The following is a 56,111-nucleotide window of genomic DNA, read 5'->3' as shown; positions in this document are numbered from 1 at the left end:
CTGCGGGAAGCGGTGGGCGACATTCCCCCCGAGCGCCGCGCGCGGTCCTGGATGGGTTTCGATCCTGGTTTCAGCCGGAAGCTGGCCGAGCGCGGCTGGCTGGGGCTGACCTTTCCGAAGGAATACGGCGGCGCGGGGCGAGGGGCTTTCGCACGCTACGTGCTGGTGGAGGAACTGCTCTCCGCCGGCGCGCCGGTATCCGCGCATTGGATCGCGGACCGCCAGAGCGGCCCGCTGATCCAGCGCTTCGGGACGGAGGCACAGCGCCGCTTCTACCTGCCGCGCATCTGCCGCGCCGAGGCGTTCTTCTGCATCGGCATGAGCGAGCCGAATACCGGATCGGACCTGGCCAGCGTGACCACCCGCGCGGTGCGGGAGGGTGAGGGCTGGCGGCTGAACGGCGCCAAGATCTGGACCACCAACGCGCAGCACTCGCATTACATGATCGCCCTGGTGCGCACGAGCGGCACGGCGGCGGACCGGCACAAGGGCCTCTCGCAGCTCATCGTGGACCTGCATGCACCGGGCGTGCGCATCAGCCCGATCCGCGACCTGGCCGGGGACGCGCATTTCTCCGAAGTGGTCTTCGAGGATGTGCGGCTGCCCGCCGATGCGCTGATCGGCGAGGAAGGTTCCGGCTGGATGCAGGTGAATGCCGAACTGGCCTTCGAGCGCAGCGGGCCGGAGCGCGTGCTCTCCTCCGCCGTGTTGCTGGACGAGTGGGCATGCTGGCTGCGCGAGGCCGGGGCGACGGAAGCGGCCGAGGCGCTGCTCGGCCGTCTGCTGGCGCATCTGGCGGTCCTGCGTGCCATGTCCATCGCCGTCACCGGGCGGCTGGTCGAGGGCGAGAGCCCGATCGTGGAGGCGGCTCTGGTGAAGGACCTCGGCACTGAGTTCGAGCAGACGATCCCCGCCGTGGTGGCCGATATCCTGGCGCAGCCGGGCCTCGCGGCACCGGGGCCGCTGATGCGCACCCTGGCTTATACGGCGGCCATGGCGCCTTCCTTCTCGCTGCGCGGCGGCACGCGGGAGATCCTGCGCGGCATGATCGCGCGCGGCATGGGGCTGCGCTGATGGACAGCCTGCTGCTCCGCTCCGCCGAGGAATTGTTCTCCCGCCATGCCGCTCCGGCCTCCGTGCGCGCCATCCGCGCGGGCGGTCCGGCCACGGTGCTTTGGGAGGAGCTGGAGAATGCCGGCTTCCTCGATGCCCTGGTGCCGGAGGCGGCCGGGGGCATCGGCCTGGGCCCCGCCGGGGCACTGCCGGTGCTGATGGCGGCGGGGCGCTTTGCCGTGCCGTTGCCAGTGGGGGAAACGATGCTGGCCCGCGCCGCCCTGGCTGGGGTGGGGGAGGCGGTGCCTCCTGGCGCGGTGATGCTGGCGGAAGCTGCCGGCGAGGGGGCGCGGGTGCCGGCTGCCGGCACAGCCGACTGGGTGCTCCTGCCCCGCGGCGATGCCGCGCTTCTGTTGCCCATGGCGGCGGCAGCGCGGGATGAGGATGCCAGCTCGCCCCTGGGCCATGTTTTGCGCTGGCCGGGCGGAGCCGGGCTGAGCCTGGCCATCCCGGGCCTGTTCACCGCTGGCGCCTGGGCGGAAGTGGCGGCGATGGCGGGTGCCATGGAACGCATCCTGGACGAGACGGTGCGCCACGCGCAGGACCGCCAGCAATTCGGCCGGCCGGTTGCCGCCTTCCAGGCGGTGCAGCAGCAGATCAGCGTGATGACCGAGGATGTCTTCGCGACGCGCATGGCGGCGCAACTCGCGTCGGTGGCGGATGGCGACGGCATCGCCGGGCTGAACCCGGCCCGCATCGCCGCCGCCAAGCTGCGCGCGGGGGAGGCGGCGGTGCGCGTTTCCGCCATCGCCCATGCGGTGCATGGCGCCATGGGCATCACGGAGGAATTGGACCTGCATCTCCTGACAGAGCGGCTGCGAAGCGGCCGGATGCGCTTCGGGGGAGAGGCACATTGGGGCGCCTGGCTCGGCCGGCGCTTCCTGGCAAGCGATGCCATGGACACGCTGGCCTTCGTGCAAGCGCATCTGGGCCCTTCAGCGCCGGGGGTAACGGCATGAGCGACTTTCTTCTCTTCGAGCGTGACGGACCGGTCGTCACCCTCACCATGAACGCGCCGGAGCGGCGCAACGCCCTCAGCATCGAGGGAGAAACCAACGAGGCCTTCACCGAGGCCTGCCGGCGCATCGCGGCCGAGGTGGATGTGCGGGCGGTGATCCTGACCGGGGCAGGCACCGCCTTTTCGGCCGGCGGCGACCTGAAGGCGATGCGCGAGCGCTTCGGCATGAAGCCGGCGGATATCCGCGAGAGTTATCGCCGGGGCATCCAGCGCATTCCGCTCGCGCTCTATGACCTGGATGTGCCGACCATCGCGGCGGTGAACGGCCCGGCCATCGGCGCCGGGCTCGATCTGGCCTGCATGTGCGACATCCGCATCGGCGCCGAGAGTTCCTCCTATGCCGAGAGCTTCGTTAGCGTTGGCATCGTGCCCGGCGATGGCGGCGCCTGGCTGCTGCCGCGCGCGGTGGGTCAGTCCAAGGCAGCGGAGATGGCCTTCACGGGAGACCGGCTGGACGCGCGGGCGGCGCTGGAATGCGGGCTGATCTCCCAGGTCGTGCCGGATGCGGCGCTGATGGATGCCGCGCGGGCGCTGGCGGGCCGCATCGCCCGCAACCCGCCGCAGGTGCTGCGGATGACCAAGCGCCTGCTGCGGGAAGGGCAGCATATGCGGCTTTCCTCCTTGTTGGAGATGTCCGCAGCCTTCCAGGCCCTGGCCCATACCACACGGGACCATGAGGAGGCGGTGAACGCCTGGTTCGACAAGCGCAAGCCGGTCTTCGAAGGCCGCTGACACAGCAGGGGAATGGCGTGAAGAGGATCGGCTGCATCTAGCTGCGAAGGCCCAAGGTCTCCAGCCTGCACTGCCGGCAGTTCCGCGCTTCCGCTTTCGACATGAACCCCGCCAACACGATGACCAGGCGAGGGATTTTGTTTCCACCTATGCCTTGGCCAGAAGATAGAAAAACAAGAAGTTCAGGGAGGAAAAGATCATGACAGACAGGCAGCAAGGGATTGGTCGGCGTGCCGCACTTGGTGCGGGCGCTGCCCTGTTGGCCGCCGGCGCCACAGGCGCCAGGGCGCAGCAGCAACCCACCTTGCGTATCGGGTTCCTCACGGACCTGTCCGGCCCCTACAAGGACATTACGGGGGAGACTGGCGCGATCTGCGCGCGGCAGGCTATCGCCGACTTCAATGCCGCCGAGCGCGGCCTGAACGTTGAGGTGCTGCTGGCGGACCACCAGCAGCGGCCGGATGTCGGCGTCGGCATCGTGCGGGAATGGTTTGACCGCGGCAATGTTGATGTGGTGATGGACGTTGGCAGTTCCGCCATCGCTCTGGCGGTGAGCGGCTTGGTGGCAGAGCGGAACAAGGTTCATCTGAATACCGGCGCCGCTTCCTCTGACCTCACCGGCCGCGCCTGCAACGCCAATACCATCCACTGGCCCTACGACACCTGGTCCAATGCGAATTCCACGGCGCGATCGTTGTTGCGCTCGGGCGGCAACCGCTGGTTCTTCCTCACGGCCGATTATGCCTTTGGCAAGGCCATGCAGGCGGATACCACCCGCATCATCGAGGCGGAGGGCGGGCAGGTGGTTGGCACTGCCCTGCATCCATTTCCCGGCAGCACAGATTTCTCGTCCTATCTTGTCAACGCGCGCGCGCGGCGGGCCAATGTGGTGGCCTTCGCGAATGCCGGCACGGATATGCTGAACTGCGTGAAGCAGGCTGCCGAGTTCGGCCTGATGAGAAATGGGATACGCCCGGCGGCGCTGGTGGCCTTCATCCAGGACGTCAAGTCCCTGGGGTTGGAAACCGCGCAGGGGCTGACCATCAGCGAGAGCTTCTACTGGGACCTGAACGACCGTACCCGTACTTTCACGCAGCGGCTGAAGCCGCGGCTGACCAATGGCAATATGCCCAACATGGATCATGCATCCGCGTATTCCGCGACGCTGCACTACCTGAAGGTGGCTTCGGAAATGGGGGCAGCGCGGGCCAAGGCCGATGGGCGCGAGGTGGTGGCGGCCATGAAGCGCCTGCCGACGGAGGATGACTGCTTCGGTGCCGGCACCATCCGCCCTGATGGGCGCAAGATCCATCCCATGTATCTCTTTGAAGCGAAGAAGCCAGCCGAGAGCAGCGGCCCATGGGACCTGCTGAAGCTGGTGGGCACGACACCAGCTGAGAACGCGTTCCGGCCGCTGACGGAAGGCGGATGCGCGCTGATCAACATTTAGCTTCCTGACGGTAAGGTTCTTGCAAGCTTATCGAAGGCGCGACAGAGGGAGAGTGCCTCGCCTGAAGCGTCTTCGGGCTTGCCATGGGTGAGTTCCGCGGCGGCTTGGCCAAGCGTTTTGCCGTGGAGCGACAATGCCGGCCCATATGGGCACAGCGCAGTCTGCCGCCGGGTGTAGAGGCGGCACATGATGGGCACGTGCTCACTGTGGCCCCATATTTTACATAAGAATTCTTACGCGATTTGCGGATCAAGACGGGACGGATCGCAAATAGGCCAGCGATGCTGTGTCTCCACCCGCCATTCCAGAATGGCTGACCAGCTCAGGCTTCACCTTTAGAGCTGACCTGGAAAATCCTCGCGTTTGCGCCCATTTGATCTTATGAAGTGCTTAAAGGAGCTGATCAAATGACCTCGGCGGAGACACTCGGCAGCCGTGCGCTCAAGGCAACAGGGCGTAAGCCCAACTTGGTGGCACATCGGGGTGCGGTTCAGATCAAAGGCACCGCCCGGAGCCGTGCCGGCCTCCCTGCTTATGTCAGGCTCTATCAAGCTGAGCCATTCGAGCGGATCGGCATGATCAAGCATGGCCTGCCGGCGGCAGAGGCGAAGGCTATTCTGGCGGATCTCGATATCCCCCAGCTCGCAGCCATGCGGGCCCTGAACATTGCCCCGGCCACCATCAACCGGAAGGTCAAGGGAGAGGACCGGCTCTCACCTGCGGAGAGCGAGCGCATTCTGGGCGTTGCCCGGCTTGTTGGCCAAGTCCAGGTCATTGTAGAGGAGTCTGGCAATTCGCAGGGCTTCGACGCGGCCGCATGGACCTCGCGTTGGCTGACCGAGCCGCTCCCCGCCCTTGGCGGGGTTCGGCCGCTTGATCTGATGGACACGATGGAAGGTCAGACGCTGGTGTCCAGCACCCTCGCCCAACTGCAGAGTGGCGCCTACGCGTGACGCGGAAGGTGTGGCGGATTGCCACGGATGCGCCAACCTACGAGGCCGACGACCTCTCCGGCACAGGGGCCAAGCTCACCGGCGGGCGCTGGAACGAGAAGGATGTGCCAGCGGTCTATACGTCAGAAAGTCGAGCGCTGGCGTGCCTGGAGACGATGGCTCATCTCAATTCCGGTGGCCTGCCCCTCAACCGCTACCTTGTCGAGGTCACCATCCCGGACAACATCTGGGATGCGCGGGAGGAGCATGATGCGGCCGCCCTTCCCATCGGCTGGGACGCACGCCCGACCGGCCGAACCAGCATCAGATTTGGTACGGACTGGCTGCGTAGCCGGCGCTCGGTGCTTCTTCTCGTCCCTTCGGTGATCGTGCCGGAGGAGAGAAACGTATTGATCAACCCTCTGCACCCGGCGGGCGGCGGTATCACGGCACGTAAGCTGCGGCTGTGGAGCTACGATCCTCGAATAGCCAAAGCGCCGTAAACCCTGGCCTCACGGAGCCAGATTGCCTGTGTTGTTGACTTGGCCTGCCGCCGTTCACGACCACTTCATTGCTGCGGCTTTGTTGGTGCTGGCCTCCTTCGCCCTGGTGCCTCGCGGTCCATTGGCGCCTGAAGACTGAGGCCTGACCCCGTGCACATGGGTCGACGATGGCCAAGCAGCCAGTAGGATAGAACGCGGTCAGGTCATCCTTCCCCGCACTAGTGCTGCCTGCTTCCTTGGGCCAGACTGCTGCGATGTGCCTGTGGCCAGGCGCTGCTTTGCAAGGGAAGGACACGGGCATGGGGGCGTTCAAGGCTGGAGTCATGCGCGGCAGCGTATACAGCTTTCCTCCTGATCCCACGCCTCGCGTCATCATGCAGGCAATCCTGAAGAACATCGCGGCCCCGGCCTGTCAGCCACGGGCCATGCAAGGCGCGAAGGCAGCATGACCGGCGAGCAACTACTGGATTCACGGGCGGCCTGGATCCGTCTTTGTGCCATTGTCGCGCTCACGACACTCGGCGGGGCCGGGATGTGGTCCGTCGTTGTGGCACTGCCGGATGTGCAGGCGGAGTTCGGCGCCACACGCGGCGCGGCATCCCTGCCCTACACGCTCACCATGCTGGGCTTCGGCGCGGGCGGAATCCTGATGGGCCGGCTCACGGACCGGTTCGGTGCCATGAGGCCGCTTCTCTGCGCGACAGTGGCGCTGTCCAGCGGATATATCCTCGCGGGGCTCGCGCCAAGCCTGGCGCTCTACACGCTGGCACAGGGCGTGCTGATCGGGATGTTCGGCGCCTCCGCGGCCTTCGCGCCGCTGGTGGCCGATGCTTCTCTCTGGTTCCGGCGGCGGCGCGGCATCGCGGTGGCGCTCGCGGCCTCCGGCAACTACCTCGCGGGCGTGGTCTGGCCTCCGATCCTGACCTGGCTGATCGGGGCGCACGGTTGGCGCACGGCCCATATGGTCGTTGGCGTCATCTGCCTCGTCACGATGTTGCCGCTCGCGCTGATGCTGCGTGCCCGGGCGCCGGGCTCACAAAGCGGTGGCTCTCTGGGTGATGCGGGGCAGGCCAGGCCACTCGGCCTCTCGCGCGCCGGCCTGACGGCAATCCTTTCCTTCGCAGGCATCTCCTGCTGCGTTGCCATGGCCATGCCGCAGGTCCATATCGTCGCCTATTGCGGCGACCTGGGCTACGGCGTGGCGCGGGGTGCGGAGATGCTCTCCCTGATGCTCGCCTGCGGCATCGTCTCCCGGCTCGGGTCTGGCCTCCTGGCCGACCGGATCGGCGGGCTGCGCACGCTGATGCTGGGGTCGATCCTGCAGGGCGTGGCGCTCTCGCTGTTCCTGTTCTTCGATGGGCTGGGCTCGCTCTTTATCCTGTCGGCGATGTTCGGCCTGTTCCAGGGCGGCATCGTGCCATCCTATGCGGTGATCGTGCGGGAGAGCTTCCCCGCTTCCGAGGTGGGAATGCGGGTCGGCATCGTGCTGATGGCCACCCTGATCGGCATGGCGCTGGGCGGCTGGCTTTCCGGCGTGATCTTCGATGCGACCGGCAGCTACGCCGCCGCGTTCCTGAACGGCATCGTCTGGAATGCGGTGAATGTGCTGATCGTGGCAATGCTGTTGTTGCGCAGCCGCGCGCGCCTCGCACTCGCCTAGGCGCGCTTTCAGACTGCTTCCGTGGTGCTGAGTGGCGGGCTTCGAGGAAGCGAAGCGGCCACAATTCCAACCACCGCCAGGTGCCAAGCCAGTGCGCGGCGGCGGGCGGCCTGTCACAGATCCCGCTGTCCATCCGTCACGCGCTGACGCGCGCGGTGCAGGTGGTAGCGCATGGACAGGCTGGCCCCCTCAGGGTCGCGGCGCCGGATCGCCTCCGCGATCGCTTCATGCTCCTCGATCACCCGCCGCGCCCGCTCCTCCGACCCCTCCCGGGTGATGCCATGTGCCACCGCCATGGCCTGCAGCATGGTGTCGTTGATCATCTCCAGCATCGCGGCGAAAAGCTCGTTGCCGCTGGCGCTGGCGACGGCGCGGTGGAAATCGTAATCCGCCTGGGCGGGAACCCCGCCGGACGCGGCCGCAGCATTGTCGCGCAGGGCATCCAGGGCGCGCAGAATGCGCTCCAGCTCGTTCGGGGTCCGGCGTTCGGCCGCCAGGCCCGCCGCCCGGTCCTCCAGCGCGATCCGAACCTCCATGCAGCGCAGCAGGCCGGCCACGTCCGAGACCTTGGCCAGACGGGTCAGGTGGCCAGGCGGGCGCTTCTGCACGAAGGTGCCGGAGCCCTGGCGCGTGGCCACCAGCCCATCCGCGTGCAGGCGCATCAGGGCCTCGCGCACTGTGGGCCGGGAAACCTGGAAGGCCTTGCAGATCTGGCTCTCGGACGGAAGCTTGCTGCCTTCCTCGAAGGTGCCGGATACGATCTGTTCCAGGATCTGCCCGTAAAGTTGATCCCCGAGCCGCTGCTTCCGCTCTCTGACCAGCTTGATCCCATCCATCTCCGTGCTCCATGCGGCCGTGGCAACATGGCGGATTTCCATTCCAGCCGCCAGATCAACCTGTCAGGCATGTTGACAAGTTATCCGCCAACTTGTCAGGATAGCCGCAGAGCCCGGTGCCGGCCGCCAAGGTCCCGCCAACAATCCGGGTACGGAGGATCAACGACCTGCTCTCGCCCCGCCGTGCCCCTCGCATCGGGCAGGCCCGCGCTGCCGGGTAGCAACGAGCGACCGCCGCAGCGGCACCCTCCGCACAGCAGGTCCCGCCGGCCCTCCAACCTGAGACCCGCCGTCCAACCCCAAGGAATCCAACGTGGCTGAAACCCTTCTCCCCCATGGTACCTCGGCGCCCGAGGCCGGCACCACAGCGGGGTCTTCCGCCACAGCCGCGCCGCCCCGCACGGGCGGCCAGATCCTGGTGGACCAGTTGGTGGCGCAGGGCGTGGAGCGGGTCTCCTGCGTGCCGGGCGAGAGCTACCTGGCGGTGCTGGATGCGCTGTTCGATGCCAGGATCGACGTCATCACCTGCCGCGCCGAGGGCGGTGCCGCCATCATGGCCGAGGCCTATGGCAAGCTGACCGGCCGCCCCGGCATCTGCATGGTCACACGCGGCCCCGGCGCCACCAATGCCTCCTGCGGCGTCCATGTCGCCATGCAGGATTCGACGCCGATGATCCTGTTCGTCGGCCAAGTGGCGCGCGAGATGCGTGAGCGCGAGGCCTTCCAGGAGCTCGACTATCGCGCCGTCTTCGGCACCATGGCCAAGTGGGCCACCGAGATCGACAGCGCCGAGCGCATCCCGGAAATCGTCTCCCGTGCCTTTCATGTCGCCATGCAGGGCCGCCCCGGCCCGGTGGTGATCGCGCTGCCCGAGGACATGCTGACGGAGCTCGCCAGCGTCGCTGATGCGCCACGGGTCACGCCCGCCCTGCCCGCCCCCGCCGCCGAGGACATGCAGGCCATGGCGGCGCTGCTGGAAGGCGCGCGGCGGCCGCTGGCCATCCTGGGCGGCACGGGCTGGGATGAAGCGGCGGTGGAAGGCATGGCCGCCTTTGCCGAGCGCTGGTCGCTGCCTGTCTGCACCTCCTTCCGCCGTGCCGACCGCTTCCGCTGGGACCATCGCTGCTATGTGGGCGACCTCGGCATCGGCCCCTCCCCCAGGCTCGCCGCCATGGTGCAGGAGGCCGACCTGCTGCTGCTGATCGGCGGCCGCATGTCGGAGATGCCGTCGGGTTCCTACAGCCTGCTCGACATCCCCGTGCCCCGGCAGAAGCTGGTGCATGTGCATCCGGGCGCCGAGGAACTGGGCCGCGTCTATGCGCCGACGCTGGCCATCCAGGCTGCGCCGAGCCGCTTCGCCCCGGCCCTGGCTGGCTTCGCCCCCAAGGCCACGCCGGCCTGGGCGGCGGAGACCGCGCCGGCGCATGAGGCCTTCCTGTCCTGGTCCGGCACGCCCCGCACCCTGCCGGGCGACTTCCAGTATGGCGAGGTGGTGCGCTGGCTGAACGAGCGCCTGCCGGCCGATACGGTGCTGTGCAACGGCGCCGGCAACTTCGCCGGCTGGATGCACCGGCACTGGCGCTTCTCGCGCCTCGGCACCCAGCTCGCGCCCACCTCAGGCTCCATGGGCTACGGCGTGCCGGCGGCGATCATGGCCAAGCGGCAGAAGCCGGAGGCGGTGTCCGTGGTCATCGCCGGCGACGGCGACTTCCTGATGACCGGTCAGGAATTCGCGACCGCCGTGCAGCACGGCATCCCCGTCCTGGTGATCGTCATCGACAACGGCATGTACGGCACCATCCGCATGCACCAGGAGCGTGACTATCCGGGCCGCATTTCCGCCACCCGGCTGGTGAACCCGGACTTCGCCGCCTATGCCACCGCCTTCGGCGGCCATGGCGAGGTGGTGCGCAGCACAGCGGACTTCGCCCCCGCCTTCGAGCGTGCCCTGGCTTCCGGCAAGCCCGCCATCCTGCACTGCTTCCTCGATCCCCGCGCCCGCTCCGTCGGCCGCGACATGCCGGAAGGGCAGCCCCTGTGACACAGGCGGAGGGTCCGGGGGCCGTTTCGGCGCCCCCGCCGCCGAAGGCCATGTACCGGGCGGTAGGCCAGGGCCTGCCCCGCCGCCTGCGCCCGATCCTGGCGCTGGAGGATTTCGAGCCCGCGGCGCGGCGCAAGCTGCCGCGCCCGCTCTTCGGCTATATCGCGGGGGCGGCGGAAACCAATGCCGCGCATCACGACAACCGCACGGCCTTCGCGGAATGGGCCTTCCGCCCGCGCTACCTGATCAATGTCTCCCAGCGCAGCATCGCGACGACGCTGCTGGGCCAGACCTACCGTGCGCCCTTCGGCATCTCGCCCATGGGCATCAGCGCCATGATGGCCTATCGCGGCGATCTGGTGCTGGCGCGCGCGGCGCAGGATGCCGGCATCGCGATGGTCATGAGCGGCTCCTCCCTGATCCCGATGGAGGACGTGGCGCGGGCCGCGCCGGGAAGCTGGTTCCAGGCCTATCTGCCGGTGGATGAGAAGCGCATCGCCGCGCTGGTGGAGCGCGTGGCGCGCGCCGGCTTCGGCACCCTGGTGCTGACGGTGGACACCACCACCATGGGCAACCGCGAGAACAATATCCGCACCGGCTTCTCCACGCCGCTGAAGCCCTCGCTGCGCCTGGCCTGGGATGGCGCGATCCGCCCGCTGTGGCTCTGGGACACGCTGTACCGCACCCTGCGCCACCACGGCATGCCGCATTTCGAGAACAATTTCGCCGAGCGCGGCGCGCCCATCATCGCGCGCAACGTGGAGCGCGATTTCGGTGCGCGGGACCACCTGGACTGGAGCCACATCGCCCGCATCCGCCAGCAGTGGAAAGGCAAGTTGGTGATCAAGGGCATCCTGCATGGTGAGGATGCGCGCCGCGCCTCCGCCGAGGGGATCGATGGCGTCATCGTCTCCAACCACGGCGGGCGGCAGCTCGATGGCGCCATCTCGGCCTTCCGCGCCCTGCCGGAGGTGCGGGCCGCCGCGGGCGGCATGGCGGTGATGATGGACGGCGGCATCCGCCGCGGCGCGGATGTGCTGAAGGCCCTGGCCATGGGGGCGGACTTTGTCTTCGTCGGCCGGCCCTTCCTGTATGCCGCCGCCGTCGGCGGGGAAGCCGGGGTGCGGCACGGCATCGAGATCCTGGGGCAGGAGGTGGACCGCAACCTCGCGCTGCTCGGCTGCCTCTCGCCGGAGGAACTGGGTCCGCAGCATCTCATGCGCATCGGCGGCATCCCGCAGCCGGCCTCCGCCTGATATCGCGGAGCTGCGGCGCAGCCGCGCAACAAATACCGGAAAGACGGAGGAAATAAACCTTGTCCATGCGAATTCTCTGGCTCGGCCTCGCCCTGGTCGCCGCCGTCGTGCCCGTCCGGGCACAGGCGCAGGATTATCCCAACCGCCCCATCCGCGTCATCGTGCCCTTCGCCCCGGGCGGTGCGACCGACATCCTGGCGCGGGTCGTGTCGCAGAGCATGAGCAAGCGGCTCGGCCAGCCGATGGTGGTGGAGAACCGTGCAGGCGCCGGCGGCAACCTGGGCAGCGATGCCTGCGCCAAGTCGGCGCCGGACGGCTACACGCTGTGCGTCAGCACCATCAGCGCGCATGCCATCAATGCCAGCGTCTATCCCAACATGCCCTATGACAACCTGAAGGATTTCTGGGACATCACGCTGCTGGCGAAGCAGCCGAACCTGCTGGTGGTGAACCCCAAGGTCCCCGCGCAGAACCTGCGGGAGATGATCGAGCTCCTCAAGGCCAAGCCCGGCGCATTCACCTATGGCTCCTCCGGCGTCGGCACCTCGCAGCACCTGGGCATGGAGCTGATGCTGCAGACCATCGGCAGCGCCGCCGTGCATGTGCCCTATCGCGGCAGCTCGCAAAGCCTGAACGACCTGATGGCGGGGGAGATCCAGATGATCCTGGACAACTTCTCCTCCGCTTGGCCCATCGCCCAGGACGGCCGTATCCGGGCCCTGGGGGTTGGGTCGCTGGAGCGCAATCCGGCCGCGCCGGACCTTCCGGCCATCGCGGAGGTGCTGCCGGGCTTCGAATCCGTCTCCTGGACCGGCCTCTTCGCCCCGGCCGGCGTGCCGCGCCCGATCATCGACCGGCTGAACCAGGAAGCCCGGACGGCGCTGACGGAGACCGACGTGCTCGCCCGCTTCCGCGAGTTGGGGCTGCAGGCGGCCGGCAATTCGCCGGAAGAGTTCCACGCCTTTGTCGCGGCTGAAACCAAGCGCTGGGGCGATGTCGCCCGCCGCGCCAACATCAAGCCTGAATAAGCCGCCTCGGCTGCCCTGATGGTGGAGGGCCGGCCAGCCGGGTGCTGGCCAGCCCGCCGCGAAGTCCGGCCCTCTGGCGCGTCCGGCAGCACCATCACCCGCGAGATGCGGCTGCGGCAGCCCGGTCCGCGCCGCGCCCCCGCATATGGACCTGCGGGCTGCACCCCATGTCGGTGCGGAATGCGTAGATGAAGGCTGATGTCGAGCCATAGCCGAGCTCCATCGCCGTCTGTGTCACGCCCAGGCCGCCGCCTAGCAGTTCAATGGCCTTGAACAGCCGCAGGCGCCGCCGCCAAGAGCGCAGGCTCATGCCCAGCTCCGCCTCGAAGCGCCGGGCCAGGGTCCGCGCCGACATCGCGAGTTCCTGGCCCCATTCCTCCGACCCGCGCGGGTCGGCCGGGTTGGCGTAAAGAGCTTCGCACACCTCTGCCAGAGCTCCCCCACGCGGCCACGGCAATGCCCCCGGAAGAGGCTTCGCGCGCCGGAGTTGGTCGAGGATCAGGTCGGTGACGCGGCCCGCATATCCATCGCGATCCTCCTGCCCCTCAATGGCGGCAGCCTCGATGATCAAGGCCTGGAGCAGGGGCGAGACGCTGAAGACCGTGGGGCTCCCCGGCAGGCCCGCGCCGGCTTCATCGGCGATCCAGAGGCTGCGGAACTCCGCGCCCAGCAGCGACCCGACGCGGTGGGTCTGGCCGGTTGGCAGCCACACCGCCTGCTCCGGCGAGATGGCGAAGGACCGCCCCTCCACAGCCACGGTCAGCACGCCGGAGATGGCATAAGCCACCTGGTTCCAGCGGTGGGCATGCTCCGGGAAGAAGTGGCGGGCGGGGATGGACTGCGCGCGCACCGTCATCGGGCGTGGGGGCGCTGCGTCGGGTGGCGCCGTGATCGTTTCCCAGATCATGGTACGCTCCAGTTTGTCCGGTATTCTACATGGATTGGCACCCCGTCGAAAGACGGTCATCCTGTGGCGGGGTATCCTGGCGAGGATGGCGCCAGGAAGCCTGCCTTGATTCCAGCATGAGGACCCCTGCCATGGCCCGCCTCGACCGTCGCGGCCTGCCGCTCTCGACCGCCTCCGATGTCGCGGCCGAGCGCTACCGCGAGGGTGTCGATCTCCTTCTCTCGGCCTGGCCCGGTGCCGCCGAGGCTTTGGACGAGGCTGCCGCGGCCGATCCGGACTTCGCCCTGGCCCATGCGGCCCGTGCCCGCCTGCATGCCATCCGTGCCGAGCCAGCGCAGGCCAGGGCGCGTATCGCGGCGGCAGCGGAAGCCGCCGCCCGCTCCGGAACGGATCGGGAGCGGAGCCATGTCGAGGTTCTCTCGCTCGTGATCCATGGCCAACCGGCCAGGGCGCTGGAGCGGGCGCTGGCGCATGCCGATGCCTGGCCCCGCGATGTGCTGGTCCTTTCGCTGCCGCTGGGCGCCTTCGGGCTCTTCGCCTTCTCCGGCATGGCGGACCATGACCAGGCGCGGGTGGACCTCTGCGAGCGCCATGCCCGGCACTTCGGGGAGGATGACTGGTGGTTCCTCACCTACCGGGGCTGGGCCCATGCCGAGAACGGCGCGGCCGGGCTTGGCCGTGACCTCGCGCAGCGTGCCTTCGACCTCCGGCGCGCCAATGCGAACGCGGTCCACGCCCTCTCGCATGCCATGTTCGAGGGCGGCGCTGGCGAGGACGCGGACAGGCTGATCGCAGGCTGGCTACCCGGCTACGACCGGGGCGGCACCCTGCATGGCCACATCGCGTGGCACGCGGCGCTGGTTGCGCTGGAGCGTGGCGACGCAGGGCGGGCCCTCGCGATCTATGCGGACCACGTCCAGCCCTCGGCATCGGCCGGCATGGCCGTCAACGTGATGAGCGACGCGGCCTCCCTGCTCTGGCGCCTGCGGTCATACGGCCACACGGTGCCGGAGGGGCTCTGGGAGGCAGCGGCGGCCTATGCCGCGCCCGTCTTCCCGCAGGCAGGCTTCGCCTTCGCCGATGTCCACATGGCCCTTCTCGCGGCCGCCACCGGCGACAAGGCCGGGGTGGAGCAGCGGGCCACGGCACTGACCCGGCTGGTGGAGGCAGGCAGCCTCGCCGCCGGGCCCGTGGTGCCCGCCATCTGCCGCGCGGCACTTGCCTTCGTGGAAGGTGACTACGCTGTCTGCGCCGGCATCCTGGAGCCGGTCGCGGGCGAGGTCACGCGCATCGGCGGCAGCGGTGCCCAGCGCGAGGTGATCGAGGATACGCTGATCCTCGCCCTGATGCGCAGCGGCGAGGCCGCCGAGGCCCATGCGCTGCTGAACCGCCGCCTCCACCGTCGTCCGTCGCTGCGCGACACGCGCTGGCTCAGCCAGATCACGCCCTGAGGAACTCCATGTCACAAGCCAAAAGCGCCACTGCGGCCGGGCTGTCGCCCGCCAGCCCCTATCAGCACGAGCGCGGGAATGTCCTGCGGCTGGCGGTCGCGCAGGCGCTTGCCGGGGCGAATTCGGTGGTGGTCTACGCAACCGGGGCGATTGTCGGCCACACGCTTGCGCCCAGCCCGGCGCTGGCGACGCTGCCCATCTCCATCTTCGTGGTGGGGATGGCGGCCTGCACCTTGCCGGCGGGCCTCATCGCGCAGCGCCACGGCCGCCGGGCCGCCTTCCTGACCGGCACGGGCTGCGGCGTGCTGGTCGGCCTGCTCGCCGCGCTGGCGGTGGTGCTGGGCTCCTTCTGGCTGTTCTGCGTGGCGACCTTCTTCGGCGGGGTCTATGCCGCCGTGGTGCTGTCCTTCCGCTTCGCGGCCGCCGATTGCGCGCCGCCGGAGCGGCGTGCGCGGGCATTGTCGGCCGTCATGGCGGGCGGTGTCTTTGCCGGGGTCCTTGGGCCGCAGCTTGTCACCTTCACGATGCACCTGTGGCTGCCCCATCTCTTCGCCGCCACCTACCTGGCGCAGGCCGCCGTGGCCGCGCTTTCCGCCGTTATCCTGCTCGGCGTCCGGCTGCCCAGGCCGACGGCGGCGGAGACGGCGCGCGGCCGGCCGCTCGGCGTCATCGCACGCCAGCCGCGCTTCATCACCGCCGTGATCTGCGGGGTCGTCTCCTATCTGCTCATGAACTTCCTCATGACGGCCGCGCCCCTCGCGATGCAGATGTGCGGCCTGCCGCAGGAAGCATCCAACCTCGGCCTCCAGTGGCACGTGATCGCGATGTATGGCCCGAGCTTCTTCACCGGGCGGCTGATCACCCGCTTCGGCGCGCCCCGCGTGGTGACGGCGGGTCTCATGCTGATCGCCGCATCCGCCGCCGTCGGATTGACCGGCGTGGATGTGGCGCATTTCTGGCTCACCCTGATCCTGCTCGGCCTGGGCTGGAACTTCGGCTTCGTGGGCGCCTCGGCCCTGGTGCTCGAATGCCACCGCCCGGAGGAAAGGGCGCGGGTGCAGTCCTTCAACGACTTCGTCGTGTTCGGGACCATGGCCTTCGGCTCCTTCCTGTCGGGCGGCCTGCTGGCCTCCTATGGCTGGGACACCGTCCTGTGGCTGTCCTTCGTGCCCCTGGTTGTGGCCATCGTCGCCCTGACCGTCGCGGCCGCGTCCCGGCCCAGCCAGGCGGCCGGATAGTCAGGCACCCGTCGCGCCGCTGCTCTTCCCGGGCAGCGGCGCGCGGCTATGCCCTCCCGGCTGCCAGTGCACGGCGCAGGATGGTCGGGATCATGCCACCGGCCTGGATCAGGCTCACCTCGCGCGCGGTATCCAGCAGGGCCATGGCGGTGCCGCGCAGCAGGCTGCCGTCCCGCCGCCGCAGAACCACCGGCACGGCGGCGCGGGGCTTCAGAACGGCGTCCTGCAATGCGACCTCGACAAGGTCGCCGGCCTCCAGGCCAAGCTGGTCGAAGCGCCAGCCATCCGGCAGGCGCAGCGGCAGCACGCCCATGCCTACAAGATTGGCGCGGTGGATGCGCTCGAAGCTGTTCGCCAGCACCGCCCGCACACCCAGCAACTGGGCACCCTTGGCCGCCCAGTCCCGCGAGGAGCCGGTTCCGTAGCGTTCGCCGGCCAGGATCACCACCGGCAACCCGGCTTCCTCGTAGCGTGCGGCAGCGCGCCAGACCGGCAGCACCTCCCCTGTCAGCGCGAAGACAGACTGGCCGGGCGCGAGCCCCGCCGCCAGATGATTCACCGCGGCCTTGTTGGTGAAGAGGCCGCGCAGCATCACCTCCCAGTTGCCGCGCCGGGAGGCATAGACATTGAGGTCCTGGGGGTTCTCGCCGCGCTCGACCAGCCAGGAGGCGGCGTCGCTCCGGGCGGGGATCGCGCCGGCGGGGGAGATGTGGTCGGTGGTGATGTCGTCGCCCAGCACCAGCAGGGGGTGGGCCACCAGCGGACCCTCCCTCTGGCTGTCCGGCCCGACATTGACGAAAGGCGGCGGGCGCAGATAGGTCGAGGTGGCATCCCAGGGGAAGCGCGCGGTGCCGGGTGCCTCCAGCGCCGCCCAGGCGGCGGAACCGTCGGCCTCCGCCGCGGCCAAAGCGATGTCGGCCGGGTCGCTGGCGGCCGTAGTGACCGCCTCGATCTCCATCGCCGATGGCCAGAGGTCAGCGAGGCGGATCGCGCGCCCCTCCGGCGTGGTCGCCAGCACGTCCTGGCCGATATCCAGCGCGGCACGCCCGGCGATGGCATAGGCCACGACCAGCGGCGGGGAGGCGAGCAGCGCAGCATCGACCTGCGCATGCACGCGGCCGGGGAAATTCCGGTTGCCTGAGAGCACGGCGACGGGGCGCAGCCCTTCCCGCCGCACGGCCTCCGCCACTTCCGGCAGCAGGGGGCCGGAATTGCCGATGCAGGTGGCGCAGCCATAGCCCGCGATGCCGAAGCCCAGCGCCTCCAGGTCCTGCAACAGTCCTGCCCGCCGCAGCCGCCGTTCCGCGCTGGGCGAGCCGGGCGTCAGGGAGGTCTTGACCCAGCGCGGCACCTGCAGGCCCATCGCGCGCGCCTTGCGCGCCACGAGGCCGGCGGCGACCAGCAGGCCGAGATCGGTGGTATTGGTGCAGGATGTCACGGCGGCGATGGCCACGGCATCCGCCGGTATCCCGCCCTGCCCCGGCGCACCGCCGCCATGGATGCCCGCGTCCCGCAGCGCCGCCGGCACCTCGGCGGGCGCCAGCCGGTCCTGCGGCCGGCGGGGGCCGGCCAGCGAGGGGCGGATGGAGGCAAGGTCCAGCTCCAGCACGCGCGTGTAGCGCGGAACCTGCGCGGGCTCGTGCCACAGCCCCTGGGCCTTGGCGTAGCTTTCCACCAGCGCGACCTGTGCCGCGTCGCGCCCCGTGTCCTGCAGGTAGCGCAGCGTCATCTCGTCGATGGGAAAGATGCCGGTGGTGGCGCCATATTCGGGCGCCATGTTGGCCACGACGGCGCGCTGCCCGGCCGTCAGCCGTCCGATGCCGGGGCCGAAGAATTCCACGAATTCACCGGAAATGCCGGCCGCGCGCAGCATCTGCGTCACGGTCAGGGCGAGGTCGGTGGCCAGGCTGCCTTCCGGCACGGCGCCCTCCAGGCGCACGCCGACCACCTCCGGCACGCGCAGGGAGACGGGCACGTCGAACATCACGCCCTCGGCCTCGATGCCGCCCACGCCCCAGCCCAGCACGCCGATGCCGTTCACCATGGGCGTGTGGCTGTCCGTGCCCACCAGCGTGTCCGGCACCGCCCAGGGCTCGCCATCCCGGATCTCGATCGAGACCACGGTGGCCAGCCGCTCCAGATTAATGGTGTGCATGATGCCGGTGCCGGGCGGAAAGACGCGGAAGCCGTTCACCGTGCCCGCCGCCCATTTCATGAAGCGGTAGCGCTCGGCATTGCGCGCCATCTCGTTCGCCATATTGGCCCGCACGGCATCCGGCCGGGCGGAAACATCCACGGGCAGCGAGTGGTCAGTGGAGGTGGCGACCGGCACCGCCGGGTTGAGGCGCGCGGGGTCGCCGCCCGCCTGGGCGAGCACGTCCCGCATGGCGGCGATATCCACCAGCGCCGGCCCGCAGGTGGTGTCGTGCATCAGGATGCGGCCGGGCGCGAAGGGGATCTCGGCCTCCGACTGCCCCGTCTCCAGCCAACCCATCAGGGCCGCGCGCCCGGCGGCACGCTGCGCGGCCTCCGGCTGGCGCATGACATTCTCCAGCAGGATGCGGTGGCACCAGGGCATCCGCGCCAGCGCCTCCCGCCCGCCCGCCACGGCCGGCAGGTCGATGCAGCGCAGCCGGCCGAAGGGGCCTTCCAGCCAGCGCGCCGGCACCGGCGCCACGTCACCCTGCCGGTCATCAGCCATGATGCGCGCCGCCTCCGGCCAGTCCCTGCTCAGTCAGGTCGAAGCGGGAGACCTCATCGAGGTCATTGGCGAACCATGCCTCGATCATGCAGGCGCGCTGGCCATGCGGCACCATGCGGCCCGCCGCGTCCAGGGTCAGGGCGAGGTCATGGCCCGGCATCAGCACGGTTCCCGGCACCTCGCGCCACACGGCGTTCAGCCGGGCGATGGAGGCCGCGTGGGCAGCGGCATCCAAGGTCATGTCGGCGCGGCCGGTGGCCAGTTCCGCGCGGTTCTTGGCCACGTCGGCCGAGAAGATGGTGCGCTGCGCACCCTCGATCACGAAGACAAGGTGGTGCAGCGTATGCCCGGGCGCCGTGAAGCAGGCGATGCCCGACAGGCCCGTCTCGCCATCCCGCAGCCGCCGCAGGCGCGGATGCCGGGCCAGCTCCCGCACGGTGAATTCGGGATAGAGCGGGTCACCGTCCGGCAGGGCGAGCGCCATCTCCAGCTCGGCCTCCCCGGCATGGATGGTGGCCTTGGGGAACATCGGCCAGTTCAGGCAGTGGTCGTAATGCAGGTGGGTCAGCAGCAGGTCCGTCACCGCCTCCGGCGCCACGCCGGCGGCCTCGAGCTGCGTCAGCAGGCGCCGCCGCGCGCCGAAGCCGCCGGTGTCCAGCAGCGCGATCCGCCCGGCCGGCCCGCGCGCCAGGGCCACCGTGCTCCAGCCAAGGCCACCGTGATACTTGGATTTGCCAGGGTAGCCCTGCAGCAGGATCTCGACCGTCCAGGACATCTTACTGCCTTTCGTCATGATTTCGGTGCCGGCCCGGGCAGGGCCGGCGCTGGTATCGGGCTGCCTTCCGGGTCAGCCGGCAGGTGCCTGCAAGGCCTCCAGGTCCGCTGTGGCGACGGTCACGCCCTCCCGCTTGGCCCTGGCGTAGAGCGCCATCTCCCGGTCGCCGGGCGCCATCACCGGCTGGGCGGGGTCGGCGGCGGGCGTGCTGCGCAGGATGTCGCCGAAATCCGCCATGCGCTCCCGCATCCATTCGGCGGAATGGAGCTTCGCCGTGTCGATCAGGATGAAGACATGGCCGAGATTCTGCGCGGCCTCGGGGTTCTTGTCCCAGGCCTGTACATGGGTCAGGTAGGCGGCGCCGGAGAGCAGGCCCGCCAGCAGGTCCACCATGACCGCCAGCCCATAGCCCTTGTGCCCGCCCATCGGCAGCAGGAAGCCTTCCAGCCCCTTCTTGGCGTCGGTGGTCGGCTTGCCATCGGCATCCGCCGCCCAGCCTTCCGGCAAAGGCTGGCCCTGCTGCAGCAGCTTCCGCATCTTGGCCCGCGCCGCGACCGAGAGCGCGATGTCGAGCAGGATGGGATCGCCACCCGGATTGGGCATGCCGATGCCCATCGGGTTGTTGCCTACCCGCGTATCCTTGCCGCCCCAGGGCGCGATGGTGGTGGTCGCGTTGCTGGCGATGATGCTGGCGAAGCCCTGCTGCGCGGCCAGGAAGCTGTAGGGCAGGATCGGGCCGAAATGGTTGCTGCCGCGCGCGAAGGCGGCACCGATGCCGACCTCGCGCGCCGATTGCATCGCCGCCTCCAGCGCATGCATGCCGACCAGCGGGCCGATGCCGTTGCGGCCATCCACCATGGAAAGGCCGGGCGCCATCCGCGCCACCTGCACCTCGGCCCGCGCATCGATGCCGCCGACGCGCACGCGGCCCAGGTACTGCGCCACCCGGCTGATGCCATGGGTGCGGACGCCGAACATATCCGCCAGCACCAGCACCCGGGCTGTCTGGGCCGCATCCTCCTCCCGCATGCCGCCGCTGTGCAGGGCACGGGTGGTCAGGTCGAGGAGTTCGCTCTCGGGGATGGTGGTCTCGGTCATGCTCGCCTTATGGGTCTGTTGGGGTTGGAGCGGCATGCTCAGCCCTCCGGGGTGATCCGGGCATCACGGATGATGGCGGCGAATTTCTGCGTCTCCTCGCGCACGAAGGTGCGGAAGGCCTCCGGCGCCAGGCGGCGCGGGATGATGCCCTGCTCCATCAGCTTCGCCGCCAGGGTGGGGTCCGCCAGCGCCGCATCCGCCGCGCCCGCCAGCCGCTCGAGCACCGGGGCCGGCGTGCCGCCGGGCGCGAAGGCGCCGAACCAGTTGATCAGCTCGTAATTCTCCAGGCCCGGCGCCTCCCGCAGCGGCATCACGTCCGGCAGCTGCGGCATGCGCTCGCGGGAGGTGACGGCCACGGCGCGGATCTTGCCGCTCTCGATCAGCGGCAGCGCGGCGCCGAGGCTGCTGAAGCTCATGGTCACCCGGCCGCTGGCCACGTCCGTCACGGCAGGCGCCGAGCCCCGGTAAGGCACGTGCAGCACATCCGTGCCGGCCATGTGATTCATCAACTCGCCCGCCAGATGCTGCGGATTGCCGATTCCGGAGGAGGAGAAGGACAGCTCGCCCTTCTTCGCGCGCGCATAGGCGATGAGTTCCGCCGGCGTCCGGACCGGCAGCGAGACCGGCACCACGACGACGCAGGGCACCGTGCCGCACAGGGCGACCGGCGTCAGCTCCCTGGCGGCGTCATAGGTGATGCGGTCGCTGTAGAGGGAGGGATTGACCGCGATCTCGCCAGCGGCGGCAAAAAGGATCGTGTAGCCATCCGCCGGCGCTTTCGCGACGGCCTGGGCGCCGATCATCGCGCTCGCGCCCGGGCGGTTCTCCACGATCACTGGCTGGCCCAGCTTGGCCCGCATGGGTTCGCCCAGCAGGCGCGCCACGATGTCCACGCCGCCGCCCGGCGGATAGCCGACAACGGCCTTCACGGGGCGGTCCGGGTACACGCCCTGGGCCCATGCCTTGCTGCCGGCGAAAGCGAAGGCGGCGCTGAGGGTCAGATGGCGGCGAGAGATCATGGCGCGGCTTCCTCGGGTTGGTGTTTTGCCTTGGATTGCATCTTCCTCGACAAAAATGCAATCCTGAATCGCGGCTCCCGCTGCCCGGCCGCATTGCGGGCCGGTCCCGATATGCTTTACCGGGGCCATGAAACCGGAGACTGCCCACCGCATGGCCGAGACACCGACCAGCACCGTCTCGCAAATCGTCCGGGCGCTGGCGGAGGATGTCAGCGCCGGCGCCCTGCCCGCCGGGGCGCATCTCTCGGCACAGCGCCTGGCCGACCGCTTCGGCGTGTCGCGCTTCCCCATCGGTCAGGCCCTGCGCGTGCTGGCGGACCATGGCGTGGTCACGCCGGCGCCACGCCGCGGCTTCTTCGTGGCCAGGGAGGGGCAGCAGCCGGCCGCCCTGCTGGCGGGCCACCGGCAGCCGGAGGGGCTGGACGCCGTTTACTTCGCCATGGCCGAGGATCGCGTGTCGGGCCAGCTACCGGACACGGTGTCGGAATCCGCGCTGCGGGAGCGCTATGGCGTGACGCGCGGGCAGCTCAACCAGCTACTCGACCGCATCGCGGCCGAAGGTTGGGCAGAACGCCGCGCCGGCTATGGCTGGCGCTTCTCCTCCGTCCTCACCACGCCGGATGCGCTGGAGCAGACCTACCGCCTCCGCCTCGCGATCGAACCCGCCAGCCTGCTGGAGCCCGGCTACCGGCTGGACCCCGCCGTGGCGGCGCAGTGCCGCGCGGTGGAGGAGAACATGCTGTCCGGCGGCATCGAGACCGCTTCCACCGATGCGCTCTACGAGCGCGGCGTCCGCTACCACGAAGCCATTGTCGGCGCCGCAGGCAATCCCTTCATGCTGGAAGCGCTGCAGCGGGTGAACCGCGTGCGCCGCCTGCTGGTCTATCGCTCCCTGACCGACCGCCAGCGCTTCTACCGCCAGGCCCGGGAGCATCTGGCGATCCTGGACCTGCTGGAAGCAGGGCGGCAGGAAGAAGCCTCGGCGGCCATGCGGGCGCATCTGGGCGAAGTGATGCGGAAGCTCTCCTCCGTGCGGCCCCTGCTGGAGGCGGCGGCTCCCCCGCCATCAAGGAAGTAGGCGCGGCTCAGCAGCCTGCCCGTGCATCAACCCTCATCGCCAAACATGTAGCCCTGGACAAAGAGGATGTGTTCCCGCATCACGCGCCGCGCTTCCATCCTATCACGCTGCCGGACCGCTTCCACCATGGCATGATGCTGCGCCTGCAAGGTGGCGCGCCGTTCCGCCGTGTTCCCGCGCGCCTTGAGTTGCCCCCAGTCTGTCCGCTCCCGCACCCGCGCGAGAGAACGCGACATGGCGATGATGGCGCCGTTATGGGTGGCCAGCGCGAAGGCGTCGTGCAAGGCGGCATCCCATTGCTCGAAGCCCGGCAGATCCGCCGCGTCATCCGTGCCGCGCAGGCATTCCAGCATCCGCGCGATGTCGCCCTGGGTGGCGCGGGCCACCGCCAGGGAGATCATTTCCGGCTCCAACATCAGCCGGCATTCCACCACATCGGAGGGGCTGAGTTCCTCCTCCCCCGCCGGGGCCGCGCCAGGCGGAGCATTGCGGAAGGTGCCGCGCCCGACATGGCGGGTAATCAGGCCCTCGGCCTCCAGGGCCTCCAGGGCGCGGCGCACGGTGTTGCGCGCGACGCCGTAGCGCAGTCCCAGTTCCCGCTCCGTGGGCAGCTTCTCGCCAATAGCCCAGCGGTTCTCGCGCAGTTCACGGGCCAGCAGGTTCCGTAGCGCCATCGCCCCTCTGCGTTCCGCAACATCCTGTGCCACCGAATATCCTTGACGTAATGGACCAATTGGCGAACCATACAGGCGAATTGGTTCATAATAAAGCCAAATTGGTATAGGAAACGGTGCATGAAGCTTGCGATGATCAAGCGGGGGGATGCTCCCTGCCTGGTGCGTGTGGACCAGTCGGGGAAGCGCTACTGGCCGGTCGCGGACCTCGCCCCCGGCCTGCCGGGTGACATGGCGGGCCTGATCGCCGCCCTGGCCGGCGGCGCGGCCCTGCCCGAGCCCGCTGGCGCCGGGGAAGCGCTGGACCCGGCGGACCTGCTCGCCCCGCTGTCCAATCCGCCGCGCAACATCTTCTGCGTCGGCAAGAACTACCATGCCCATGCCAGGGAATTCGCTGGCAGCGGCTACGATTCTTCCTCCACCAGCGCGGCGGATGCCATTCCGAAGGCGCCGATCATCTTCACCAAGCCCTTCACCTCCATCTCCGGCCCCTGGGACGACATCCCGCTGGTGCCGGGTCTGGATGCCGAGGTGGATTACGAGGCCGAGCTGGCGGTGGTCATCGGCCGCGGCGGCCGCTGCATCCCGAAATCCTCCGCCATGGCGCATGTCTTTGGCTACACCGTGGTGAACGACGTCACGGCGCGGGACCTACAGGGCAAGCACAAGCAATGGCTGCTGGGCAAGGGCATCGATGGCTTCTGCCCCATGGGCCCATGGATCGTCACCGCCGATGAGCTGCAGGCGGAGGCCATGCGCGTCACCTGCACCGTCAATGGCGAGAAGCGCCAGGATGCGGTCACCGCCGATCTGATCTTCGACATCCCGACGCTGATCGAGACCATCTCCCTCAGCATGGCGTTGCTGCCGGGCGACGTGATCGCCACGGGCACGCCGGAAGGCGTCGGCATCGGCTTCAAGCCGCCGCGCTTCCTGCGGGATGGCGATGTGGTGGAATGCGCCATCGAGGGCATCGGCCATATCCGCAACACCGTCCGCAAGGCGGACCCGGTGGCGCTGCGCGGCGCTGCCTGACGCGCGGCACGCCGCGCGGCGTGCCATGGAGGAGGCGGGGGCCAAGGGCTGGCGAAAGACCGGCCCGCCCCCGGAAACAATCCAGGAAAGGCGGGGGCGAATGCCGCCCGCGGGAGAACAGTCGTGCTTTCTCGACGCGACGTGATGATGGCACTTGCTGCCGCGGGCCTGCCCCAGGCGGCGGGGGCGCAGGAGGCCTGGCCCAGCCGCTCTGTGCAGATGATTGTCCCCTTCCCGCCCGGCGGCCAAGCGGATGTCACCGCCCGCCCCGTGGCGGCGGCGCTGGAGCGGGTGTTCGGGCAGGCGGTGCCGGTGGTGAACCGTTCTGGTGCCGGCGGCATCCTCGGTACCTCCAGCGTGGCTCGCGCGGCCCCGGATGGTTACACGGCGCTGATGGCGCTCTCCTCGCACGCGGTGCTGCCCGAGAGCGAGCGCATCCAGAACCGCACGCCCGCCTATACGATCGAGCAGTTCGCGCCGGTCGCGCGCATCACCGCCGACCCCACCGTCTTTCTTGTCGCCGCCAATGCCCCCTGGCGCTCCATCGAGGAACTGGTGGCGGATGCGAAGAAGCGGCCCGGCGCCATCACTTTCGGCTCCGCCGGCAATTATTCCACGCTGCATGTCGCCATGGCGATGTTCACCGGCTCCGCCGGCATCGACATGCTGCATGTGCCCTACCAGGGCGGCGGCCCGGCCCTGACGGCGTTGCTGTCCGGCACCCTGCACACCCTCGCCTCCGGCCCCGGCCCGGCGCTGGCGCATGTGAAGGAAGGCCGCCTCCGTGCCCTGGCCAGTTGGGGGCGGGAACGGCTGCCGGGCTTCGAGGATGTGCCGACCTTCATCGAGCTTGGTCATCCCGAGGTGGAATTCTACATCTGGACCGCCGTCTTCCTGCCCGCCGCCACGCCCGCCCCGGTGCGGGACCGCCTGCGGCAGGCGCTGCGCCAGATCTGCGAGAGCGACGAGGGCCTGCGCCGCGCGCTGGATACCGCCGGCAGCCCCATCGCCTACCAGGAAGGCGCCGAATTCGACCGGTTCTTCCAGCAGGACAGTGCCCGCCTGATCCGCGCCGTGCAGCGCATCGGCAAAGTCGATTGAAGGAAGACAGCATGCCCATCAGCATCACGCGCCGTGGCTTCGGTCTTCTCGCGGCCGGCGGGCTGGCCGCCCCGGCCCTGGCGCAGGAGGCCGCCTGGCCGAGCCGTGCCGTGCGGATCATCGTGCCCTTCGGGGCCGGCGGCTCGGCCGATATCGCCGCGCGCAACGTGGCGGAGGCGCTGACACAGGAGTTCGGCCAGGCCTTCGTGGTGGAGAACCGCCCCGGTGCCGGCGCCACCATCGGCACCGAAGCCGCCGCGCGCTCGGCCCCGGATGGCTACACCCTGCTGATGATGTCCAACACGCATACGGCGAATGAGACGCTGCTGCCGAACCGCCCTTATGTGCTGATGCGGGACCTCGCGGCGGCGGCGGCCGTCAATGTGGCGCATCACGTGCTGGTGGTGCACCCTTCCCTCGGCGTCAGCAGCACGGCGGAACTGATCGCGAAGGCCAAGGCGGAACCGGGCCGGATCGATTACGCCTCCTCCGGCCCCGGCACGCCCTACCACATCGCGGGCGAGGTCTTCCGCGCCATGGCGGGCATCGAGGTGCAGCATGTGCCCTTCCGCTCCTCCGGCGAGGCGCGGACGGCGTTGATCTCCGGCACCGTGCCGGTGATGTTCGACGCCATCCCGACCATGCAGCCGCATGTCGCCGCCGGCCGCGCCAGGGCGCTCGCCACCACCGGGCCGCAGCGGGTCCCGCTGATGCCGGACCTGCCCACCGTCGCGGAATCCGGCCTGCCCGGCTATGAGGCCTCCATCTGGCTCGGCCTGATGGTGCCGGCGCAGACACCGCGCCCGATCGTGGAAAGGCTCAATGCCGTGACCAACGGCTGGCTGGCCCGTGCCCAGACCAAGGCGGCCATGGCCAGCCAGGGCGCGCAGCCCATGCCCATGTCCGTCGCGGAATTCGATGCCTTCCTGCGCAAGGATGTCGAGACCCAGCGGGACTATGTCCGCATGGCGCGAATCACGGTGGAATAGGTGCGGCTCGCCTTCACCCTCAATGGCGCCACTGCCGCGCTGGAGGCGCCGGAGGGCATGACGCTGCTGCAGGCGCTGCGTGGTCCGCTCGGCCTGAGCGGCCCGCGCTTCGGCTGCGGCGCCGAGGCCTGCGGTGCCTGCTACGTGACGCTGGACGGCCAGCCGCAGCCCTCCTGCGCCCTGCCAGCGGAGGCGGCGCAGGGGCGGCAGGTGGGCACCGTGGAAGGTCTCGGCACCCCTGCTGGGCCCCACCCGTTGCAGGCTGCTTTCCTGATGGAACAGGCGGGGCAATGCGGCTGGTGCCTGTCCGGCATCCTGGTCAGCGCCGCCGCCCTGCTGCGGCGGAACCCGGCCCCGGATGAAGCGGCGGTGCGCGCGGCGCTGGAGCCGCATCTCTGCCGCTGTGGCGCGCAGAACCGCATGATCCGCGCGGTGCTTTGTGCCGCGAAGGAGATGCGGGCATGAACCTGGCCTTCGGCTTCGCCATGGGGCAGAGCGGCAATGCGCCGAACCTGCCCGGAAGCCTGCGGGCGGAGCCGCGCCTCTGCCGCTGGTTGCGCTTTTCCACTGACGGCAGCGTCACTCTTACCCCGGGCAAGGTGGAGATCGGCCAGGGCATCCTCACCGCCCTGGCGCAGATCGCGGCGGATGAGCTGGATGTGGCGTTGCACCGCGTGCATGTTGTTGCCGCCTCCACCCTCGGCAGCCCCAATGAGGGCGTGACCTCCGGCAGCCTCTCGGTGCAGGAAAGTGGCACCGCCATCCGCCATGCCTGTGCCGAGGCACGCGCCATCCATCTCAGCCTCGCGGCCCATCGTGCCGGGGTGGAGGCGGCGGTGCTGCGCGTGGTGGATGGCACCTTCCTGGCGCCGGATGGCAGCGTTGCCGGAACCTACTGGGCGGAGGCCGGCACTGACCTGCTGGAGGTGGAAGCGCGCGGCGACGTGGCGCCCAAGGCATCAGCGGCGCGGCACCTCGCCGGGAGCCCGGTGCCGCGGCTGGACCTGCCGGAGAAGGTCTTCGGCCAACCCCGCTACCTGCACGACCTGCGCTGGCCGGACATGCTCCATGCGCGGATGATCCGCCCGCCTGCCCGTGCCGCCCGCCTGCGGGCGCTGCGCGAAGGGCCGCTGCCGGGCGATGCCTGCCTGCTGCGCGACGGCGGCTTCCTGGCCGCCATCGCCAGCGAGGAATGGGCCGCGGAGGCCGCCGCCACCCGCCTTGCCGCGCAGGCGGATTGGGACCTGCGCGAAAGCCTGCCGGAGGAAAACAATCTCGCGGCTTGGCTGCTGTCAGCCCCGGCGGAAGAGAGCATCGTCGCGGAGCGTGGGGAGCCGGCGCCGCCCGCCGCCCATAGCGTCGCCGCCCGCTTCACGCGCCCCTTCCTCGCGCATGGTTCCATCGGCACCTGCTGTGCCGTGGCGCTGTGGCGGGAGGATGCGCTCGAGGTCTGGACCCACAGCCAGGGCATCTACAACCTCCGTGCCGATCTCTCGACCGTGCTGGGCCTGCCGCCGGAATGGATCGTCCTGCACCATGTGGAAGCCGCCGGCTGCTACGGCCATAACGGCGCCGACGACGTGGCGCTGGATGCCGCCCTCTGCGCCCGCGCGCATCCCGGCCGCCCGGTGCGCGCCCTCTGGAGCCGTGCCGAGGAACTGGCCTGGGGCCCGCTCTCCCCCGCCGGCATGGCGGAGATCGAGGCGGCGGTGGATGCGAAGGGCCGGCTTTGCCGCTGGCGCACGGTGCTGCGGGGCAACGGCCATTCCTCCCGCCCCGGCCGCGCCAAGGACCCGACGCTGCTGGCGGCGGCCTATCTCGACCCGCCCTTTACGCATCCCGTGGCCATCGACGCGCCGCTGGCGGCGGGCGGCGGGGGCCAGCGCAATGCTGTGCCCGGCTATCAGGTGCCGTCGCTGGATGTCCGCATGCACCGGCTGCTGGAGATGCCGCTCCGCAGCTCCGCCCTGCGCGCGCTGGGCGGGCTGCTGAATGTCTGGGCCATCGAATCCGTCATGGACGAGCTGGCGGAACGTAGCGGCCAGGATGCCGTGGCTTTCCGCCTGCGCCATCTCGACCATGACCCGCGTGCCCGCGCGGTGCTGGAGGAAGTAGCGCGCATGTGCGGCTGGCCGCGCCCCGCGGCGGGGGAAGGGATCGGCACCGGCATCGCCATGGCGCGCTACAAGGGCACCGGCGGCTGGTGCGCCGTGGCGGCCGAGGTGGAGGCCACGGAGGTGGTGCGCTGCCGCCGCCTCTGGATCGCCGCCGATATCGGCGAGGTGATCAACCCCGATGGCGCGGCCAATCAGCTGGAGGGCGGCGCCATCCAGGCCACCTCCATCGCGCTGAAGGAAGCGGTGCGCTTCGACCGCTTCAACGTCACCAGCCAGGGCTGGGACGCTTATCCCATCCTGCGCTTTTCCGAAGTGCCCGCTGTCGATCTCCGCCTGCTGGCGCGGCCGGAGGAGCCGCCGCTGGGCGCGGGCGAGGCTTCGCTCGGCCCCACCATCGCGGCCATCGCGGGCGGCATCCATGCGGCACTCGGCATCCGCCCGCGCGCCATGCCCTTCACGCCCGACAACCTCGCTGCCAGCACGGAATAGACACTTGCCCGAGACCCTTCGCCTCTCCCTCGCCTGCACCACCTCCGACCGCACGCGGCCGATCCTGGATGGCCGCGTCACCGTGCCCGGCGTCAGCCTGACCGTCCTGCCTGGAGAGCCGGAGGATATCTTCCGCCGCGCCCTGCGGGACCGCGCCTTCGACGTGACGGAACTCTCCATGGGCAGCCATATCGTCACCACGGCGCGCGGAGACGCGCCTTATATCGGCATTCCGGTCTTCCCCTCCCGCGCCTTCCGCCACAGCGCCATCTATGTCCGCACCGACCGCGGCATCCGCAGTGCCGCCGACCTGGCCGGCAAGCGCATCGGCCTGCCGGAATACCAGCAGACCGCCGCCCTCTGGGTGCGGGGCATCCTGCGGGAGCATTATGGCGTGGACACCCAGGGCATCGCCTGGCGGACCGGTGGCATGGAGGAGACCGGCGGCAGCGAGCGCGTGGCACTGAAACTGCCGCCGGAGCTGGATGTCCGCCCGATCGGCCCGCAGGAGACGCTGAACGGCCTTCTGGCGGCAGGCGAGCTGGATGCCGTGATCGGCCCGCGGCCGCCCTCCTGCTTCGTCGCCCGCAGTGCTCCCGTGGACAGGCTTTACCCTGATTACCGGGCGGAAGAGGAAGCATATTTCCGCGCCACCGGCTTCTTCCCCATCATGCACTGCGTGGCGCTGCGGAAGGAGCTGGCGGCCGACCATCCTTGGCTGCCGCTGGAGATCTTTCGCGCCTTCGCCCGGGCGCGTGCCATGGCGGTGGCCGATCTCTCGCTCGTCAACGTGCTGCGCGCCTCCCTCCCCTGGATCGCCGCCGAGGCGGAGGCGCAGACACGGATCATGGGCGGCGATCCCTGGCCCTATGGCTTCCGCCGCAACCGGGATGAGATCGCGGCCATGATCCGCTTCGCCCGGACCGATGCCCTGGCTGTTCGTGACATCGAGCCGGAGGATCTGTTCCACCCCAGCGTGCTGGACGCGGCGCCGTAACACGGCCCCAGAGGCCCGGGATACCGCTCTTCCAAGGCACTGGCGCCCTGTGCTGTCGCCGCAGGGGAATGACCTTGACCGCCTGATGGGGCCCGTCATGCCAGGGCGTCAGGTGTGGCTTGTTGTCCCCACCGCGAGCACTGCCGCCAGGAGGCCGGGGAAGCGGCTGTCCAGGTCTTCCCGGCGCAGTTCGTTCATGTGCGTCACGCCCTCGGTGCGGGTGCGGACCAAGCCCGCCTCGCGCAGCACGCGGAAGTGGTGGGACATGGTCGATTTCGGGCGCCCCGCGTCCAATGCCGCGCAACTCGCCACACCCTCCGCCGCCAACTGCCGGACGATCGCCAGACGCAGGCTGTCGCTCAGGGCATGCAGCACCTTCTCCAGCTGCAGCTCCGACGCTTCGGGGTGCTTCATCGCCGCCATACGGGTTGCGCTCCTCTGGCCCGCCCTTTGAAGGGGTTGCCTATAGTTCGATAGTTATGGAACTAAGGGTTCAACACAAGGCTCACGGAGCCTACTTCAAAGGACGAACCCATGCCCCTGCTGTTTGAGCCCTATACCCTGAAGGGTACCACGCTGCGCAACCGCATCGCCGTGTCGCCCATGTGCCAGTACTCCGCCGAAAACGGCGTCATCAACGACTGGCACCGGGCGCACTACACGGCCCTGGCCCGTGGCGGGGCCGGCCTCGTGGTGGTGGAGGCCACGGCCGTCTCCCCGGAAGGGCGCATCACCCCGGCCGATACCGGCCTCTGGAACGACACGCAGCGGGACGCCTTCCGCCCCGTGGTCGCGGCCATCAAGGACGCCGGGGCGGTGCCTGGCATCCAGATTGGTCACGCGGGCCGCAAGGCCAGCGCCAACCGCCCCTGGGAAGGCGACGACCATATCCCCGAGGACGACCAGCGGGGCTGGCAGACCATCGCGGCCTCCGCCATCGCCTTCGGCGGCGGCCTCGGCAAGGTTCCCAAGGCGATGACGCTGGAGGACATCGCCCGCGTGCAGGCCGATTTCGTCTCGGCCGCCGAACGTGCGCGTGACGCCGGGTTCGAATGGCTGATGCTGCACTTCGCCCATGGCTACCTGGCGCAGAACTTCTTCTCCCGCCATTCCAACCAGCGTGACGATGCCTATGGCGGTTCCGCCGAGAACCGCGGGCGCTTCCTGCTGGAGACGGTAAGGGCCGTACGCAAGGTCTGGCCGGCGCATCTGCCGCTGAGCGCCCGCTTCAGCGTCATCGAATTCGACGGCCAGGATGAGGCGATGCTGACTGAGGCGGAGGAGCTGATCCGCGCCATGAAGGCGGAGGGTCTCGACTTCCTCGATGTCTCCATCGGCTTCAATACCTCCGAGGCCAAGATCCCCTGGGGCCCTGGCTTCATGGGCGAGACCGCCGGCCGTATCCGGCGGCAGACCGGCCTGCCGACCGCCACCAGCTGGTATGTCGGCACGCCCGAGACCGCCGAGGCCATGCTGCAGAAGGGGCAGGTCGATCTGGTGATGATGGGCCGCCCGCTGCTGGAGAACCCGCACTGGCCCTATGCCGCCGCCAGGGCGCTGGGGGTGCAGAAGCCGTCCTGGACGCTGCCCGCCCCCTATGCCCACTGGCTGGAGCGTTATCGCGCCGCCTGAGAGGCAGCGCCGGTGGCCGAGGCCACCGGCGCCTGCGCACTCAAGAATTGGGCATCTCGCTCCACGCTTACGGCCAATGGCCACGGTGCGGATGCCAAAAACAGAGGCAAAGCCGAATGCAGGCGTCATTGATGAAGCTCCGCGAGTGACGCCGGGGGGCCTGCCGACGAAAACTGCCTGATCGTCCTGAAACACCGTGGCGGCTGAAAGAATAAGATTGCCCGCCGCCCTCCATGCCTCGCGCGGCAAGGTTCTGTCGTCATATTGACCGATCGGTCAGCGCCTCTTATGAACTCCTCAAGAGCCTCTGCCGCAGCCTGTGACGACCTCTGTCATTGCCTGCAGGCAACGGCGATTTCGGAGGAAGAACATGCTGTTCAGCAGCCGTCCGTGCTTGCCTGCGTCTCAGGCCACGTCCCTCACCCGCCGAACAATCCTCGCGTCTCCCCTCTTGATGACAGGCATTGGTTCCGCATCTGCCCAGAACCTCTCAGGCCGCCCGATCAAGCTCGTCGTGCCCTTTGGGGCAGGCAGCGAGCCTGACATTCTGGCCCGCCGTCTTGCCGCCGCGATGCAGGAGGTGCTCGCCCAGCCTGTCGTAGTGGACAACCGCCCGGGCGCCAATACCGCCATTGCAGCAAACCACGTCCTGCAGTCGCCGCCGGATGGCGAGACGCTTCTGCTGACCTCCTCGACCACCTTCGCGACCTTGCCGAACCTCTATGCCGAGCCGCAGGTCCGCATCGAGCAGTTCATGCCGATGACGATGATCATGCGGGCACATATGGTGCTGTACTGCAGCATGGCGGTGCCGGCGACCACGGTCGCGGAGTTCATCCAATACGCCAAAGCTCAGCCGCAGCCCGTTCTCTATGGGGCCAACCTGGGCGCCATAGGCCATCTCTGCGGCGAGATGATGAAACAGAAGACGGGCGTCCAGATGACGGATGTTCCCTATCGCAGCTCGCTTGTCTTGCAGCAGATGCTGCTGCGCGATGACGTGCAGACCGGCTTCGATGGCGTGCCGGCCCATGCGGGGCTCGTCGCGGACGGGAAGCTGCGCGCGCTCGGCGTCACTTGCAACCAACGCGTCCCGCTGCTGCCTGGAACGCCGACGCTTGTGGAGGCAGGCTACCCGGATATCGCCATTCCCTACTGGTACGGCCTCTTCGCCCCCAAGGGCACGCCTCAGCCGGTTTTCGACCGGATTGTCGACGCTGTGCACAAGACGCAGGCGGCAGGCAAGATCGGGAAACAGTTCGAGCCACAAGGGGCTCAGATCGAGGGAAATTCCCCGGCTGAGTTCGCCACGATGATCGCGAGCGAGCGTGAGACCTGGGGTGCCCTGATCCGCTCCATCGGCCTCAAGCTCGGCTGACCATGGCAGAGCCGGCCAGCGGGATCATTCCATCCTGATCGACTTCAATCGAAGGTTCGGCGACAAGAACATGAAGATCACCCGGATCGGGACTACCGTGGACCGCCTTGGCGAAGGCCCGATCTGGGACGCCGAGACGCAGCGCCTCTATTGGCTCGACAGCCTTGCTGGCACATTGCACACCCTCGACCCCACGACCGGCGCGCACAAGACGCTCAGCGTTCCCGCGCCGGTCGGCTCGATGAGCTTGCGCAAGGCCGGGGGCGCAGTGCTTTCGTTGCGGGACGGCTTCTATGGCTTTGACTTCGAGAGCAATACTGCCACGCTGCTCGCTCCGTTGGGCATCGACAATCCCAATGTACGGCTGAACGACGGCAAGACCGATCGGCAAGGTCGCTTCCTTGCCGGAACCATGCATCTGCACCGCGCCGATGATGAGCCTGTGATCGGTGGCCTTTTCCGGCTCGATTCCGGTGGCAAGGCCGTGCAGATCGCTGACGATATCCTGACCTCCAACGGTCCCTGCTTCAGCCCTGACGGACGCATCTTCTACTTCGCCGACAGCACGCGCCGCACGATCTGGGCCTTTGACTACGATATCGAAACCGGAACACCCCATAACCGTCGCGTTTTCGCTGACCTTACCAGCATGAATACCTCACCGGACGGCGCCACTGTGGATGCAGAAGGCTATGTCTGGTCGGTACTGATCCGCAGCAGCACTATCGCTCGCTTCGATCCCACCGGCCGCATTGTCCAGCAGATCAAGATGCCGATCCTCTATCCGACCAGCATCGCCTTCGGCGGCAAGGATCTTGATGTCATCTATGTCACCTCGATCTCGCGCAGCGTGCGCTTTGCTGACGAGCACCCTGATGCAGGAGGCCTTTTCGCTATTGAAGGCTTAGGCATCCGAGGCCTTGCCGAGCCGCGGTGCACGGTTTGAGCTCTGAGATGCGGCTGTAGCGGTCATTTTCGTCTGTGGAGAGGCCGTGCTTGGGGTCCAAAGCGCGGCACTTCCCGCAACCGCGACGAACGACAGCAGCGCTGCCGTGCTGCCCGCCGTATCCAGTATAACACCGAAGAGCGGGGCACCCGCTGTTTGGCCAACGGCAGTCATCAGGAAAGGTAGCCCCAGACCGAGATCCGGGCGGTCCTGGAACAATGTGATCCCCCACAGCAGGAGTGCGCCGCTCGATACAATATAGCCAAGGCCGAACAAGCTCATTGCAACAAAGGTCATCAGGGGAGCAACTGGCGCGATCGTAAGGGTGACTAAAGCCACAGCCATCGTGGACAGCGCAAGGCGATGAACCGGCCCGATCCCAAGGCGGCTTGTGAGCAGTCCTGTTCCCGCCCCGGCGATGCCCGCTGTGCCGAGGGCGATCCAGGCCAGGGCGATCTGGCCATCGGAGAAGGCGAGTTCCTCGCGCATGAGGTTGGCCGCGAAGGTCCAGACCGCCGTGCTTGAAGCCCCCATGAGCAAGGCGCTGGAACAGAGACCGAGAACCCCCGGACGCCTCAGCGCCGCGCGTGACAACCCGCCTGCTCCGCCACCGCGAGACGCTGCAGGCATGGCAAACCACAGCCAGACCGTTACTGCCGTGCCGATCATTGTGAAAAGCACATAGAGTTCGCGCCAGCTTCTGCCGGACGTCATCACCACGAGACCAGAGAAGATGATCCCGGCCGCCGTGCCGGCATTGATGGCGCCATTTGCTTTCGGCTGCGCTGCATCGTCAATGCATCGTGCCACTGCCGCCGCGAGTGGTGGGGATGCGAGTCCGCTGCTCAGCCCTGCCAGCGCAAAAGCTATACCCAATGTCCAACCGGAAGAGGCGGCGGCAATGAATGCCATCCCGCATGTCGCTGTGAGGCCAGCCAGGACCGCGACGTGACGTTCGCCAAGGCGCGCTCGCAATGTAAACGCGAAAACGATACCGAGGCAGTAGGCTGCGAAGGCGCTGCCCCCGATCGCTCCGCTCCATGTTGCGCTTAAGGAGAGATCTTCCCTGATATGTGGAAGCAGAAGCCCATAGGCGAAGCGTGCCAGACCGTAGGAAAGCGCCGTAAGAGCAAAGGCGGCTGCAACGAGATTAACCTGCCCCTTCACTTTGATTGGCCTTTCGCCACAGCAAGGAGAACGCTGGCAGCGTTCTTGGCTACTGGCACCACGGTCAAGTCGGATACGCTCGCGGCCGCCGTCGCTCCCTCGAAGATCATCCAGACCTGAGTGGCAACGTCTCCATCGTCGTGACCAAGCTCCTTCTTGACGCGCTGCGCGATCTCGCCTGCGAACTCCCTCTTCTGCTGCCTTACAAGCGCGACAACGTCCTTGTTTGCGCTTGAGTACTCACTGTGGGCGCGCAGGAGCATGCAACCTCGCGCTCCATGCTGGACTAACCACTGCTCTAACGTGTCAAAGAGGCTGCCGATGGGATCAGCGGCCTCGTCCACAGCTTCCAGGCGGCGCATAAACTCCTGGTGTCGCTCCTTCAGAACCTCAAGAACCAGTCCGTCGCGCGAGCCGAAGTGTTTGTAGAGAGTGCGGGTGGAGGCTCCGGAGGAAGCCAAGATTTGATCCACGCCAGTGCCACGGAAGCCCCCGGCTTCGAAGGCGCGCGTGGCGCCCATGAGTATCTCGCGATGCTTCTCCATGACACATGATGTAAACCGATCGTTTTACATTGCAAGGGCCATGAAAGACGGGCTCACTGAGTTGCTCAGGCTTAAGCCTCATCGATCCAGATGACGACAGACGCGGCGAGGCAGATGACGGACATGGAGATGTGGACGCAGCGGTTATACAGCGCGTGACGATGCGGCGCTGCTCCTCGAGCTTACCGCACATGCTCCCAGTGAGGTGCCGCTGGCAGTTGAGCACCTTGTTATACGGGCTGCACTGCCTGCAGTCAGGCTTGGCGTAAACGATTGCTGCCACGACCTCCGCTGATCAGGACGCTTGTGGATCGAGAGCATCCCGCATCATCGCCCCGCCTTTTTGCCCTTCTTTTGGCCTTCAGGCGGCAACATGACGAGCAGGCGGCCTTAGCCGTCTGAGACCACGTGTAACGTGAAAACCAGCCCGCGACTGGTGCGGTCCGATATGGCGGATAACAGCCTCCTTTCTGAAAAAGCTAGCCGCCGTGCGAGCCGCAATCGGCGGGTGCATCTCGCCAGGAGGTGACTGCGAGTGACATTTGTGATACCATTGATGACCCATTGGGCATCGAACCGCGGCACTCGTGCGGGAACAGGAAGTAGGGCCCCGATCCGCTGGATCTGCGCCTTTGCCGGCGAGCACATGATTCTGAATGACACAGCAAGCGCAAGGCAGCCAACTGTGGTGGCCAGCTGGCTCCACCCTAGTTCTTCTTGCCACCGCTGATCGCAGCGTCCAATTGGCACTGTTCCTGGTCTAGGCGTCACTGAGCAGTCTGGAGGAGAAGCACGATGCAGGAAGGTCTGAGACTGGGGTTCCCTGAAGGCAGCCTGCTAGCCGTCATGCTGAGCGAGCGTGCGCCCGTGGATGTCCGGCGCGCAGCGCGGCGCCTGCGGTCGGAAGGCGCACCTGCACTGGCGATCACCGCGGACATCGCTGGCCTGGCACGTGAACTGGCCTTCTCCGAGGTGTCGCGTTCGCCGGCTGTTGTGGACGTCCTGCCGCCGTTGTTCTGGCTTGAAGCTCAACGGGAGAACGGATCTGATGCCAGCGGGATCAGCGGGTGGGTTGTGGAGAAGAAGCAGGACGGGTTCGCCGTGCGAGGCTTCAGCATCATCTCCGGTCATGAGGCCGTGCCGGAGCCGGAAGGAACCATGACGGTGCCATTCGAAGCGGCCGCACGGGAGGAGCACGACGCGGCCAGTTACGTGAGAGGTCTTCTCACCGCCATCAGCCTGCCTGAGCTTCTGTCGCAGATGGGCGAGAGCTCTCCTGTCATGCTGCTGCCAGCCAACGCCGCCGATCAGGATGCAAGCATCCTGCGCGGCTTCAGGCTATCCGTGGCGATATCTCCGGACGCCGCACCGACCTGAGCCTGTATTCGCCATGGCCGATCAGCCTTGGGGGGATTTGATGGCTGCCCTGCCGGGCGGCGGCCCTAGATCCTCCACGGCACGGCTGCCAAGCGGTCAGGCTACCTCGGCGGGGCATGCCTGGTCCCGCGACAGCGGGAATAGCCAGCAGCCCTACCCGATATTTCCTGGTGCGGATTTCGGCCAAAGATGTGATCGCCAAACACCCAGAACCAACAGCGTTGCGACGATACCGATGGTGCCGTAGATGGCCGTCGTCGCTGGAAAGCCCAGGTGATCGATGAGAGGCCCGGAACAGAGCAGCCCGACAGGCAGCCCATAGACCGCCAGCGTACGCATGCCCATGATCCGGCCGCGCAGCGCCGGAGGCGCACCACGCAGCAGCAGCACCGACATGGGGAGCAGGCACAGCATCTGCGTGATCCCGATCAACGGTAACAGCAGCAGGCCACCGGGCAGGCTGTTGATCTGCCCGAACAGAATGACCAGACCGTGCCAGGCAATGCTGAAGACCAGCATCATGCGCGCGGGCTGTGCTGCCCTCCCCATGCGGCTGACGATCAGCGAGGCCACGATGCCGCCCCCCGCGACGGCTGCGATCAGGTAGCCCAGCCCTGCCTGGGTGGTGCCGTACACGTCCTGCGCCACGTAAGGCAGCAAGCCCAGCGTGAAGGGATAGGCGGTGAGATTGATCAGAAAGGCCATCAGCATCGCCGCCAGCTGCGGCGGCGCCTGCCACACTGCCTGCGCCGCCTCCCACAAGCCACGCAGCGGTGATGGCGCCGCTCCCATGGTCTCCCGGTCCGCTGCCCGCGTTGCATCGACGCCCAGCGTCAGCAGCATGCCCAGGACGTAGAACACCACCACCATAAGGTAAGCCTGGCCCATGCCCAGGATGGCTACGATGCTCGCCCCCGCCAGGGCGCCGCAGACCCGCGCCGAATCTGAGGTGATGCGCGAAAGCCCGATGGCGCTGGTCAACCGGTCTTCCGGCATGGTCTCGCCGATCAGCACGTTGCGGATGCCCATGTCGGAAGGGCGGATCAACCCTGCTATCCCGGCCACGACCAGCGCCAGCACCGGGGTCAGCAGGTCTGTCAGTACCAATGCGGCCAGGAAGGCTGCCAGCAGTGCATAGGCCGCGCGCATGAGACACATCACGTTGCGATGCCCGAACGCATCACCTGCCAAGCCGAAGAAAGGCGCAATCAGCGTCCCCAGGAACTGCAGCGACCCGAACAGTGTCACCAGCAGCACGGAATTGGTTTGCACCACGATGTACCAGCCGAGGATCAGGGTCTCCATTTCGAAGGCCCAGGAGGTCATCAGATCGGCCGACCACTGGAAACGGTAGCTCCGGATCGCGAAAGGTGAACGCGCCGGTGCGCGACGCACGACGATCATCCAGCGGCACCTGCCCGAGCGCGGACGCCTGTGAGTCCTGTTATCCTGGCCATGACGGTCCCCCTTGCCCTTAACATCCCCCTGATGTCGTTCCGCGGCAATCCGGACTGGCAACAAGACGGCGGCGGAAGACGGGGTCCTAGCCAAGGCGGCACATCGTTGCCTTGCCGTAAAATAACCACTTGCCGCTCCAATTCACTCAACAGTAGGTGTTGGCCTGTCGCGCCACGGGTCGGATGGCCGATGGGAGAGAACGAACCATGTTGCATCGCCGCGCCCTCGGCGCCACCACGCTTGCCTTGCTGTCTGCTCCTCTCGCGCTGCGGGCGCAGGGCTCCGGCGGGTCTTACCCGGCAGGCAATGTCACGCTCGTCGTTCCCTGGGCGGCAGGCGGTTCCACGGACGCAGTTGCCCGCATCCTGGCGGACCGGTTGAGCCGGGACACGGGGCGCGGCTTCGTCGTCGATAACCGCGCCGGCGCCAATGGCGTCATCGGCTTCTCCTCGGTCGCCCGGGCACGGCCGGATGGCTACACCGCCCTGGTTGGCACCGTTTCAACCTACGCCATGGCACCACACCTGCTTCCCTTGCCCTACGACAACGACCGCGCCTTTGTCGGCGTCGGCCTGATCGCGTCACAGCCGATGATTCTCTGCGTACCGAAGAACTCACCGCACCAGACCCTTGGCGAATGGGTCGCGGCGGCGAAGCGGCCGGACAACCGGATGGTTTATGCCAATTCCGGCACCGGCTCCTCCACGCACCTGGCGACGGAACTCTTCCTCAGCGCTGCGGGGATCACGATGACGGATGTCGGCTACCGCGCCGGCGCGCCGGCCGTGCAAGGGACCATGGCGAACGAGGCCCAGATGATCATCCAGGCCGCCTCGGGCGTGCTGCCGCTGATTCAGTCGGGTGACCTCCGCGCCCTTGCGATCAGCAGCGCCGACCGCTCAGCCGTCGCGCCCAGCATCCCGACGTTCAAGGAGCAGGGCTTTGATGTGGTGGTGGCGGAGCATATCGCCGTGCTCGTCCCTGCCGGCACGCCGGAACCGATTGTCCGCCGCCTCAACGAGCTTTTCGTGGCTGCCGCGACGGCGCCAGAAACGCGCGAGCGCCTCGCCGCCCTTGCAACCGTGCCGGAGACAATGCGGCCCGAGGAGTGGAACGCCTATAACACAGCGGAGAACGCGAAGTGGCGGGACGTGATCCGCTCCCGCAATATCCGGGTCCAGTAGCGCGGAAGGGGAGCGGATCCCGATAAACCTGCTGCGGCTTTGGTCCGACCGCTCAAGTGCAGTCACACAGGATGGCCGCACCCTGTGCTCCAGGCTGGAGAACGGTTGATGGGTAGGCTTCGACGGGCAAGAACCCGGTCTCGCCTCCATCGGCGATGGCTATAAAGGAAGCAAAGCAACCAGTACCGCGAAAGCCGGCGTTATCGAGTTGGACCTGCTCCTGCGAGGGCGGGAACAGGTGTGATGCACGAGATTTGCGAGCTTTAAGGCCAGAACAGGTCAGGTCCCGGGCTTAGGTTGATGGCAGCCAGTCAATGACCGCCGCGGCCTGTGCTAGCTCGTTCCGCAGGATCGGCACGGCATGGTCCACGAAGCCGCGCACGGGCGACCATGGGCGTGGGTTGGGGCGAAAGATCATGTGCACCGGAATGGCTTCCGGTTCAAAAGGTATCAGCACACGACGCAAGCGGCCGACCGCCAGTTGCTCCGCCACCTGGTAAGACAGGACCCTTACCAGCCCCTGCCCGCGCAGCGCGACATCGAGCGCGGCAGCGACGCTGGTAGTGGACAGCCGGGTCTGCACCGCAGCCGACCGTGTCCGCGCGCTGCCGCTATTCTGCCGGAAGGTCCATAGTTCCCGGTTCCCGTCCGGATTCATCCCGATGCACAGGTGGTCAGATAGCTCTGCCGGCTCCTGGGGCTGGCCATGGCGGTCGAGGTAGGTGGGCGAGGCGCAGACGACCTGCCGCACCTCGCCCAGCTTCACCGCGACCAGGCTGCTGTCCTGGAGGTGCGCCAGACGGATCGCGACATCGACACCCTCACCCACCATATCCACCACGCGGTTCAGCAACAGCGCCCGCGCCTGGACCCCTGGATGCGCGGTGAGAAAGGATTCCAGCACCGGCATCACCTTCAGGCGCCCGAACAGTTCCGGAGCCGTCAGCACCAGCGTGCCGCCGATGGCGTTCGGTGCCTGGTCCATTCGGGCCTCGGCCAGCCTGTTCAACACCTCGCGCCAGATCGCGACATGGCGCTCCCCGGCCTCGGTCAGGCGCAGGCCGCGAGTAGAGCGCAACAGCAGCGTCTCCCCCGCACCCTCTTCCAGAAGGGCAATGGCACGGGTGGCCGCGGCCGCCGAACGGCCGAAGCGCCGGGCAGCGGCGGCCAGCGACCCTTCATCAATGGCGGCAACGGCCATCTCCATCGCATCCAGCCGGTCCATCGTTTCAGATCCTGAAATCAAGCCACTCATCCAATGCAGGTTCTATCGCGTACTGCAAGTCGATAGCTTCACCTGACTGCGACGGAGCGCGATCATGAACCAGACGACCACGACGCTTTCCCGGCGGGCCCTGGTGCTCTCCATGGCGGCCGCTCCGGCTGCGGCGCTGACCACACCGGCTGCCGCCCGCACGGCACCTTCAACGGAGACAACGATGCCTGATGTCCAGTACCGCACCCAGAAGGTCGGATCCGTGGACGTGTTCTATCGGGAGGCGGGGCCTGCCGACGCGCCGGCCCTGCTGCTGCTGCACGGCTTTCCCACCAGCAGCCACATGTTCCGCGACCTGATCCCGCTGCTGGCCGACCGCTACCGGGTGATCGCGCCGGACCTGCCCGGCTTCGGCCTGACCAGGGCGCCGGAGCGCGGCAGCTTCGAGTACAGCTTCGACAACCTGGCAAAGGTCATCGGCCAGTTTGTCGAAGCCATCGGCCTGACCCGCTACGGCCTCTACGTCTTCGACTACGGCGCGCCGACGGGGCTGCGGCTTGCCATGGCGCACCCCGAGCGGGTCACGGCGATCATCACGCAGAACGGAAACGCTTACCTGGAAGGGCTCAGCGCGGAGTGGGAGCCCTGGCAGGCTTATTGGCGCGACCCGACGGAGGCTAACCGCGCTGCCTGCCGGGCTTCGCTGACGGACGACTTCATCCGCGACCAATACGAGCATGGCGCGCCGGCAGGTCGTGTCGGCCCGGATGGCTATACGCTTGACCAGTTCTACATGCATCGGGCCGAGGCGGCGGAGATCCAGCTCGACCTCATCCTGAGCTACCGGACGAATGTGGCGCTGTACCCGGCTTTCCAGAGCTATTTCCGGCAACACCAGCCGCGGCTGCTGGCAGTCTGGGGCAGGAATGACGCCTTCTTCCTCCCCGCGGGCGCCGAAGCCTTCCGGCGGGACCTGCCCAAGGCGGAGGTGCACCTGCTCGACACCGGCCATTTCGCCTTGGAAACCCACCATCGAGAGATCGCGGATCGGATCCACCACTTCCTGCCGGCCTGACGAGCCCCCTCCTCGCCGTCATTAAGCACGGCAAGGAGGCCGCCTCTCGGCTCCGTGCACGGGACCGGGTCGAAGGGTCTTAGCTCCTCACCGGCGTGTTGTGCCCCCGGGCCTTGTCGATGGTGAAGAACGGCAGCGCATGGTGGACCACCCAGCCGATGCTCACCGCGTAGAGTACGGTGCCGAGGCCGACCGTGCCGCCCAGCACCCAGCCGACCGCGAGAACGGCCAGTTCGATCGCCGTGCGCACCAGCTTCACCGGCAGGCCGGTGCGCTGGCAAAGGCCGGTCATCAGCCCGTCCCGCGGGCCGGGGCCGAGCCCCGCGCCGATATACGCCCCACCCGCCAAGCCGTTCAGCAGAATGCCGAAGCCGAGGAGCGCGAAGCGTGTGGCATAGCTGTCCGGCGAAGGGATCAAAGCGAGCGCCACGTCGGTTACCGTGCCGATCACCAGGATGTTGAGCACGGTGCCCAGGCCCGGCCGCTGGCGCAATGGCCACCATAGCGCGAGGACGACAAGCCCGAGGAGGTTGACCGTCAGCCCAAAGCTGAGGCCGATCCGCGGCGCGAGGCCCTGGTGCAGGACATCCCAGGGATCGAGGCCCAGGTCCGCGCGAACCATCATGGCCATGGAGATGCCGTAGAGGCTCAGGCCCCAGAAAAGCTGGAACAGGCGAGTCCGGAGGCGGTCATGGGCGAACATGCCATCCATATGGAGCAAACCGGCCGTTCAGGACATGTCCACCCCGATAACACCGGCTTCGGAATCAACCTGCCCCTCTCAAGGCCCGTTCTTGGTTCCGTCTCTTGGGCGGGCAGCACAGCAGTCAAACAATCCAGAGAAACCTGCTATTGCGGCAAGAACGTAGGAATGGATCACGCCGTGCCGTCAGCCCAGTGTTTCGGGGACATCCCAGAGGAGAAGACGCCGAACCAAGCCTCCCTCCCGGATGCAACCTTCGCCGTGCCCTTACGCCGCCGTCATCTCCTGCCGCTTCTCGGGGCACTGGCCAGCCCTGCCCTGGCACAGGCGCAGGAGCCCATGCCCGCGCAAATACCACGGACGACGCAGCATGATCTCGCCTCACGGGGCGGCCAGCCTTTCCGGCTGTTCCTCCACGTCCCTCCAGGCGAGCCGCCACCGGGCGGCTGGCCGATGATCACGGTGCTCGACGCCAATGCCGTGATGGGCATGACGGTGGACGTGGTCCGCGTCCTCGCTTACCTGCCGCGCGAGGCCGGGGTCCGCTCGGCCGCCGTGGTGGCAGGCATCGGCTACCCCACGGACGGGCCCTATGACCTCGTCCGCCGTTCCTTCGACCTCACGCCGCCGCCCGGGCGCGAGGTCCCGGCGGCGGAAGGCCGGCAGGCCAGCCGGACGGGCGGGGCGGACGAGCTGCTGGATTTCATCGAGGAGGTGGTGAAACCGCTGGCTGCCAGGGCAGCGCCGATCGACCCCTCACGCCACGCGCTGCTGGGCCATTCCTTCGGCGGGCTCTGCGTGCTCCATGCCCTGTTCACGCGCGGCGGCGCCTTCCGGGACTATGTCGCGGGCAGTCCCGCCATCTGGTGGGAGGACAACGCCATCCTGGACGCGGCAAAGCGCTTCATCGCAGGGCCGGACCGGCCCTCGCCGCTCCGGCTGTTGATGACGGTGGGAGAGTACGAGCAGAACCTCGCACCCTGGCACGACCCCGCCTGGCGTCCGCGCATGGAGATGATGAAGATGGTGGACCAGGCGCGCAACCTGGCCGAGCGGCTGCGCCCCCTGCCGGGCCTGGAGCTGAAATTCGCGACCCTGCCGGGCGACGGCCACATGTCCGCCTTCCCTGCCGCCGTGCTGCACGGCGTTCGCTTCATCCTGGCAGGCTAGGACGCCGCGGCGAGGCCCCGTGCAAGGGCAGAAACCGGGGGCGCCCCACACAGGCGCCCCCGGCCATCGGGATGGCGAACCTAGAAGTCGAAAGAGGCGGAAACGAGGAGGGTGCGCGGCGACCCCACTGTGACGAAGTTACCGGTGGTCAGCCAGTAATCCGCCCCGAAAGCGTTCTCGAGGCTGGCGCGCAGCGTCACCGGCTTGTTGCCGATCTCCGTCCTGTACCGGGCACCGAAGTCCACCCGCGTCCAGCCGTCGAAGCGAAGCGTATTGGCGGTGTTCAGGTAGGCACCCGAGGTATAGATGACGCGGCCGTTCAGGGCGAGGCCGGGCACCCCCGGCACGTCCCAGTCCAGCGCGCCGGAGAAGGTTCTGTCCGGCACACCCTGGGCATCATTGCCGCGCTCGGCAGGGTCGCTGGGGTTGGTCAGCTCGGGCTTCAGGAAGGTCACGCTGGCCAGGGCGCGCAACCCGGGCAGAGGCTCGCCGAAGGCGGACAGCTCCAGCCCCCGGTTGCGCTGCTCACCGTCATAGGCGAGGTCGTTGTCCCCGGTGCGGATGGCATTCGGGCGGCTGATCTGGAACACCGAGGCAGAGGTGGTGATGCTGCCCCAGTCCACCCTCACCCCGGCCTCGTACTGCTCGGACTTGTAAGGGGCGAGGACCTCGCCGACGTTCCTGTATCCGGCGCCGACGATCTGACCGCGCGTCAGGCCCTGGGCATAGTTCGTGTAGAGGGAGACGTTCTGCCAGGGCTTCACCACCAGCCCGAAGACCGGCGTCGTCGCATCGGCGTCGTAGCGGCTCGTCCGTTCGCCGGTTGTCGTGCTGTAGCTGTTGACGACCACGTTCTGGAACCTCACGCCGCCCGTCAGCAGCACCCGGTCATTGAAGAAGGACAACGTGTCAGCCAGCGCCAGGCTGGAGAACTCTGTCACCGACGCCCGCCGCGGATCGGTGCGCGGGGCGGTGATGGGCGGAAGCGGCGACGGGTTGTAGATATTGGAGGGGTAGGTGATGGCCGAGGCGATATAGGCGTTGCCCGCCTCCTGCTGCAGGCCCGAATAGCCGATGTTGAGGGTGTGGCCGACCCCCAGCGTATCAAAGCGGAAATTCGCGCCGACGGTTCCGCTCACCGTCTTGCTGAAGGAATCGTAATAGGCATTGGTGACCCGGAAGTTGCCCAGGGCATCGGCGCCTCCCGGGCGAGAGTCGGGAAAGGTCTGGTCGTTCCAGCCATCGCGGTAGCCGACTGCGGCATAGGCGGTCATCCAGTCCGTCACGTCGTATTCGGCCCGGGTAGCGATGGTGCTGTCCTGCTGGCGCAGCTTGGTCCCGGGGAACCAATTGCCCCGCGAACTGGGCGGGGACGGGATGTAGGCAATGGTGGGCGAGAGGGTCAGCTGCGGGCGGAAGTTCTTGGTGTCGTCACGCTGGAAGATGGCGTCGGCCGACCAGCGCAGCCTTTCGCCACGATAGTCCAGCCCCAGCGCGGCGAGGCCGCTGCGCAGGTTGCCGTCCTTGATCGAGGCCTCGCCGTCGCGATACAGGCCATTGAAGCGCACGCCCCACTCGTTGTTCGCCCCGTAGCGGCGCGACACATCGGCCTGGATGCCGAAATTGCCGTCGCTCATGAAGGTCGGCGTCAGGCGGGTCAGCGGCAGGTCGCCGGCTCGCTTGGTGATGATGTTGATGCCACCGCCGATGCTGCCGCCGGGCGCGATGCCGTTGATTAGCGCGCCAGGACCCCGGAGCAGCTCGATCCGCTCGATATACTGCGCCTGCGCACGGTTGGAGGAGAGGAGCCCGTACAGCCCGTTCAGGCCGACATCGGTGGAGGAGACGCTGAAGCCGCGGATCTGGAACGAGTCGTCGAAGCCGTTGCTGCCGGTCGTGAGGCGCACCGAGGAATCATTGATCAGCGTGTCGGCGGCAGTGCGCCCCTGCTGGTCCTCGATCAGTTCGGAGGTGTAGCTGCTGGTGCTGAAGGGCGAGTCCATCACACTCTTGGTGCCGAGCAGACCCAGCGACCCACCTTTTGCCACCTGGCCGCCGGCATAGGGCGCCGGCAATCCCGCGGGTGCCGGGTTCGCGACGACATCCACGGTGGGCAATACGATCACGCCTGGCGTGGAACCGCTTCCCCCTGCCGCCGGCGCTGCATCGGGGACCACCGTCTGTTGCGCGTAAGCGGCCGGCGCGATGGAAAGGCCAAGGAACACCACGGCTCCAGCCGCATGGGTGAGCAGCGCCTTGGAATTTGGCTCATGCGGCATCGCGCTGGGACGACCGGTATGGCTGCCGTGATAGACAACCGGCGGTGCACTGATCCGGCGGTGAACTCGACTCATAAAAGCAGCCCCATTTGACGATTCTGGGAGCGGATAATATGAGAATGCATCGCATTAGCATAGACCGCGAGCGTAACGGTGTGCAGACATAAAAAGGTCCTTTATAAACAGAATCTTGAATTAGCCGATGCGCTCTCGCCTGGAACAGGCCGGTAGCTCAGCTCCAGTCGAGGCACCTCTCAGTCCGGGTCGATACCGACCGCATGCTGATCGATGATGGCGACATCATCACTGCGGGGTCATCCTGGCCTGGACGGACCTTGGCCTGACGCTGGTCGAACGCCTACTCGGGCCGAGCGTGATGCTGGATACGTCGTGCTTTCTGCTCATCGACCCGTCGGGCCGGGCGCAGCGGCCCTATGGGCGGTTCATCCCCAGGCTAGACCATGGCGACCGGGCGATCCTGGCGGTGCAGCACTGGCTGCAGGCAACCGACTGCCAGCCCGCGCGGAGTTGGAGGAAACCACCCTCCTGCGCCGCTTCAAGAAGGCCACCGGCCTCCGCCCGACAGAGTACGGGCAGCAGATCCGCATCGCCAAGGCACGGGAGGCGCTGGAACTGACGCGCCGGCCGGTGGAACAGATCGCTTGGCAGACCGGCTACGGCGACCCATTCGCCTTCCGCAAGCTGGACGGGTCTGGCACCGGTCGAATACCGGCGCCGCTTTGGCGTCGCCCTCCGGGCCCAGGCTGCAGCCGATGCCGAAGCTGAGGAGGGTATCGGCAGCAGGATGCCTTGAGGTATCGAACCGCAGCAGCACCTGCCGGACCAGGATCTCCTGTCCTGAACTGGCGCTTGCCCCGCAAGCATCGCGCTACTGGGCCGCCCGGAAATACCCGGTGGCCTTCTCCACTTCCTCCCGGCAGCCCATCACGACGGCGACGCGCTGATGTAGTCCGACCGGTTCGATGTCTAGAATGCGGACAGTGCCATCGGTGGCCGCGCCGCCTGCCTGCTCAATGATCATGCCAAGTGGATTGGCTTCATACATCAGCCGCAGCTTGCCTGCCCGGCCTGGCTCCCGCGCGTCCCAGGGATACAGGAAGATGCCGCCACGGGTCAGGATGCGCTGGATATCGGCCACCATGGAGCCGGTCCAACGCATGTTGAAGTCCTCACCACGCGGGCCATCCTTTCCGGCCATGCAATCCTGGATGTAGCGCTGAACCTCGGGTGCCCAGTGCCGGTGGTTGGACATGTTGACGGCGAACTCGCGATAGTCGGCGGGGATGGTGATGTTGGACTGGGTCAGCACCCAGGAGCCCACTTCGCGGTCCAGGGTGAAGCCGAACACGCCCTTGCCGAAGGTCAGCACCAGCGTCGTCTGCGGCCCGTAGATGGCGTAGCCCGCCGCCACCTGGTGCCGTCCGGCCTGCAGGAAGTCGGCTTCCGTGACCTCACGCCCCGATGCCTCCTCCGGCGCCTTCAGCACCGAGAATATGGTGCCCACGCTCAGGTTGACATCGATGTTGCTGGAGCCGTCGATCGGGTCATAGACCAGCAGGTACTCGCCCTTGGGATAACGGTTCGGGATCGGGTGGATCGCCTCCATCTCCTCCGAGGCGAGGGCCGCGAGGTTGCCGCCCCACTCGTTGGCTTCCAGCAAGAGGTCGTTGGCGATGACGTCCAGCTTCTTCTGCACCTCGCCCTGCACGTTCTCCTGGCCGAGGCTGCCGAGCACACCCCCCAGCTCGCCTTTATTGATGGTGTAGCTGATGGCCTTGCAGGCCCGCGCGACCACCTCGATCAGCAGCCGAAGCTGGGGCGGCAGGTGGCCGCCCTCGCGCTGCTGCTCGATGAGGAACCGGGACAAGGTGACACGTTGCATACGGCTGGGCTCCTTGAGATCAGGCTTTGGCTTGGAGAGGCCTCGCACCGCCAAGACGGGCACAACGCACCCAAAGCGCCAAGCAGGGTGGAGCAACGGTAACGCCGATCCATGCGCACCGGTGGCGAGCATAGCGCCACTCACCTACCGGCGCCCCCGTTCAGCGTTTCGGGCCAGCGCCGGAACATGGGCATCGCCACGGCCAAGCTGCCATAAGCGGTCACCGCCGCTGCCGACCGGGGGCGGCGAGACCGGCTGCCCAAACCAGAGCACAGCAATTTCGGAACACATTATGCCTGGGCATGCAGGTGGATGCCCCCATTAAGCCGGGCTGCCTGGAACAGAAGAAGGGGTCCTGCACCTGCTGGCGCCATGGAACTGGCCAGCGGCGAGTGCCACGGTCCGGAGGACGCGTGGTTATCGCCGGTGGCCGTTACGTGCGGCTATCTCGCGTCGGACGGCCTGGCGCGGGCGATGATCTCGCCGAAGCGCTGCCTGACCCGCGCAGGCAGGGTCTCCGGTATGGTGGCGGCGTCGGCGGGCTTGTCGCCTACCTGCACCAGCATCACCATGCCCATGGCATAATGCGGGATGCATTGGATGCCGTAGAAGCCCGGCGTGTCGAAGGTGACCTCGATCTCCTCGTTGATCCGGCCTTTGAAGGGCGCCGCGCCATCCGGCAGCATGGCCGGGATGGTGGCCGCGTTGTGGGTGACGTGGGTCGCGATGAACTTCACGCGGTCCCCTGGCCGGAGGCGCAGGTAGTCCGGCTCATAGACCATGCCGCCGGTCTCATTGCGGTTCAGCATCCTCACCTCATGGACCTCGGCATGGGCCGCGGTGGCAAGGAACAGCAGGGGCAAAAGCAGCAGTCGCATGGATTGTCTTTCACGAGACCGCGTGGAAGCGGATGATCCGCTCGCCATCGGCCGGATCGGTGAGGAAGGTGGCGCGGACGCCGAAGACGTCGCGCAGCAGGGCAGTCGTAAGCACTTGGTCGGGCCTCCCCAGCGCCACCAGGCGGCCGTGGTGCATCACGCCCAGGCGGTCGCAGCCCATGGCCTGGTTCAGGTCGTGCAGGGCGAGGACGGTGGTCACCGGCAGGTCCGCGACCAGCCGCAGGATCGAGAGCTGGTGGTGGATGTCGAGGTGGTTGGTCGGCTCGTCCAGCAGCAGGATGCGCGGGCGCTGCGCCAGGGCGCGGGCGATGTGCACCCGCTGGCGCTCCCCGCCAGAGAGCGTCGCCCAGTCGCGCCCGGCGAAGCCGGACATCTCCACCTCGGCCAGTGCCTCCGCCACGGCGGCATCATCCTCGGCCGACCAGGGACGGAGGGCGGAGAGCCAGGGCGTGCGCCCCAGTTCGACCGCATCCTGCACCGTGATGCGTTCGGCGGTCTCGGCCTGCTGCTCCACCACGGCCAGCAACTGCGCCACATGCCTGCGGCTCATTCGCGCCAGCGGGGTGTCGCCCAGCCAGACCTCTCCCGCCTCCGGCCGCAGCACGCCGGAAAGCAGGCGCAGCAGCGTGGACTTGCCGGAACCATTGGGGCCGATCAGCCCCAGCGTCTCGCCCGCCCCCACCTGCAGGCTGACCTCGCGCACGATGGGCACGCCCCGCGCCGACCAGGCGAGGTTCTCCGCGCTCAACCTCATCGGGCCGGCTTCCGGCGCACCAGGATCAGCGCGAAGACCGGCGCGCCCACCAGCGCGGTGACGACGCCGATCGGCAGCACCTGCCCCTTCACGGCGATGCGAGAAATGACATCCGCCGCGATCAGGAACATCGCGCCCATCAGCGCCGCCGCCGGCACCAGCCGCACATGCCGCACGCCGACGATGAAGCGCGCCGCATGCGGCACCACCAGCCCGACGAAGCCGATGGAGCCGACGATGCTGACCATCACCGCCGTGGCCAGCGAGGCGCAGCCGATCAGCAGCGTCTGCACCCGCCGCACCGGCACGCCCAGCGCCGTGGCGGAATCCGTGCCGAAGGTGAAGGCGTCCAGGGCGCGCGCATGCCAGAGGCAGAGCAGCGTGACGCCCAGCGCCACCGGCACCGCCAGGCCCACATTGTCCCAGCGCGCGCCACTGAGGTTGCCCAGCAGCCAGAACATGATGCCGCGCGCCTGCTCAGCGCTGGCGGAGCGGGTGATGATGAAGGCCGTCAAGGCATTGAACAGCTGCGATCCCGCGATGCCGGCCAGCACGATCTGTCCGGCCGCGCGCGGCCCGATGCCACCACCGGAGGCCCGCGCCAGCAGTGCCACCAGCAGGAAGGCCGCCAGCGCGCCGCCGAAGGCGCCGAGGGAGAGCGACACGGCCCCGGCGCCCAGGCCCGCCACCGTCACCAACACGGCGCCGGTGGAGGCGCCGGCCGAGATGCCGAGCAGGTAGGGATCGGCCAGCGCATTGCGCAGCAGCGACTGCAGGATGACGCCCGAGACCGCCAGCCCCGCGCCGCAGCAGGCCGCCACGATGGCGCGGGTCAGGCGGTAGTTCCAGACGATGCCCTGGTCGATGCGGTCCAGCGGATAGGCGGCGCCGAGCAGCTTATTGGCCAGGGTCTGCCAGACGGTGGAGAGCGGGATGGCCGTCTCCCCGATGCAGACGCCGGCCAGGACCGCGGCGGCCAGGGCCACCGAGATCCAGGCCCCGTGCAACGCCACGCGGCCGAGCAGGCGTGCCAGCGGGCGCACCGCCGGAATCTGCGGCATCACGGCCGCAGCTTGGCCATGGCGTCCGTCAGGGCCTCCAGGCCGCTCACCAGACGAATGGTGGCCTGCATGGCATGGGCATCGATGACAACGATGCGGTTCTGCTTCACCGCCTCCGTCTCCCGCGTCACCGGGTCGGACTTCAGGAAGGCCAGCTTCTTCTCGAAGTCATCGGCCGGGAAGCGGCGGCGGTCCATGCGGGCGATGACGATGACGGAAGGATTGGCCCGCGCGATGCTCTCCCAGCCCACGGTGGGCCATTCCTCATCCGACTGCACCACGTTCCGCAGGCCCAGCGCCCGCATCATGTAGCCCGGTATGCCCTTCTGTCCCGCCACATAGGGGTCGAGGTCGAGGTCGGCGGAGGAGAACCAGAAGACCGCCGAAGCATCCGGCAGGGCCAGAGCCTTGGCGCGCGCGACCGCCGCTTCCTCCCGCCGCCGAAGGTCCGCCGCCAGCGCGCTGCCCTGGTCCTGCCGGTCGAAGATCCGCGCCAGTTGCGCGATGCCCTTGTAGATCGATTCCGTGGTGAAGGGCGCGGTGCGGGTGCCATCGGCACCGACCAGGTTGTTCTTGCCGTCGCAGTCGGCGGGCATGACATAGGTTGGCGTGCCCAGCTCGTGGAACTGCTCGCGCGTGCCGACCACGCCCTGCGGGCCGATCATCCACTCGAACTGCGTGGCCACCAGACCCGGGCGCTTGTTGATGACGGATTCAAAGCTGGGCGCGTTGTTGTCCAGGCGCGGAACCTTGTCGTTCTGCGCCTTGAACTCCGGCAGCACATCGTTGAACCACAGCGCCGTGCCGGCCATACGGTCCCCAAGGCCAAGGGCATAAAGGACCTCCGTGGCCGACTGGCCGATGGTGACGGCGTTGCGCGGCGCGGCCTCGAAGCGCAGCGTGTGGCCGCAATTCTCCACCGTCAGCGGGTAGCGCGTGGGCTCGGCCCAGGCGCCGGACAGCGGCAGGCCAAGGCCAGCCGCAACGATGCTGGCACGCAGCACCACGGATCGCCCCAACGGGCGAGACAAACAGAACATCGACATCCTCCCCGGACACCCCGCCGGTCAGTCAGTTGCACAAGCCGGCAGGTCTCCTGACTGGCGGGTCATCGCCCCATCCGGCCTTCCCGGGATTGCTCCCAGTGGCGTGTTCGGATCGGGCTCGCCGCCTACAGTTGCGGGGGCAGTTCCGTTTCCTCGACCCTTGCGGGCCTCAGGCGGATTCCCTGTTAGTTCCTCTCGGAAACCGGCGTGCCCTGCGTAGAGGACGCCTGTGCAGGAGGCAAGCACCCATCCGGCATGACATGCCTGGCTTGCCGTCGGCCTGTGAACAGCAGGTTCACCACAGTGGCGCCTGCGATGAGGTATCGCGCCAGCGCCTCCGACATGGCCGAGACCTCGGCGGGTGGCGCCGAAGCGTCCCAGAAGGCGGCATTGCGATGGCGGCGGCGGTCGGCGGGTGAAGGCGATCAGAGCCAACCTGCCATGAGTAGCGCGGCCGCGACCCGCTAGGCCTCGCGCGCCAAGAGAGCCGCCGATGCGGAGCCGCTAGCCCGAGGCTGAACTGGCGCGGCGACGGGAGGTTCTCCTCGGCACCGCGCCTTGCGGAGGGCTGGCCCCTGCCCTGGCAGGAGAACATCCCGGGGCAAAGGCATCCAGCCCGCCCGTGTCCAGCACCTGCGCGACACAGCCGTCGATATGGCCGCGCAACACTTCCCGCGCCGTGGCGGCGTCCCGGGCCAGAGCAGCGTCGAGTAGCTTGCGGTGCTCGTCGGCCGCCACTTCTCCACGGAACACCACCGCGACCATCTGGTAGCGCAGGTAGCGGTCGTAGGCCGCGGCATGCGCCTTCAGGAGGGTCCGGGAGCCGCAGGCGGCGATCAGGGCGTGGTGGAATTCCCAGTCATAACGCTTCCAGAGGGCCGCATCGGCTGGCTCACCCGCCAGGAGGCTGCGCTCCAGCGCCGCGAGCTTGTGGTGCGCGGACACCACGCCGCCTTCCCAGTCCAGCTCCCCCGCCGCGAAGGACTGCTCCAGCGCGTGGGTTTCGAGCAACAAGCGAAGTGCCGCGACCTCCCTCAGGTCCGCGGCCGAGACAGGCGCCACCTCAAAGCCGCGCTGACCTTCCGCCACCACCAGGTCTTCCGAGGCCAGGCGGCTCAGGAGCTCCCGCAGAGTGCTGATACTGGCACCATAGGCCTCGCGCATCCTGTCCAGGCCCAGCCGCTGGCCCGGTGCCAGTCGGCCGAAGACGATGTCCGAGCGAATGCGGCGGTAGGCGGCCTCGCCAATCGAACTGTCTTCCATGTCGCCTCCAGCTCCGGTCGCCTGTCGGTCATCCCACGGGGCCGCATTCGGGTCAAATAGCTGCTTTTACCTGCATCATCATATGATTCTATCAATATCGGTTGACTCTGACTTGTTTCTGCGCCGAGATGAGGCCGAACGAGGAGGAAACGCCGTGCACTGTTTCAATCCAGCCGGGAAGCACCCACGGTGAACCGCATCATCCATGTGTTGAACGGCCCGAACCTGAACCGGCTCGGCAAACGCGAGCCCGAGATCTACGGCCACACCACGCTTGCCGAAGTGGAGGCCATGTGCCGCGAGGCCGCAGGGGCTGACACGGTGGTCTTCCGGCAGACAAACTGGGAAGGGCAGCTCGTGGAGTGGATCCATGAGGCGACGGACGGCGACGCCGCCGGCATCGTCATCAACCCGGCCGGGCTGACCTTCACCTCCATTCCGGTGCTCGATGCGCTGAAGATGTTCGGCCGGCCGATCATCGAGCTGCACATCTCGAACATCCACCGGCGGGAGGCGATCTACCACCGCTCGCTTGTCTCCAGCGTGGCGACGGCTGTCATCGCCGGGCTTGGTGCCCGCGGCTACGCGACGGCCGTCCGCTCCATGCAAGACCTCCTCGGCTGAGGGCATCGCCCGGCGCCAAACAAGAAACAACAAGCAAAGACAGGGAGACTACGATGCACGAGGATGCAAACGGCCAGCTGGTGCGCCGGCGCGGGCTGCTGATGGGCCTGTGCGGCATCGGCGCGCTGCCGTTCGTCGGAGGAGGCGCAGCCCGGGCCCAGACCCAGGGATACCCGAACCGGGCCGTCACGATCATCGTGCCCTTCGCGCCGGGCGGCTCCACCGATTTCGTGGCCCGCCTGCTGGCGCAGCACCTCTCGGCCAAGCTGAACGGCAACTTCGTGGTGGAGAATCGTGCCGGGGGCAGCGGCACGCTCGGCCATGGCGCCGTGGCCCGCGCGCGGCCCGACGGCTATACCCTCGGCGTCTCCCCCACCGGCACCTTCGCCCTCGCGCCGTTCCTGTTCGAGAAGCTGCCCTACGACAGCGACAAGGGTTTCGCGCCGATCAGCCTGCTGGCGGGCAACGCCATGTTCGTCTGCGTGCATTCCTCCAGCGACATCAAGACCTATGCCGACCTGATCGCCGCGGCGAAGGCGCAGCCGGGAAAGCTCACCTACGCCTCGGCTGGTGCGGGCACCATCGCCCATCTCGCGCCCGAACTGATGCTCGACATGTCGGGGACGGAGATGCTGCACGTTGCCTATCGCTCCGGCGGGCTGCAGGTGCAGGCGGTCATCGCGCGTGAGGCGAATCTCGGCTTCATCGACACCGTGACAGCCATTCCCTATATCCAATCGGGCGAGTTGCGCGCGCTGGCAGTCACCAGTGTCGGGCGCAGCCCTCAGGTCCCCCAGGTGCCGACCCTCGCCGAGTGCGGGCTGACCGGCTACCGCGCCACCAACGATTTCGGCTTCTTTGCGCCGGCCGGCACGCCATCCGAGATCGTGCGGCAGCTCTCTGCATCCGCCCGCGAGATCCTTGCCATGCCAGAAGTCAAGGCGCGGCTCGATGCGGCCTCGATCGACATCTACGCAGGCACGTCCGAGGCCTTCCCACCCTACCAGGCCGAGGAGGCCCGGCGCTGGGGCGACCTGATCCGCCGCCGCAACATCAAGATGGAATAGGCGGCGCAAAGGACAGGAATAGCGCCATGGCCAATGCGATGCTTGCCATCTGGAGCGATGTCACGCCGGAGCAGGAGACGGACTACCTGCACTGGCTGACACGCGAACATACGACCGAGCGGGTCAGCATTCCCGGCTTCGAGGCGGCGCGGGTGTTCCGCGCCGCCCTGCCGGAGGTCTGCCGCTACCTGATCCTCTACGATCTCGCGCAGCCCCAGGTGCTGACCAGCCCTGCCTACCTGGCTAGGCTGAACGCGCCGACGCCGTGGTCGCAACGCATCATGCCAAGGCTGCGGAACTTTGCCCGCGGCGGTGGACCCGTGAGGGCCATACGCGGAATCGGGAGCGGCGCGCATCTCCTGCCGCTCCGCCTTGGTCAGGTGCCTGGCGGAGCGGAATCCCTGCTGGAAGCCCTGGTGGCTGAAGACCGGGTCTGCGCCGCCCGGCTGCTCGAAGTGGACCAGAAAGGTTCCGGCACACCGACGAACGAGAAAGCGCTGCGGGGTGGGGATGGGAGCTTTCCCGGACTTCTCCTGATTGAGGCGACAGACCCTGGGGCACTCCGCCAAACGCTGTCACGGCATGGGCAGGCTATTACCGCGCTCGGGGTCGAGGTCAAAGACCCGGCGCTCTACACGGCGGTGTTCGCGCTTCAGAAGTCGGAGTTGAGGGATGGAGCAGCAGACGGGATGAATGAAGCATCACCAGGACCAGCCTGAGCTTGCCAAGCGCGTGCCTCGTTCAAAGCCAAGTTCCGCGTTCCGTTGGCCTCCAGAGCCTGCTCCTCTCGCCAGCCTCATGCGCGGAAGGTAGCTCCGGCCAGACGAGATCGTGTTGGCTATGCACCAAGATCTCGATCGTTCTACAAAGAGGTTGCTCGTCTCCTGGGTATCAGTAGGGCTATGGCGAGGATGGCGGTGGTCCAGAAGATCTCTCTACGCCGCACGTAAGGCAGGACAGTTCAAGCAGGCACGGAAGATTACGATTTTAAGCCACGGTTGGTTCCCGGTGAATAAACTGCCTGCCCAAGCAGTCTGTGATCCAGGCTCAGGACCTATTAATGAGCCTCTTGAGCTTTGATCTTGCTGTGATTCCATGGCGTCGGAGGTGCTGCCATGGCTGACCT

50 protein-coding genes and 1 riboswitch (1 of these 51 running past the window's edge) are annotated in these 56,111 nt (G+C 67.9%); of the genes, 30 read left to right on the top strand and 20 right to left on the bottom strand.

Annotation, left to right across the window (positions count from 1 at the left end; genetic code table 11):
* The 7 genes from EBE87_RS20945 to EBE87_RS20915 all read left to right on the top strand — a co-directional run.
* Positions 1-1,074, top strand: partial view of an acyl-CoA dehydrogenase family protein gene (locus EBE87_RS20945; RefSeq protein ID WP_120638092.1) — the 3' portion only. 72 nt of this gene lie to the left of the window's left edge; only the last 1,074 of its 1,146 coding nucleotides appear in the window; the start codon falls outside the window, past its left edge; its stop codon occupies positions 1,072-1,074.
* The gene (locus tag EBE87_RS20940; protein WP_120638091.1) at positions 1,074-2,072 is read left to right on the top strand and encodes an acyl-CoA dehydrogenase family protein; all 999 of its coding nucleotides are present in this window, start codon (positions 1,074-1,076) and stop codon (positions 2,070-2,072) included. Before EBE87_RS20945 ends, EBE87_RS20940 begins: the two co-directional genes overlap by 1 nt.
* Positions 2,069-2,863 carry a crotonase/enoyl-CoA hydratase family protein gene (locus EBE87_RS20935; protein WP_120638090.1) on the top strand — a complete coding sequence of 265 codons (795 nt, stop codon included), beginning with the start codon at positions 2,069-2,071 and terminating at the stop codon, positions 2,861-2,863. The genes EBE87_RS20940 and EBE87_RS20935 overlap by 4 nt, the downstream gene beginning before the upstream one ends.
* A 304-nt stretch (positions 2,864-3,167) precedes the next feature.
* Entirely contained in the window at positions 3,168-4,313 is a 1,146-nt protein-coding gene (locus tag EBE87_RS20930) for an ABC transporter substrate-binding protein (RefSeq protein ID WP_233553177.1), read from the top strand.
* A gap of 407 nt (positions 4,314-4,720) precedes the next feature.
* Positions 4,721-5,266 carry a type II RES/Xre toxin-antitoxin system antitoxin gene (gene parS, locus EBE87_RS20925; RefSeq protein ID WP_120638088.1) on the top strand — a complete coding sequence of 182 codons (546 nt, stop codon included), beginning with the start codon at positions 4,721-4,723 and terminating at the stop codon, positions 5,264-5,266.
* On the top strand, positions 5,263-5,748 hold the full coding sequence (locus EBE87_RS20920; protein ID WP_120638087.1) for an RES family NAD+ phosphorylase: 486 nt from the start codon (positions 5,263-5,265) through the stop codon (positions 5,746-5,748). Before parS ends, EBE87_RS20920 begins: the two co-directional genes overlap by 4 nt.
* A gap of 445 nt (positions 5,749-6,193) precedes the next feature.
* Positions 6,194-7,408, top strand: a complete 1,215-nt coding sequence (locus EBE87_RS20915) for an MFS transporter (RefSeq protein WP_120638086.1) — start codon at positions 6,194-6,196, stop codon at positions 7,406-7,408.
* Between the two features lie 113 nt (positions 7,409-7,521).
* Here EBE87_RS20915 and EBE87_RS20910 read toward each other — a convergent pair whose 3' ends face one another.
* Positions 7,522-8,244 (bottom strand): FadR/GntR family transcriptional regulator, encoded by a 723-nt coding sequence (locus EBE87_RS20910; protein ID WP_120638101.1) that lies wholly within the window; start codon positions 8,242-8,244, stop codon positions 7,522-7,524.
* Positions 8,245-8,557: 313 nt separating this feature from the next.
* Between EBE87_RS20910 and EBE87_RS20905 the strand changes: the two genes are divergently transcribed.
* The 3 genes from EBE87_RS20905 (at position 8,558) to EBE87_RS20895 (ending at position 12,569) form a co-directional block, all read left to right on the top strand.
* On the top strand, positions 8,558-10,285 hold the full coding sequence (locus EBE87_RS20905; RefSeq protein WP_120638085.1) for a thiamine pyrophosphate-binding protein: 1,728 nt from the start codon (positions 8,558-8,560) through the stop codon (positions 10,283-10,285).
* 50 nt (positions 10,286-10,335) lie between these two features.
* On the top strand, positions 10,336-11,541 hold the full coding sequence (locus EBE87_RS20900) for an alpha-hydroxy acid oxidase (RefSeq protein WP_120638100.1): 1,206 nt from the start codon (positions 10,336-10,338) through the stop codon (positions 11,539-11,541).
* A gap of 65 nt (positions 11,542-11,606) precedes the next feature.
* Entirely contained in the window at positions 11,607-12,569 is a 963-nt protein-coding gene (locus EBE87_RS20895; protein WP_120638084.1) for a Bug family tripartite tricarboxylate transporter substrate binding protein, read from the top strand.
* Between the two features lie 94 nt (positions 12,570-12,663).
* On the opposite strand, the gene EBE87_RS20890 is transcribed toward EBE87_RS20895, so the two are convergent.
* Complete coding sequence (locus tag EBE87_RS20890) at positions 12,664-13,476, bottom strand: AraC family transcriptional regulator (RefSeq protein ID WP_120638083.1); 813 nt, start codon at positions 13,474-13,476, stop codon at positions 12,664-12,666.
* A 131-nt stretch (positions 13,477-13,607) separates the two neighbouring features.
* Here EBE87_RS20890 and EBE87_RS20885 point away from each other — a divergent pair, with 131 nt between their 5' ends.
* Entirely contained in the window at positions 13,608-14,927 is a 1,320-nt protein-coding gene (locus EBE87_RS20885; RefSeq protein ID WP_120638082.1) for a tetratricopeptide repeat protein, read from the top strand.
* Positions 14,928-14,935: 8 nt separating this feature from the next.
* The gene (locus EBE87_RS20880; protein WP_120638081.1) at positions 14,936-16,165 is read left to right on the top strand and encodes an MFS transporter; all 1,230 of its coding nucleotides are present in this window, start codon (positions 14,936-14,938) and stop codon (positions 16,163-16,165) included.
* A 46-nt stretch (positions 16,166-16,211) separates the two neighbouring features.
* Here EBE87_RS20880 and acnA read toward each other — a convergent pair whose 3' ends face one another.
* The 4 genes from acnA to EBE87_RS20860 are packed head-to-tail and all read right to left on the bottom strand — an operon-like array spanning position 16,212 to position 21,758.
* Positions 16,212-18,866 carry an aconitate hydratase AcnA gene (acnA, locus tag EBE87_RS20875; protein WP_120638080.1) on the bottom strand — a complete coding sequence of 885 codons (2,655 nt, stop codon included), beginning with the start codon at positions 18,864-18,866 and terminating at the stop codon, positions 16,212-16,214.
* Positions 18,859-19,659 carry an MBL fold metallo-hydrolase gene (locus EBE87_RS20870; RefSeq protein WP_122140112.1) on the bottom strand — a complete coding sequence of 267 codons (801 nt, stop codon included), beginning with the start codon at positions 19,657-19,659 and terminating at the stop codon, positions 18,859-18,861. Before EBE87_RS20870 ends, acnA begins: the two co-directional genes overlap by 8 nt.
* 54 nt (positions 19,660-19,713) lie before the next feature.
* Entirely contained in the window at positions 19,714-20,739 is a 1,026-nt protein-coding gene (locus tag EBE87_RS20865) for an Ldh family oxidoreductase (protein WP_120637887.1), read from the bottom strand.
* 38 nt (positions 20,740-20,777) lie between these two features.
* The gene (locus EBE87_RS20860) at positions 20,778-21,758 is read right to left on the bottom strand and encodes a Bug family tripartite tricarboxylate transporter substrate binding protein (RefSeq protein ID WP_158600860.1); all 981 of its coding nucleotides are present in this window, start codon (positions 21,756-21,758) and stop codon (positions 20,778-20,780) included.
* A gap of 151 nt (positions 21,759-21,909) precedes the next feature.
* Here EBE87_RS20860 and EBE87_RS20855 point away from each other — a divergent pair, with 151 nt between their 5' ends.
* Entirely contained in the window at positions 21,910-22,836 is a 927-nt protein-coding gene (locus EBE87_RS20855; RefSeq protein ID WP_120637880.1) for a GntR family transcriptional regulator, read from the top strand.
* Positions 22,837-22,862: 26 nt separating this feature from the next.
* Here EBE87_RS20855 and EBE87_RS20850 read toward each other — a convergent pair whose 3' ends face one another.
* Positions 22,863-23,543: a FadR/GntR family transcriptional regulator gene (locus tag EBE87_RS20850; protein WP_233553159.1), complete on the bottom strand. Its 681-nt coding sequence runs from the start codon at positions 23,541-23,543 to the stop codon at positions 22,863-22,865.
* An 87-nt stretch (positions 23,544-23,630) separates the two neighbouring features.
* Between EBE87_RS20850 and EBE87_RS20845 the strand changes: the two genes are divergently transcribed.
* From EBE87_RS20845 to EBE87_RS20820, 6 genes are all read left to right on the top strand, one after another.
* On the top strand, positions 23,631-24,545 hold the full coding sequence (locus tag EBE87_RS20845) for a fumarylacetoacetate hydrolase family protein (protein ID WP_120637878.1): 915 nt from the start codon (positions 23,631-23,633) through the stop codon (positions 24,543-24,545).
* Between the two features lie 123 nt (positions 24,546-24,668).
* Entirely contained in the window at positions 24,669-25,646 is a 978-nt protein-coding gene (locus EBE87_RS20840; RefSeq protein ID WP_233553158.1) for a Bug family tripartite tricarboxylate transporter substrate binding protein, read from the top strand.
* 11 nt (positions 25,647-25,657) lie between these two features.
* Positions 25,658-26,635, top strand: coding sequence for a tripartite tricarboxylate transporter substrate binding protein (locus EBE87_RS20835; RefSeq protein ID WP_120637876.1), 978 nt, complete (start codon positions 25,658-25,660; stop codon positions 26,633-26,635).
* Positions 26,636-27,100, top strand: a complete 465-nt coding sequence (locus tag EBE87_RS20830) for a (2Fe-2S)-binding protein (RefSeq protein ID WP_120637875.1) — start codon at positions 26,636-26,638, stop codon at positions 27,098-27,100. It begins immediately after the preceding gene.
* Complete coding sequence (locus tag EBE87_RS20825) at positions 27,097-29,241, top strand: molybdopterin cofactor-binding domain-containing protein (RefSeq protein WP_199707290.1); 2,145 nt, start codon at positions 27,097-27,099, stop codon at positions 29,239-29,241. Before EBE87_RS20830 ends, EBE87_RS20825 begins: the two co-directional genes overlap by 4 nt.
* Positions 29,242-29,245: 4 nt before the next feature.
* Entirely contained in the window at positions 29,246-30,238 is a 993-nt protein-coding gene (locus EBE87_RS20820) for a substrate-binding domain-containing protein (RefSeq protein ID WP_120637874.1), read from the top strand.
* Positions 30,239-30,346: 108 nt separating this feature from the next.
* On the opposite strand, the gene EBE87_RS20815 is transcribed toward EBE87_RS20820, so the two are convergent.
* Positions 30,347-30,661, bottom strand: a complete 315-nt coding sequence (locus EBE87_RS20815; RefSeq protein ID WP_120637873.1) for an ArsR/SmtB family transcription factor — start codon at positions 30,659-30,661, stop codon at positions 30,347-30,349.
* A gap of 111 nt (positions 30,662-30,772) precedes the next feature.
* Here EBE87_RS20815 and EBE87_RS20810 point away from each other — a divergent pair, with 111 nt between their 5' ends.
* From EBE87_RS20810 to EBE87_RS20800, 3 genes are all read left to right on the top strand, one after another.
* Entirely contained in the window at positions 30,773-31,870 is a 1,098-nt protein-coding gene (locus EBE87_RS20810; protein WP_120637872.1) for an NADH:flavin oxidoreductase/NADH oxidase, read from the top strand.
* A gap of 370 nt (positions 31,871-32,240) precedes the next feature.
* Positions 32,241-33,248 carry a Bug family tripartite tricarboxylate transporter substrate binding protein gene (locus EBE87_RS20805; protein WP_120637871.1) on the top strand — a complete coding sequence of 336 codons (1,008 nt, stop codon included), beginning with the start codon at positions 32,241-32,243 and terminating at the stop codon, positions 33,246-33,248.
* Between the two features lie 70 nt (positions 33,249-33,318).
* Positions 33,319-34,194 carry an SMP-30/gluconolactonase/LRE family protein gene (locus tag EBE87_RS20800; RefSeq protein WP_120637870.1) on the top strand — a complete coding sequence of 292 codons (876 nt, stop codon included), beginning with the start codon at positions 33,319-33,321 and terminating at the stop codon, positions 34,192-34,194.
* Here EBE87_RS20800 and EBE87_RS20795 read toward each other — a convergent pair.
* Complete coding sequence (locus EBE87_RS20795; protein WP_158600859.1) at positions 34,153-35,361, bottom strand: MFS transporter; 1,209 nt, start codon at positions 35,359-35,361, stop codon at positions 34,153-34,155. The genes EBE87_RS20800 and EBE87_RS20795 overlap by 42 nt on opposite strands.
* A complete protein-coding gene (locus tag EBE87_RS20790) occupies positions 35,358-35,906 on the bottom strand; it encodes a TetR/AcrR family transcriptional regulator (RefSeq protein ID WP_120637868.1) in 549 nt (182 codons plus the stop codon). The genes EBE87_RS20795 and EBE87_RS20790 overlap by 4 nt, the downstream gene beginning before the upstream one ends.
* Positions 35,907-36,701: 795 nt before the next feature.
* Between EBE87_RS20790 and EBE87_RS20785 the strand changes: the two genes are divergently transcribed.
* A complete protein-coding gene (locus EBE87_RS20785; protein ID WP_120637867.1) occupies positions 36,702-37,283 on the top strand; it encodes a hypothetical protein in 582 nt (193 codons plus the stop codon).
* Between the two features lie 153 nt (positions 37,284-37,436).
* On the opposite strand, the gene EBE87_RS20780 is transcribed toward EBE87_RS20785, so the two are convergent.
* On the bottom strand, positions 37,437-38,687 hold the full coding sequence (locus tag EBE87_RS20780) for an MFS transporter (RefSeq protein WP_120637866.1): 1,251 nt from the start codon (positions 38,685-38,687) through the stop codon (positions 37,437-37,439).
* Between the two features lie 260 nt (positions 38,688-38,947).
* On the opposite strand from EBE87_RS20780, the gene EBE87_RS20775 reads away from it, so the two are divergent.
* Complete coding sequence (locus tag EBE87_RS20775; protein WP_158600858.1) at positions 38,948-39,925, top strand: Bug family tripartite tricarboxylate transporter substrate binding protein; 978 nt, start codon at positions 38,948-38,950, stop codon at positions 39,923-39,925.
* A gap of 292 nt (positions 39,926-40,217) precedes the next feature.
* On the opposite strand, the gene EBE87_RS20770 is transcribed toward EBE87_RS20775, so the two are convergent.
* Positions 40,218-41,150 carry a LysR family transcriptional regulator gene (locus tag EBE87_RS20770; RefSeq protein WP_120637864.1) on the bottom strand — a complete coding sequence of 311 codons (933 nt, stop codon included), beginning with the start codon at positions 41,148-41,150 and terminating at the stop codon, positions 40,218-40,220.
* A 94-nt stretch (positions 41,151-41,244) separates the two neighbouring features.
* Between EBE87_RS20770 and EBE87_RS20765 the strand changes: the two genes are divergently transcribed.
* Entirely contained in the window at positions 41,245-42,216 is a 972-nt protein-coding gene (locus tag EBE87_RS20765) for an alpha/beta fold hydrolase (protein WP_233553157.1), read from the top strand.
* 79 nt (positions 42,217-42,295) lie between these two features.
* Here the strand turns inward: EBE87_RS20765 and yczE are convergent, their stop codons facing one another.
* Positions 42,296-42,919: a membrane protein YczE gene (yczE, locus tag EBE87_RS20760; RefSeq protein ID WP_120637884.1), complete on the bottom strand. Its 624-nt coding sequence runs from the start codon at positions 42,917-42,919 to the stop codon at positions 42,296-42,298.
* Here yczE and EBE87_RS20755 point away from each other — a divergent pair.
* Positions 42,908-44,089, top strand: a complete 1,182-nt coding sequence (locus tag EBE87_RS20755; RefSeq protein WP_367605146.1) for an alpha/beta hydrolase — start codon at positions 42,908-42,910, stop codon at positions 44,087-44,089. The genes yczE and EBE87_RS20755 overlap by 12 nt on opposite strands.
* Before the next feature lie 80 nt (positions 44,090-44,169).
* Here the strand turns inward: EBE87_RS20755 and EBE87_RS20750 are convergent, their stop codons facing one another.
* Entirely contained in the window at positions 44,170-46,368 is a 2,199-nt protein-coding gene (locus EBE87_RS20750; RefSeq protein WP_120637862.1) for a TonB-dependent receptor, read from the bottom strand.
* A 288-nt stretch (positions 46,369-46,656) separates the two neighbouring features.
* On the opposite strand from EBE87_RS20750, the gene EBE87_RS30485 reads away from it, so the two are divergent.
* A complete protein-coding gene (locus EBE87_RS30485) occupies positions 46,657-47,154 on the top strand; it encodes a helix-turn-helix domain-containing protein (protein WP_367605144.1) in 498 nt (165 codons plus the stop codon).
* A gap of 103 nt (positions 47,155-47,257) precedes the next feature.
* Here EBE87_RS30485 and EBE87_RS20740 read toward each other — a convergent pair whose 3' ends face one another.
* From EBE87_RS20740 to EBE87_RS20715, 6 genes are all read right to left on the bottom strand, one after another.
* Complete coding sequence (locus EBE87_RS20740) at positions 47,258-48,271, bottom strand: class 1 fructose-bisphosphatase (protein WP_120637861.1); 1,014 nt, start codon at positions 48,269-48,271, stop codon at positions 47,258-47,260.
* Positions 48,272-48,714: 443 nt separating this feature from the next.
* Complete coding sequence (locus EBE87_RS20735) at positions 48,715-49,149, bottom strand: pseudoazurin (protein ID WP_120637860.1); 435 nt, start codon at positions 49,147-49,149, stop codon at positions 48,715-48,717.
* Between the two features lie 10 nt (positions 49,150-49,159).
* Positions 49,160-49,924 (bottom strand): ABC transporter ATP-binding protein, encoded by a 765-nt coding sequence (locus EBE87_RS20730; protein WP_120637859.1) that lies wholly within the window; start codon positions 49,922-49,924, stop codon positions 49,160-49,162.
* Positions 49,921-50,985 (bottom strand): FecCD family ABC transporter permease, encoded by a 1,065-nt coding sequence (locus tag EBE87_RS20725; RefSeq protein WP_199707288.1) that lies wholly within the window; start codon positions 50,983-50,985, stop codon positions 49,921-49,923. The genes EBE87_RS20730 and EBE87_RS20725 overlap by 4 nt, the downstream gene beginning before the upstream one ends.
* Positions 50,985-52,025, bottom strand: a complete 1,041-nt coding sequence (locus EBE87_RS20720) for an ABC transporter substrate-binding protein (RefSeq protein ID WP_233553155.1) — start codon at positions 52,023-52,025, stop codon at positions 50,985-50,987. Before EBE87_RS20720 ends, EBE87_RS20725 begins: the two co-directional genes overlap by 1 nt.
* A 29-nt stretch (positions 52,026-52,054) precedes the next feature.
* A riboswitch (cobalamin riboswitch) is annotated at positions 52,055-52,253 on the bottom strand.
* Positions 52,254-52,535: 282 nt separating this feature from the next.
* Positions 52,536-53,294 carry a GntR family transcriptional regulator gene (locus tag EBE87_RS20715; RefSeq protein WP_120637857.1) on the bottom strand — a complete coding sequence of 253 codons (759 nt, stop codon included), beginning with the start codon at positions 53,292-53,294 and terminating at the stop codon, positions 52,536-52,538.
* Positions 53,295-53,483: 189 nt separating this feature from the next.
* Between EBE87_RS20715 and EBE87_RS20710 the strand changes: the two genes are divergently transcribed.
* The 3 genes from EBE87_RS20710 to EBE87_RS20700 are packed head-to-tail and all read left to right on the top strand — an operon-like array spanning position 53,484 to position 55,704.
* Positions 53,484-53,918, top strand: a complete 435-nt coding sequence (locus EBE87_RS20710) for a type II 3-dehydroquinate dehydratase (protein ID WP_120637856.1) — start codon at positions 53,484-53,486, stop codon at positions 53,916-53,918.
* A gap of 53 nt (positions 53,919-53,971) precedes the next feature.
* Positions 53,972-54,985, top strand: a complete 1,014-nt coding sequence (locus tag EBE87_RS20705; protein WP_233553154.1) for a Bug family tripartite tricarboxylate transporter substrate binding protein — start codon at positions 53,972-53,974, stop codon at positions 54,983-54,985.
* A gap of 26 nt (positions 54,986-55,011) precedes the next feature.
* Entirely contained in the window at positions 55,012-55,704 is a 693-nt protein-coding gene (locus EBE87_RS20700; RefSeq protein ID WP_120637855.1) for a DUF4286 family protein, read from the top strand.
* The last annotated feature ends 407 nt before the right edge of the window (positions 55,705-56,111 follow it).

This window comes from Teichococcus wenyumeiae, assembly GCF_003696345.1.
Lineage (GTDB): Bacteria > Pseudomonadota > Alphaproteobacteria > Acetobacterales > Acetobacteraceae > Pseudoroseomonas > Pseudoroseomonas wenyumeiae.
The sequence above is the reverse complement of the archived record's forward strand: the minus strand, read 5'-3'. Positions and strand labels throughout refer to the sequence as shown.

Excerpts from the sequence above, each read along its gene's own strand:
- EBE87_RS20940 (WP_120638091.1), top strand. The coding sequence starts at position 1,074 with ATGGACAGCCTGCTGCTCCGCTCCGCCGAGGAATTGTTCTCCCGCCAT.
- EBE87_RS20935 (WP_120638090.1), top strand. The coding sequence starts at position 2,069 with ATGAGCGACTTTCTTCTCTTCGAGCGTGACGGACCGGTCGTCACCCTC.
- parS (WP_120638088.1), top strand. The coding sequence starts at position 4,721 with ATGACCTCGGCGGAGACACTCGGCAGCCGTGCGCTCAAGGCAACAGGG.
- EBE87_RS20915 (WP_120638086.1), top strand. The coding sequence starts at position 6,194 with ATGACCGGCGAGCAACTACTGGATTCACGGGCGGCCTGGATCCGTCTT.
- EBE87_RS20910 (WP_120638101.1), bottom strand. The coding sequence starts at position 8,244 with ATGGATGGGATCAAGCTGGTCAGAGAGCGGAAGCAGCGGCTCGGGGAT.
- EBE87_RS20900 (WP_120638100.1), top strand. The coding sequence starts at position 10,336 with ATGTACCGGGCGGTAGGCCAGGGCCTGCCCCGCCGCCTGCGCCCGATC.
- EBE87_RS20895 (WP_120638084.1), top strand. The coding sequence starts at position 11,607 with ATGCGAATTCTCTGGCTCGGCCTCGCCCTGGTCGCCGCCGTCGTGCCC.
- EBE87_RS20890 (WP_120638083.1), bottom strand. The coding sequence starts at position 13,476 with ATGATCTGGGAAACGATCACGGCGCCACCCGACGCAGCGCCCCCACGC.
- EBE87_RS20885 (WP_120638082.1), top strand. The coding sequence starts at position 13,608 with ATGGCCCGCCTCGACCGTCGCGGCCTGCCGCTCTCGACCGCCTCCGAT.
- EBE87_RS20880 (WP_120638081.1), top strand. The coding sequence starts at position 14,936 with ATGTCACAAGCCAAAAGCGCCACTGCGGCCGGGCTGTCGCCCGCCAGC.
- acnA (WP_120638080.1), bottom strand. The coding sequence starts at position 18,866 with ATGGCTGATGACCGGCAGGGTGACGTGGCGCCGGTGCCGGCGCGCTGG.
- EBE87_RS20870 (WP_122140112.1), bottom strand. The coding sequence starts at position 19,659 with ATGACGAAAGGCAGTAAGATGTCCTGGACGGTCGAGATCCTGCTGCAG.
- EBE87_RS20865 (WP_120637887.1), bottom strand. The coding sequence starts at position 20,739 with ATGACCGAGACCACCATCCCCGAGAGCGAACTCCTCGACCTGACCACC.
- EBE87_RS20860 (WP_158600860.1), bottom strand. The coding sequence starts at position 21,758 with ATGATCTCTCGCCGCCATCTGACCCTCAGCGCCGCCTTCGCTTTCGCC.
- EBE87_RS20855 (WP_120637880.1), top strand. The coding sequence starts at position 21,910 with ATGGCCGAGACACCGACCAGCACCGTCTCGCAAATCGTCCGGGCGCTG.
- EBE87_RS20845 (WP_120637878.1), top strand. The coding sequence starts at position 23,631 with ATGAAGCTTGCGATGATCAAGCGGGGGGATGCTCCCTGCCTGGTGCGT.
- EBE87_RS20835 (WP_120637876.1), top strand. The coding sequence starts at position 25,658 with ATGCCCATCAGCATCACGCGCCGTGGCTTCGGTCTTCTCGCGGCCGGC.
- EBE87_RS20825 (WP_199707290.1), top strand. The coding sequence starts at position 27,097 with ATGAACCTGGCCTTCGGCTTCGCCATGGGGCAGAGCGGCAATGCGCCG.
- EBE87_RS20815 (WP_120637873.1), bottom strand. The coding sequence starts at position 30,661 with ATGGCGGCGATGAAGCACCCCGAAGCGTCGGAGCTGCAGCTGGAGAAG.
- EBE87_RS20810 (WP_120637872.1), top strand. The coding sequence starts at position 30,773 with ATGCCCCTGCTGTTTGAGCCCTATACCCTGAAGGGTACCACGCTGCGC.
- EBE87_RS20805 (WP_120637871.1), top strand. The coding sequence starts at position 32,241 with ATGCTGTTCAGCAGCCGTCCGTGCTTGCCTGCGTCTCAGGCCACGTCC.
- EBE87_RS20800 (WP_120637870.1), top strand. The coding sequence starts at position 33,319 with ATGAAGATCACCCGGATCGGGACTACCGTGGACCGCCTTGGCGAAGGC.
- EBE87_RS20790 (WP_120637868.1), bottom strand. The coding sequence starts at position 35,906 with ATGGAGAAGCATCGCGAGATACTCATGGGCGCCACGCGCGCCTTCGAA.
- EBE87_RS20785 (WP_120637867.1), top strand. The coding sequence starts at position 36,702 with ATGCAGGAAGGTCTGAGACTGGGGTTCCCTGAAGGCAGCCTGCTAGCC.
- EBE87_RS20780 (WP_120637866.1), bottom strand. The coding sequence starts at position 38,687 with ATGATCGTCGTGCGTCGCGCACCGGCGCGTTCACCTTTCGCGATCCGG.
- EBE87_RS20775 (WP_158600858.1), top strand. The coding sequence starts at position 38,948 with ATGTTGCATCGCCGCGCCCTCGGCGCCACCACGCTTGCCTTGCTGTCT.
- EBE87_RS20770 (WP_120637864.1), bottom strand. The coding sequence starts at position 41,150 with ATGGACCGGCTGGATGCGATGGAGATGGCCGTTGCCGCCATTGATGAA.
- EBE87_RS20765 (WP_233553157.1), top strand. The coding sequence starts at position 41,245 with ATGAACCAGACGACCACGACGCTTTCCCGGCGGGCCCTGGTGCTCTCC.
- EBE87_RS20755 (WP_367605146.1), top strand. The coding sequence starts at position 42,908 with ATGGGCGAACATGCCATCCATATGGAGCAAACCGGCCGTTCAGGACAT.
- yczE (WP_120637884.1), bottom strand. The coding sequence starts at position 42,919 with ATGTTCGCCCATGACCGCCTCCGGACTCGCCTGTTCCAGCTTTTCTGG.
- EBE87_RS20750 (WP_120637862.1), bottom strand. The coding sequence starts at position 46,368 with ATGCCGCATGAGCCAAATTCCAAGGCGCTGCTCACCCATGCGGCTGGA.
- EBE87_RS30485 (WP_367605144.1), top strand. The coding sequence starts at position 46,657 with ATGATGGCGACATCATCACTGCGGGGTCATCCTGGCCTGGACGGACCT.
- EBE87_RS20740 (WP_120637861.1), bottom strand. The coding sequence starts at position 48,271 with ATGCAACGTGTCACCTTGTCCCGGTTCCTCATCGAGCAGCAGCGCGAG.
- EBE87_RS20735 (WP_120637860.1), bottom strand. The coding sequence starts at position 49,149 with ATGCGACTGCTGCTTTTGCCCCTGCTGTTCCTTGCCACCGCGGCCCAT.
- EBE87_RS20730 (WP_120637859.1), bottom strand. The coding sequence starts at position 49,924 with ATGAGGTTGAGCGCGGAGAACCTCGCCTGGTCGGCGCGGGGCGTGCCC.
- EBE87_RS20725 (WP_199707288.1), bottom strand. The coding sequence starts at position 50,985 with ATGCCGCAGATTCCGGCGGTGCGCCCGCTGGCACGCCTGCTCGGCCGC.
- EBE87_RS20720 (WP_233553155.1), bottom strand. The coding sequence starts at position 52,025 with ATGTTCTGTTTGTCTCGCCCGTTGGGGCGATCCGTGGTGCTGCGTGCC.
- EBE87_RS20715 (WP_120637857.1), bottom strand. The coding sequence starts at position 53,294 with ATGGAAGACAGTTCGATTGGCGAGGCCGCCTACCGCCGCATTCGCTCG.
- EBE87_RS20705 (WP_233553154.1), top strand. The coding sequence starts at position 53,972 with ATGCACGAGGATGCAAACGGCCAGCTGGTGCGCCGGCGCGGGCTGCTG.
- EBE87_RS20700 (WP_120637855.1), top strand. The coding sequence starts at position 55,012 with ATGGCCAATGCGATGCTTGCCATCTGGAGCGATGTCACGCCGGAGCAG.